Source organism: Paraburkholderia sp. SIMBA_054 (genome assembly GCF_046534875.1).
GTDB classification, from domain to species: domain Bacteria; phylum Pseudomonadota; class Gammaproteobacteria; order Burkholderiales; family Burkholderiaceae; genus Paraburkholderia; species Paraburkholderia hospita.
On sequence record NZ_JAWRXV010000068.1, the window covers coordinates 1 to 55,433 of the forward strand.

General features: G+C 61.5%; 51 protein-coding genes and 1 pseudogene. 35 read left to right on the forward strand and 17 right to left on the reverse strand.

All coding sequences use genetic code 11. From position 1 onward, the window contains the following. The 3 genes from SB822_RS45745 to SB822_RS45755 all read left to right on the forward strand — a co-directional run. The coding region (locus SB822_RS45745) for a M23 family metallopeptidase (RefSeq protein ID WP_410857810.1) at positions 1–308 on the forward strand (308 nt) is incomplete at its 5' end. Further along, positions 301–696: a hypothetical protein gene (locus tag SB822_RS45750; RefSeq protein ID WP_007745940.1), complete on the forward strand. Its 396-nt coding sequence runs from the start codon at positions 301–303 to the stop codon at positions 694–696. The genes SB822_RS45745 and SB822_RS45750, both read left to right, overlap by 8 nt. A 37-nt stretch (positions 697–733) precedes the next feature. Continuing rightward, positions 734–1,180 (forward strand): polymer-forming cytoskeletal protein, encoded by a 447-nt coding sequence (locus SB822_RS45755; RefSeq protein ID WP_086917945.1) that lies wholly within the window; start codon positions 734–736, stop codon positions 1,178–1,180. 22 nt (positions 1,181–1,202) lie between these two features. Here the strand turns inward: SB822_RS45755 and SB822_RS45760 are convergent, their stop codons facing one another. Both SB822_RS45760 and SB822_RS45765 read right to left on the reverse strand, forming a co-directional pair. Then, on the reverse strand, positions 1,203–3,272 hold the full coding sequence (locus SB822_RS45760) for a putative bifunctional diguanylate cyclase/phosphodiesterase (protein WP_114222470.1): 2,070 nt from the start codon (positions 3,270–3,272) through the stop codon (positions 1,203–1,205). Positions 3,273–3,462: 190 nt separating this feature from the next. Beyond that, the gene (locus SB822_RS45765; RefSeq protein WP_007745946.1) at positions 3,463–3,897 is read right to left on the reverse strand and encodes a rhodanese-like domain-containing protein; all 435 of its coding nucleotides are present in this window, start codon (positions 3,895–3,897) and stop codon (positions 3,463–3,465) included. A gap of 98 nt (positions 3,898–3,995) precedes the next feature. Between SB822_RS45765 and ftrA the strand changes: the two genes are divergently transcribed. The 5 genes from ftrA to SB822_RS45790 all read left to right on the forward strand — a co-directional run bounded on the left by ftrA (position 3,996) and on the right by SB822_RS45790 (position 9,547). Next, entirely contained in the window at positions 3,996–4,961 is a 966-nt protein-coding gene (gene ftrA / locus SB822_RS45770; RefSeq protein ID WP_009769654.1) for a transcriptional regulator FtrA, read from the forward strand. Between the two features lie 39 nt (positions 4,962–5,000). Next, on the forward strand, positions 5,001–5,573 hold the full coding sequence (locus SB822_RS45775; RefSeq protein ID WP_009769653.1) for a nitrogen fixation protein NifQ: 573 nt from the start codon (positions 5,001–5,003) through the stop codon (positions 5,571–5,573). Positions 5,574–5,963: 390 nt separating this feature from the next. Then, positions 5,964–7,034, forward strand: a complete 1,071-nt coding sequence (locus tag SB822_RS45780; RefSeq protein ID WP_410857811.1) for an ABC transporter substrate-binding protein — start codon at positions 5,964–5,966, stop codon at positions 7,032–7,034. 247 nt (positions 7,035–7,281) lie between these two features. Then, on the forward strand, positions 7,282–8,484 hold the full coding sequence (locus SB822_RS45785) for a sensor histidine kinase (protein ID WP_236674166.1): 1,203 nt from the start codon (positions 7,282–7,284) through the stop codon (positions 8,482–8,484). A gap of 139 nt (positions 8,485–8,623) precedes the next feature. Next, complete coding sequence (locus tag SB822_RS45790; RefSeq protein WP_007745952.1) at positions 8,624–9,547, forward strand: recombination-associated protein RdgC; 924 nt, start codon at positions 8,624–8,626, stop codon at positions 9,545–9,547. Positions 9,548–9,641: 94 nt separating this feature from the next. Here SB822_RS45790 and SB822_RS45795 read toward each other — a convergent pair whose 3' ends face one another. Next, a complete protein-coding gene (locus SB822_RS45795; protein ID WP_094297801.1) occupies positions 9,642–9,863 on the reverse strand; it encodes a hypothetical protein in 222 nt (73 codons plus the stop codon). Between the two features lie 138 nt (positions 9,864–10,001). Then, complete coding sequence (locus tag SB822_RS45800; protein WP_094297800.1) at positions 10,002–10,910, reverse strand: glutamate/aspartate ABC transporter substrate-binding protein; 909 nt, start codon at positions 10,908–10,910, stop codon at positions 10,002–10,004. Between the two features lie 208 nt (positions 10,911–11,118). Between SB822_RS45800 and SB822_RS45805 the strand changes: the two genes are divergently transcribed. Beyond that, on the forward strand, positions 11,119–11,547 hold the full coding sequence (locus SB822_RS45805) for a hypothetical protein (RefSeq protein ID WP_086918258.1): 429 nt from the start codon (positions 11,119–11,121) through the stop codon (positions 11,545–11,547). A 9-nt stretch (positions 11,548–11,556) separates the two neighbouring features. Here the strand turns inward: SB822_RS45805 and SB822_RS45810 are convergent, their stop codons facing one another. Next, positions 11,557–12,489, reverse strand: a complete 933-nt coding sequence (locus tag SB822_RS45810; RefSeq protein WP_410857812.1) for a LysR family transcriptional regulator — start codon at positions 12,487–12,489, stop codon at positions 11,557–11,559. 131 nt (positions 12,490–12,620) lie between these two features. Here SB822_RS45810 and SB822_RS45815 point away from each other — a divergent pair, with 131 nt between their 5' ends. Then, the gene (locus tag SB822_RS45815; protein WP_410857824.1) at positions 12,621–13,478 is read left to right on the forward strand and encodes an NmrA family NAD(P)-binding protein; all 858 of its coding nucleotides are present in this window, start codon (positions 12,621–12,623) and stop codon (positions 13,476–13,478) included. A gap of 582 nt (positions 13,479–14,060) precedes the next feature. On the opposite strand, the gene SB822_RS45820 is transcribed toward SB822_RS45815, so the two are convergent. Further along, positions 14,061–15,098 (reverse strand): IS481 family transposase, encoded by a 1,038-nt coding sequence (locus tag SB822_RS45820; protein WP_410857813.1) that lies wholly within the window; start codon positions 15,096–15,098, stop codon positions 14,061–14,063. A gap of 405 nt (positions 15,099–15,503) precedes the next feature. Continuing rightward, positions 15,504–17,828 (reverse strand): FdhF/YdeP family oxidoreductase, encoded by a 2,325-nt coding sequence (locus SB822_RS45825; RefSeq protein ID WP_009769646.1) that lies wholly within the window; start codon positions 17,826–17,828, stop codon positions 15,504–15,506. 193 nt (positions 17,829–18,021) lie between these two features. Here SB822_RS45825 and SB822_RS45830 point away from each other — a divergent pair, with 193 nt between their 5' ends. Together SB822_RS45830 and SB822_RS45835 are read left to right on the forward strand one after the other, a co-directional pair. Further along, complete coding sequence (locus tag SB822_RS45830; protein WP_410857814.1) at positions 18,022–19,449, forward strand: PLP-dependent aminotransferase family protein; 1,428 nt, start codon at positions 18,022–18,024, stop codon at positions 19,447–19,449. 29 nt (positions 19,450–19,478) lie between these two features. Next, positions 19,479–19,787 (forward strand): hypothetical protein, encoded by a 309-nt coding sequence (locus tag SB822_RS45835; RefSeq protein WP_007744708.1) that lies wholly within the window; start codon positions 19,479–19,481, stop codon positions 19,785–19,787. 54 nt (positions 19,788–19,841) lie between these two features. On the opposite strand, the gene SB822_RS45840 is transcribed toward SB822_RS45835, so the two are convergent. Continuing rightward, complete coding sequence (locus SB822_RS45840; protein ID WP_079501746.1) at positions 19,842–20,996, reverse strand: FUSC family protein; 1,155 nt, start codon at positions 20,994–20,996, stop codon at positions 19,842–19,844. A gap of 30 nt (positions 20,997–21,026) precedes the next feature. Next, positions 21,027–21,636: pseudogene (locus SB822_RS45845) on the reverse strand (LysE family translocator). A gap of 81 nt (positions 21,637–21,717) precedes the next feature. Here SB822_RS45845 and SB822_RS45850 point away from each other — a divergent pair. Beyond that, entirely contained in the window at positions 21,718–22,284 is a 567-nt protein-coding gene (locus SB822_RS45850; RefSeq protein ID WP_410857815.1) for a GNAT family N-acetyltransferase, read from the forward strand. 72 nt (positions 22,285–22,356) lie between these two features. Here SB822_RS45850 and SB822_RS45855 read toward each other — a convergent pair whose 3' ends face one another. The 3 genes from SB822_RS45855 to SB822_RS45865 all read right to left on the reverse strand — a co-directional run bounded on the left by SB822_RS45855 (position 22,357) and on the right by SB822_RS45865 (position 24,551). Next, the gene (locus SB822_RS45855; RefSeq protein WP_007731631.1) at positions 22,357–23,418 is read right to left on the reverse strand and encodes an alkene reductase; all 1,062 of its coding nucleotides are present in this window, start codon (positions 23,416–23,418) and stop codon (positions 22,357–22,359) included. A gap of 76 nt (positions 23,419–23,494) precedes the next feature. Further along, positions 23,495–23,824 carry an ArsR/SmtB family transcription factor gene (locus tag SB822_RS45860; RefSeq protein WP_009769642.1) on the reverse strand — a complete coding sequence of 110 codons (330 nt, stop codon included), beginning with the start codon at positions 23,822–23,824 and terminating at the stop codon, positions 23,495–23,497. A 448-nt stretch (positions 23,825–24,272) separates the two neighbouring features. Next, positions 24,273–24,551: a hypothetical protein gene (locus SB822_RS45865; RefSeq protein ID WP_009769641.1), complete on the reverse strand. Its 279-nt coding sequence runs from the start codon at positions 24,549–24,551 to the stop codon at positions 24,273–24,275. A 1,808-nt stretch (positions 24,552–26,359) separates the two neighbouring features. On the opposite strand from SB822_RS45865, the gene SB822_RS45870 reads away from it, so the two are divergent. Continuing rightward, positions 26,360–27,088, forward strand: a complete 729-nt coding sequence (locus SB822_RS45870; RefSeq protein WP_079486996.1) for a c-type cytochrome — start codon at positions 26,360–26,362, stop codon at positions 27,086–27,088. A gap of 271 nt (positions 27,089–27,359) precedes the next feature. Here SB822_RS45870 and SB822_RS45875 read toward each other — a convergent pair whose 3' ends face one another. Next, positions 27,360–28,292 (reverse strand): hypothetical protein, encoded by a 933-nt coding sequence (locus SB822_RS45875; RefSeq protein WP_079486995.1) that lies wholly within the window; start codon positions 28,290–28,292, stop codon positions 27,360–27,362. 518 nt (positions 28,293–28,810) lie between these two features. Between SB822_RS45875 and SB822_RS45880 the strand changes: the two genes are divergently transcribed. The 5 genes from SB822_RS45880 to SB822_RS45900 all read left to right on the forward strand — a co-directional run bounded on the left by SB822_RS45880 (position 28,811) and on the right by SB822_RS45900 (position 35,459). Then, on the forward strand, positions 28,811–29,944 hold the full coding sequence (locus SB822_RS45880; RefSeq protein WP_410857825.1) for a porin: 1,134 nt from the start codon (positions 28,811–28,813) through the stop codon (positions 29,942–29,944). A gap of 260 nt (positions 29,945–30,204) precedes the next feature. After that, positions 30,205–30,774: a TetR/AcrR family transcriptional regulator gene (locus SB822_RS45885; protein WP_079501713.1), complete on the forward strand. Its 570-nt coding sequence runs from the start codon at positions 30,205–30,207 to the stop codon at positions 30,772–30,774. Further along, positions 30,737–31,696, forward strand: coding sequence for an SDR family NAD(P)-dependent oxidoreductase (locus SB822_RS45890; protein WP_410857816.1), 960 nt, complete (start codon positions 30,737–30,739; stop codon positions 31,694–31,696). The genes SB822_RS45885 and SB822_RS45890 overlap by 38 nt, the downstream gene beginning before the upstream one ends. Before the next feature lie 196 nt (positions 31,697–31,892). Beyond that, positions 31,893–32,573 (forward strand): semialdehyde dehydrogenase, encoded by a 681-nt coding sequence (locus SB822_RS45895; protein WP_410857817.1) that lies wholly within the window; start codon positions 31,893–31,895, stop codon positions 32,571–32,573. A gap of 390 nt (positions 32,574–32,963) precedes the next feature. Further along, positions 32,964–35,459 carry a glycogen/starch/alpha-glucan phosphorylase gene (locus SB822_RS45900; RefSeq protein ID WP_410857818.1) on the forward strand — a complete coding sequence of 832 codons (2,496 nt, stop codon included), beginning with the start codon at positions 32,964–32,966 and terminating at the stop codon, positions 35,457–35,459. An 82-nt stretch (positions 35,460–35,541) separates the two neighbouring features. Here SB822_RS45900 and bfr read toward each other — a convergent pair whose 3' ends face one another. Further along, positions 35,542–36,018, reverse strand: a complete 477-nt coding sequence (bfr, locus tag SB822_RS45905) for a bacterioferritin (RefSeq protein ID WP_007731670.1) — start codon at positions 36,016–36,018, stop codon at positions 35,542–35,544. A 275-nt stretch (positions 36,019–36,293) separates the two neighbouring features. On the opposite strand from bfr, the gene SB822_RS45910 reads away from it, so the two are divergent. The 16 genes from SB822_RS45910 (at position 36,294) to SB822_RS45985 (ending at position 51,743) form a co-directional block, all read left to right on the forward strand. After that, entirely contained in the window at positions 36,294–37,313 is a 1,020-nt protein-coding gene (locus SB822_RS45910; protein WP_176133821.1) for a LacI family DNA-binding transcriptional regulator, read from the forward strand. Between the two features lie 114 nt (positions 37,314–37,427). Continuing rightward, positions 37,428–38,756 (forward strand): ABC transporter substrate-binding protein, encoded by a 1,329-nt coding sequence (locus tag SB822_RS45915; RefSeq protein WP_079501711.1) that lies wholly within the window; start codon positions 37,428–37,430, stop codon positions 38,754–38,756. Positions 38,757–38,836: 80 nt separating this feature from the next. After that, on the forward strand, positions 38,837–39,793 hold the full coding sequence (locus tag SB822_RS45920) for a carbohydrate ABC transporter permease (RefSeq protein WP_007731678.1): 957 nt from the start codon (positions 38,837–38,839) through the stop codon (positions 39,791–39,793). Further along, positions 39,790–40,743: a carbohydrate ABC transporter permease gene (locus SB822_RS45925; RefSeq protein WP_007731688.1), complete on the forward strand. Its 954-nt coding sequence runs from the start codon at positions 39,790–39,792 to the stop codon at positions 40,741–40,743. Before SB822_RS45920 ends, SB822_RS45925 begins: the two co-directional genes overlap by 4 nt. Beyond that, entirely contained in the window at positions 40,740–40,934 is a 195-nt protein-coding gene (locus SB822_RS45930; RefSeq protein WP_042310889.1) for a hypothetical protein, read from the forward strand. Before SB822_RS45925 ends, SB822_RS45930 begins: the two co-directional genes overlap by 4 nt. Positions 40,935–40,937: 3 nt before the next feature. Further along, positions 40,938–42,059: an ABC transporter ATP-binding protein gene (locus SB822_RS45935; RefSeq protein WP_024163106.1), complete on the forward strand. Its 1,122-nt coding sequence runs from the start codon at positions 40,938–40,940 to the stop codon at positions 42,057–42,059. Then, entirely contained in the window at positions 42,052–43,071 is a 1,020-nt protein-coding gene (locus SB822_RS45940) for an ABC transporter ATP-binding protein (RefSeq protein WP_007742400.1), read from the forward strand. Before SB822_RS45935 ends, SB822_RS45940 begins: the two co-directional genes overlap by 8 nt. Then, a complete protein-coding gene (gene dhaL / locus SB822_RS45945) occupies positions 43,068–43,706 on the forward strand; it encodes a dihydroxyacetone kinase subunit DhaL (protein ID WP_086919579.1) in 639 nt (212 codons plus the stop codon). The genes SB822_RS45940 and dhaL overlap by 4 nt, the downstream gene beginning before the upstream one ends. A 14-nt stretch (positions 43,707–43,720) precedes the next feature. Next, positions 43,721–44,710: a dihydroxyacetone kinase subunit DhaK gene (dhaK, locus tag SB822_RS45950; RefSeq protein WP_009769625.1), complete on the forward strand. Its 990-nt coding sequence runs from the start codon at positions 43,721–43,723 to the stop codon at positions 44,708–44,710. Positions 44,711–44,917: 207 nt separating this feature from the next. After that, positions 44,918–46,015 (forward strand): PotD/PotF family extracellular solute-binding protein, encoded by a 1,098-nt coding sequence (locus SB822_RS45955; protein WP_009769624.1) that lies wholly within the window; start codon positions 44,918–44,920, stop codon positions 46,013–46,015. Continuing rightward, positions 46,012–46,962: an ABC transporter permease gene (locus tag SB822_RS45960; RefSeq protein WP_007742422.1), complete on the forward strand. Its 951-nt coding sequence runs from the start codon at positions 46,012–46,014 to the stop codon at positions 46,960–46,962. The genes SB822_RS45955 and SB822_RS45960 overlap by 4 nt, the downstream gene beginning before the upstream one ends. Continuing rightward, a complete protein-coding gene (locus SB822_RS45965) occupies positions 46,962–47,837 on the forward strand; it encodes an ABC transporter permease (RefSeq protein WP_009769623.1) in 876 nt (291 codons plus the stop codon). Before SB822_RS45960 ends, SB822_RS45965 begins: the two co-directional genes overlap by 1 nt. A 43-nt stretch (positions 47,838–47,880) precedes the next feature. Then, a complete protein-coding gene (locus SB822_RS45970; RefSeq protein ID WP_410857819.1) occupies positions 47,881–48,969 on the forward strand; it encodes an ABC transporter ATP-binding protein in 1,089 nt (362 codons plus the stop codon). A gap of 253 nt (positions 48,970–49,222) precedes the next feature. Further along, a complete protein-coding gene (locus SB822_RS45975; protein ID WP_009769621.1) occupies positions 49,223–50,002 on the forward strand; it encodes a DUF1295 domain-containing protein in 780 nt (259 codons plus the stop codon). Positions 50,003–50,041: 39 nt separating this feature from the next. Next, entirely contained in the window at positions 50,042–51,139 is a 1,098-nt protein-coding gene (locus SB822_RS45980; RefSeq protein WP_410857820.1) for an SAM-dependent methyltransferase, read from the forward strand. Positions 51,140–51,143: 4 nt separating this feature from the next. Further along, on the forward strand, positions 51,144–51,743 hold the full coding sequence (locus tag SB822_RS45985) for a lipocalin family protein (protein ID WP_410857821.1): 600 nt from the start codon (positions 51,144–51,146) through the stop codon (positions 51,741–51,743). 35 nt (positions 51,744–51,778) lie between these two features. On the opposite strand, the gene SB822_RS45990 is transcribed toward SB822_RS45985, so the two are convergent. Genes SB822_RS45990 through SB822_RS46000 form a run of 3 tightly spaced genes read right to left on the reverse strand, consistent with a single transcriptional unit; the run spans position 51,779 to position 55,088 of the window. Further along, entirely contained in the window at positions 51,779–52,990 is a 1,212-nt protein-coding gene (locus SB822_RS45990; RefSeq protein ID WP_086919576.1) for an SAM-dependent methyltransferase, read from the reverse strand. 2 nt (positions 52,991–52,992) lie between these two features. Further along, positions 52,993–53,790, reverse strand: a complete 798-nt coding sequence (locus SB822_RS45995) for a DUF1365 domain-containing protein (RefSeq protein ID WP_410857822.1) — start codon at positions 53,788–53,790, stop codon at positions 52,993–52,995. Next, positions 53,787–55,088: an NAD(P)/FAD-dependent oxidoreductase gene (locus SB822_RS46000; protein ID WP_410857823.1), complete on the reverse strand. Its 1,302-nt coding sequence runs from the start codon at positions 55,086–55,088 to the stop codon at positions 53,787–53,789. Before SB822_RS46000 ends, SB822_RS45995 begins: the two co-directional genes overlap by 4 nt. Positions 55,089–55,433: the final 345 nt, after the last annotated feature.

Genomic DNA, 55,433 nt, shown 5'->3' on the forward strand with positions numbered 1-55,433 from the left:
TAACAGGGGTGCCGTCACTACCGTTGCGCGTAAACGTCAGATCGGCGCGCGGTACACCGATTTATGCAACAACGCCCGGCAATGCCGTCGAGATCGACCACGGCAACGGCCTGATCACGCGCTATGGGCACGCGTCGAAGATCGTCGTGCAGGAGGGCGATCTCGTGCTGCCGCGCCAGCATATCGCCGATGTCGGCTCGACGGGTCGCTCGACGGGCCCGCATCTGCACTTCGAAGTGCTCGTCAACGGCGCGCCCGTCGATCCAACCGACTATCTCGCACTTTTTATGGGGCCGTCTCATGGCTGATTTACTTCGCCCGGGCAGGCGGCGCGGGCGCGTCCGCGGGCATGTCCGTGGCCATGTCGTCACGCAGCGCACGTATGAATTGCAGCCCGTGCGTTCGCACGCGGTGCGCATCGGTGTGTGGGCGCTCGTTTGTATCGCGTGCATGGCGGCAGGCGCAGCGGCGATGCGTGGCTACGCGCGGCCCGATGCTTCAGCGGGTCCGTCGTGCGTCGCGCCCGCAGCGCACGACGAGTTGCAAGACGCGCTCGCACGCGCGCAGCTCACGCTGAAGCAGGAATCGGCGTCGCGCGCGAGCGTGCAGAAATCCGCCGACGCGCTCACCGTCGAAGTGCGCCGGCTCCAGGCGCAAGTGCTGTTTCTGCAGGGCCAAAGCCGTTCGCGCCGCTGAGGCGCGGCGCGTGTTCGACTTCATCCCGGTATCGATTATGTTCAGCAAGAAGAAGTCACCCGGCGTCTCCCAGAACAAACTGGCGACCCTCATTGCACACGACGTGACCATCACAGGCGACATCGAATTCAGCGACGGCCTGCGCATGGACGGCCATGTAAAAGGCAACGTCGCGGGCAAGGCCGGATGCGAGACCCTGCTGGTGCTGAGCAATCGCGGCTCGATCACGGGTAACGTGTACGGCTACGACGTGATCGTCAACGGCAGGATCACGGGCGACGTGATCGCCGATCACTTCGTCGAGTTGCAGGAGAACGCGCACATCACGGGCAACATCTACTACCAGCAGTTGCGGATGGATGTGGGCGCGTCGGTGGATGGCAAGTTGACGCGGCGCGATGTTGCGCCCACGCCGGCGAGCCCGCATATCGAGCCCGCGACGTTCGCGCTGCAAAAGGCCGACGTATCGACCATAGATCAGTGACGGGCCTGGACGGCGCCTCACGTCACGTCGTCGGCATGCGCTCCTGAAGCAGTTCGCTGAATGCGTCGGCCGTGAGCGGCTTGCCGAGCAGGAAGCCCTGCATTTCGTCGCATTGCAGGTCCTTGAGCTTGTCGAGCTGCGATGCCGTTTCGACGCCTTCCGCCACCACGTCCATTTCCAGCGAATGCGCGAGCGCGATGATCGCCTGCACGATTGCGCTGCCTTCGTGGCCGTCGGCATCGAGTCCGCTCGTGAAGAAGCGGTCGATCTTCAACTGCTTCACGCGAAAGCGCTGCAGATAGGCGAGGCTCGAATAGCCGGTGCCGAAGTCGTCGATTGAAATTTCGAAGCCGCTGTTCTGGAACTCGCGGATCATTTCGGTCGTCTTGGCGGCGTCCTGCATCGCGACCGTTTCCGTGATCTCGAACATGATCTGGTTGCAATCGACGCCTTCCGCGTGCACGATCTCCAGAATCTTCGCGACGAGATCCGGCTGCGCCATCTGGCGCGGCGACAGGTTGATCGCGATTTTCATCGACGGCAGGCCGGCACTTTCCCAGCGGCGAATCTGGCGGCACGTCTCGCGCACGACCCAATAGCCGATCTCCACGACCTGCCCGGAACGCTCGGCGATCGGGATGAAATCCATCGGCGGGAGCACGCCGATCTCCGGGTGATTCAGGCGGATCAAGGCTTCCGCGCCCGCGACCGCGCCGCTGTCGCCGCGGAACTTCGGCTGGAAGTGCAGCGAGAAATAGCCCTTGCCGAGCGCCTCGTGCAGCGCGCTCTGGATCTTGAGCGTGCGCATCGCCGCTTCGTTCATGTGCGCTTCGAAGAAGCGATACGTGCTGCGCCCGCCGCGCTTTGCTTCGTACATCGCGGCGTCGGCGTGCTTCAGCAACTCGTCGACGGAACTGCCATCCTGCGGATACAGCGCAATGCCGATGCTCGGCATGATCTGCAGCATCTGGCTTTGCGTGCTAATCCCTTCGCGCATCCGTTCGAGTACGGCCTCGGCCATCCTTTCTGCGTCGCGAGGCGCGCCGATGTTTTCGGCCAGCACGACGAACTCGTCACCGCCGAGCCGCGCGACGGTATCGACGTTGCGCACGCATTGCCGCAGGTGCTGGGCGAACGATTTCAGCACTTCGTCGCCGAACGCGTGGCCGAGCGAATCGTTGATCGTCTTGAAGCCGTCGAGGTCCATGAAGAGGATCGCGAAGCCCCGGCGGGTCTGCTTCGACGCGTGGATCGCGCGCTCGATGTGCTCATTCAGCGTGCGGCGGTTCGGCAGATCGGTGAGCGTGTCGTAGGTGGCAAGGCGCACGATCTGGTTGTTCAGCGACGAAACCGAGCCGGCGAGGAAAGTTGTGTGTGCATCGAAGCGCGACAGGATCAGCGTGACGATCAGAATCACGAACGTGAACAGGATGATCGTCGTCGCGAGCCACTGCGCATTGACGCCGCGCGCGGCGCCGCACACCGAGCCGGGCAGGAAGTCGGCGGCAGCCATGCCTGTGTAGTGCATGCCCGTGATCGCGATGCCCATCACGCAAGCTGCGCCGATGCGCTTGATCAGCACGCGATGCTGGCGCGAATCGCGCAGCGTGTGCGCGATCCACAGCGCAGCCATCGACGCCGCGATCGCAATCGCGACGGACGCGGCGAACAGGCCCGGACGATAGTGGATGCCCGGCTGCATCTGCATTGCAGCCATGCCGGTGTAGTGCATGCCCGCGATGCCGAAGCCCATCAACAGGCCGCCCGTGACGAGGCGTCTGGCGGAGAGCGTCGGGCGCGCCACCTGGACGAGCGCGAAGTACGACACGATCATCGCGATGATGAGCGAGTAGCTGGTGATCGCGAAGTCGTAGCCGAGCGGGATGGGCAGCGAGAAGGCCAGCATCCCGATGAAGTGCATCGACCAGATGCCTGTGCCCATTGCGGCCGCGCCGCCTGCTAGCCAAAGGTGGCGCAGGCGGGCCGATGCCATGGTCGAAATTCGCCCGGCCAGGTCGAGCGCCGTGAATGAAGCCAGTGTTGCGACGGCGAGCGACACGACAACCAGACCGAGATAGTAAGTGCTCTGCATGTCAGTTCCGTCGCAAGAGGAAGTTCCCTCGACTGGTTAACGGCAGCCGTTTTAAAACATTGAGCACTTTTTTAAAAGTTTTATTCGAAGATTTAGCGAGGCGTTTTGAAAGCTGTTTAGCGGCTTTTGAAGTCTTTAAAAGGCATGAAATAGCCCGCAAAAAATGGTGGGTAAAATATTCCGATGAAGATCAGGGTTCCTGTTCCATTTCTGTACAGGCGCTTGCAGCCTGCGTTTCCAGCGCGAAGCCTTCGTCGAGCCAGCCCGTCACGCCGCCGATCATGATTTTCACTGGCCGGCCGAGTTTTGCGAGGCGGATTGCACCGCGCGTCGCGCCATTGCAATGCGGGCCGGCGCAATAGGTCACGAATAGTGTATCGGCCGGATATTCGCGCAATTTAGACTCGATGATTTTCCGGTGTGGCAGATTGAGTGCGCCGGGAATATGGCCGCGCGCGAAAAGCTCGGGGCTGCGAACATCGAGCAGCACGAAGTCGGCGTTGCCCGACGCGAGGGTGTCCGAGACGTCCCAGCAGTCGGTCTCGAAGCTCAGCGACGACTCGAAATGCGCGAGCGCGCTCGCGCTGTCGGCGGCGGGGACGGCACTGACGGTGGAAGGGGCCATGTGTGTTCTCCTTGTCGATGGGGATGATGTGTCAATTATGGGCAGCGGGCCGCGCGCCCGTAAGTGGCGCAATCGTCAATCTCCGGTAATATCACGCCATGCAAGATCATCTCGTCGCGGCGCTCGTCTACGACCGCCTGTGCACTTTCGAATTCGGTTGCGTGACCGAACTGTTCGCGCTCGAGCGCCCGGAACTCGGCGTGACGTGGTATCGCTTCGCCGTCTGTGCGGTCGAACCAGGGCCGATTCGCGCGGCGGGCGGGATCGGCATTGCTGCGCCGTATTCGCTCAAGATGCTCGATCGCGCGTCGACGATCGTCGTGCCCGGCTGGCGCGATCCCGACGAGCGTCCGCCCGAGCCGCTGCTGAAAAAAATCCGCGCGGCCGTCGAGCGCGGCGCGCGTGTCTGTTCGATCTGCTCGGGCGTGTTCGTGCTGGCTGCGGCGGGTGTGCTCGACGGCAAGACGGTCACGACCCACTGGCGATACGCGGAGAAGTTGCAGCAGCGCTATCCGCAACTGCGCGTGAAGCCCGATGCGCTTTATGTCGACGAAGGGCAGGTGATTACGTCGGCGGGATCGGCGGCGGGGCTCGACATGCTGTTGCATCTCGTGCGGCGCGACTACGGCAGCGCGATTGCGAACCGCGTCGCGCAGCGGCTGGTCGTGCCGCCGCATCGCGAGGGCGGCCAGGCGCAGTTCGTGCCGCGTCCTATGCCGCAGGACGACAGCAGTCGTCTCGCGCGACTGATGGATTACGTGCGCGCCAACCCCGCGCATGCGCATACGCTGGCATCGCTGGCGGACCAGGCGGCGATGAGTCCGCGCACGTTGCAGCGGCAGTTTCGCGACGCGACGGGAATGGCGCCTTACGAGTGGCTGATCCGTGAGCGCGTGGCGATTGCGCGCGAGTTGCTGGAGTCGCCCGCCGATCTGCCGATGTCGCGCGTCGCGGAGCTGGCAGGCTTCGGGTCCGAGGAATCGCTGCGTCGGCATTTCCGGCGCATTGCGTTGACGAGTCCGGGCGCGTATCGCAAGAAGTTCGGTGCGTCGGCTGTGGCGTGATGTTGCTGCGCTATGCTTGATGCGACAGGAGGCGACCACATGACAACGGAGTCGAATCATGCACGCGACGCGGAAGTTGCGCGGTTGCTCGATCACGCGCCGCAGCGCGATGCAGCCGATACGATCATGTTCGCGCGGCTGATCGGCGCGAAGTTCGCGAGCGGCGAACTGCTGCATCTCGGCTTGACGCGCGCCGCGCTCGACGCGGTGTGCTCACGTCATTTCCGCGACGCGGCGCCGCTGCATGCAGTGCCCGAGCACATTGCCGCGAGCGCGCATCAGCCTTTCGTCGATGCGTTGCGCGCTTTCCTGCTGCATCACGAGTCCTCACTCGCTGCAACGGATGCCGATGCGCAATGCCTCGCGACGATCATCGCCACGGCGTGCCTGCGTCCCGATCACTTGTGGCGGGATCTCGGACTCGACGGGCGCGACGACGTCACGGCGATCCTCACGCGCCACTATCCGGAACTCGTCGCGCGCAACACGGATAACACGCGCTGGAAGAAATTCCTCGCGCGCGAACTGGCGCTCGCCGAAGGCCGCGTGCCTGCGCCCGCGCCGGGCTGTCCCGGTTGCGAAGACTACGCATTCTGCTATCCGTCGCGCTGAACCTACCTGCAAGCTGCGCCGAAGCATCCGCGCAAACCCGGCCGTAGAAACCCGAAGTTGAGCGGGACTCATACCCGGCATCAAAAAACATCGCTTCATCGTCGAAAAAAGCGGACCGCACAATCGCGATGCCATGTCATGCCCCTGCGCTGGCGCGGCGGGTCGCGTTATCCGCGCGGCCGATCACAACAAGATCCGAGACCTTCCCCGCAGATAAATTTGCGTGGGACGGGAGTAAGCGCTAAAGCGCTAACTCCCATCGACCGCAAATGAATTTGCATGGGATGGGAGTAAGCGCTAAAGCGCTAACTCCCATCGACCGCAAATGAATCTGCATGGGATGGGAGTAAGCGCTAAAGCGCTAACTCCCATCGACACAGGAGACATTCGATGATGCAATCCATCAAGCTGCGCACGGCCCTGTTCGCCGCCGTCGCCACTGCGGCAACCATACTCACGGCAGGCAGCGCGCATGCCGCCGACAGCAACGCCGCGAAATCCGGAAGCTGGTGCAGCGCGGGCAAGACCGTGCACTTTGCGGGTATCACGTGGGAAAGCGGCGCGTTCGCGACGGAAGTGCTGCGGCAGATTCTGGAGAAAGGCTATGGCTGCAAGACGGACGTCGTGCCGGGCAGCACGGCCGCGACGGAAACCGCGCTCGCGCACAACGACGTGCAGATCTGGGCCGAGCAATGGACAGGCCGCAGCGAGATCACCGCGAAGGCTGTCGAGACGGGCAGCGTGAAGCTGGTCGGCGATACGCTGCCGGGCGGCACGAAAGAGGGCTGGTTCGTGCCCGACTACGTCGTGAAGGGCGATCCCTCGCGCGGCATCAAGGCATCGGCGCCGGGACTGGCTTCGGTGGCGGATCTGCCGAAGTACAAGAACGTCTTCACCGACGATGAAGAGCCGAACAAGGGCCGCTTTCTGAACTGCCCGAGCGGCTGGGATTGCGAGCGCGTGAACTCGCGGCTCCTGAAAGTGCTCAAGCTGGATGACGCGTACACGAACTTCCGTCCCGGTACGGGCGCGGCGCTCGATGCCGCGATCGCATCGGCTTACACGCGCGGCGCGCCGATCCTGTTCTACTACTGGGGTCCCGCTGCGCTGATGGCAAAGTACAAGCTGACCGAGCTGAAAATGCCCGCGTTCAACGACGCGTGCTGGCAGACGCTGCGCAACGAGAGCAGCACGCAGCAATGTGCGTCGTCGTATATGGTCTCGCACGTGACGGTCGGCGCGTCGACGCCGTTCTACAACGCCGAACCGCAATTGATGACGATGTTCACGAAGGTCAAGTTTCCGATGGACTTCCTGAACGCGACGATTCTCGACATGAGCGTCAAGAAACTGGATGCGCAGACCATGGCCGCGCAGTCCCTGCGCACGCATCCGGAAATGTGGAAGACGTGGGTGCCTGCCGATGTCGCGGCGAAGGTGCAGGCGGGGATCGCGGGTTGATCGTGTTGCGCGTGTGAACGGGCGCGGACAGCGGCGCGAACGCGTCGCTGTCGGTTCGTTCGCGGTACGTGCAAAGGAGGCAGTCGCCACTGTGGGTTATCGCGCCATGTAACGGACTTCCAGGCCCGGGATTGCATGCATAATGGGTGTGGCCAACGCCAAACATTCCTTTCCCGAAAGCGCCCGCGCCAGCTGGAGTTGCGCCGATGTGTTCCGGAACATGCTTGCGATCGACCTGGAGGATGGCATGTCCGGATCCGAAACGTTACCGCCCCCCGATCTCTACATCACGCCGGAGCTGCATCGACGGGTGCCGAAGTTTGTCGATCACCTCGGCGAAAAACTCGCTTTGCAGGACATTGGCGCGCAGATGCTCGATCATCCCGAGCAACTCCTGCCCAGGCTCGTCGAACGGGCGATGCAGATGACGGGTGCCGAGTCGGCGGGCATCAGCGCGTTCGAGCCGGTGGAAGGCAGCGCAGGCATATTCCGATGGCGCGACCTGCGCGGCAAGCTGGCGCCTTTCGAGGGTGCGACGACGCCCCGCAATTACAGCCCGTGCGGCGTCTGCCTCGATCGGTTCGAGCCCACTTTGACGCGCCATCCCGAGCGCCATTACGGGTGGATTGCGGACGCCGGTGTGGTCTGTCCCGAAGTGCTGCTGGTGCCGCTTTACATGGCGCATGGCCAACCGCTCGGCACGTTGTGGATCGTCGCGGAGAAGGAAGGGCAGTTCGATAGCGGGCACGCGCGCATCATGCGCGAACTGGCGTCGTTTGCAGGAATTGCGCTTGCCATGCTGCAAAACCAGAGCCGGCTTCAGGAAGCACTGGCTCAGCAGGAGTTGCTGACGCGCGAGATGAATCATCGGGTGAATAACGTGTTCTTCGTCGTCGATGCGATGATCCAGATCGGCAAGCGGTCCGCAACATCGACGGCCGCCTTCGCCGACACGCTTTCAGGCAGGCTGCATGCGCTTGCTGCCGCGCACGCGCTCGTGCGCCATAGTTTCGGGCCAGGGCCGCAGGTTCAGCGACCTTCCATTGCGACGCTACACGCGCTGACGGGCGCGATCTTCAAGCCCTACGAAGGGACGAGCCAGGCGCGTTTCAGCGTGGAGGGAAACGATTTATGCCTCGGCGATCGCGCAGTCACCAGCCTGGCTTTGGTGTTTCACGAGCTTGCGACCAACGCGGCCAAATACGGGGCATTAGCGGAAGACGCAGGGTGTGTGTCGATCGATTGGGAACAACAGGGCGATTCCCTTGCAGTGCGCTGGGAAGAAAACGGCGGGCCGCCGATCACGGCGCCTCCGCAAGCAACCGGCTACGGCACGAGGCTGCTGAACAACACCGTTACGCGTCTGTTCGGCGGTACGTTGGTGTCCGATTGGCGTGAGCAGGGTCTGGTCGTGGAATTGACGATTCCTCTGGCCAGGCTGATGGACTAAGGCGCACTCGAGCGTCGCTCGCGCGGCTTCCGTCGCGGCGCGAAGCCCCGTGAAGCATGCGAAAAAGCGGAACCAGCAAAACGAAAATCCGCCGCGCCGCCATCGTCATATAGAATGACGCGCTTTGCCCGTTCTCGCCATGTGGTTCAAGAATCTACAGCTTCACCGTCTTCCCGCTCCGTGGAAAGTGAGCGCCGAGCAAATCGAAAAGTGGCTCGAGCCGCACGCGTTCCAGCCGGCCAACAGCGTCGAGACGACGCGCCAGGGCTGGGCGTCGCCGCGCAATGACGGCACACTCGTCTACTCGACCAACAAGCAGCTGCTGCTCACGTTCCGCGCGGAAAAGAAACTGCTGCCCGCTTCCGTCGTCACGCAGGTGACGAAGGCGCGCGCGCTGGAACTCGAAGAGCAGCAGGGTTTCAAGCCCGGCCGCAAGCAGATGCGCGACCTGAAAGAGCAGGTCACCGACGAACTGCTGCCGCGCGCGTTCAGCATCCAGCGCGATACGCGCGTGTGGATCGACACCGTCAACGGCTGGCTCGCAATCGATTCCGCGTCGCAAGCGCTTGGCGACGATGTGCTCGGGCTGCTGGTCAAGTCGGTGGATCGGCTGCCGATCATGAGCGTGCGCGTCGCGCAGGCGCCCGTTTCGGCGATGACCAACTGGTTGCTCGCGGGCGACGGCCCCGTCAATTTCACGCTGGACCAGGACACCGAGTTGCGCTCGCCCGCGGAAGGCAATGCGACGGTGCGCTATGTCGGCCACGCGCTCGAAGCGGACGACATGCGCCGTCATATCGAAGCGGGCAAGCAGTGCATGCGTCTGGCGATGACGTGGAACGACCGCGTGTCGTTCGTGCTGACGCCGTCGCTGACCATCAAGCGCGTCACGCCGCTCGATGTCATCAAGGATGCCGCTGACCCGACCGCGCAGAATGACGACGAACAGTTCGAGTCCGATTTCACGCTGATGACGGGCGAACTGGCGAAGATGCTGGACGGCATCGTCGACGCGCTCGGCGGCGAACTCGCCGACGGCATCGCGCCCGCAAAGGCCGCGTGACGCACGTCAGCGTGTCATAAGGCAAGCCGACACAGAAAGGCCCGCGCGAAGCGGGCCTTTCTATTTGCGCGGAACGCCTCGCGTGCCGCGTAAATCAGTCGAACATATTCCTGAACGCAACGGCGACGATCACGGGCACGCACATGACGAGCGGTATCGCGAAGTAAGGCACTTCGAGATCCACGTACCAGCTATAGACGAGCCAGCCGATCCCCGCGCACAGCGTGCCGATGCCGATGAGCGCGGTCATAACGTTCAGCAGCGTAGGCGAGGGTTTCCAGTGCGTCTTTTGTTCTTTTGGCGAAGGCGAGTTCATTGCGGCTCCGGAGCGGATCGTCACGAGTTTCGATTCGTTCGATTTTACTCCGGTGGCATGCGCGCGGCTGAATAGCCGTCGCCTGTCACGCCGCCCTGAAAGCGCAATGAAGGGCGGCACGGGCTTCGACAGCACGACTTATTCGAACGCCTTGTCGTTCGGATTCTTGTAGAGCGCGCGCAGGTTCTCGCTCATCGGAAAGTCGAAGTTCATGTTCTTGGGCGGCACGGGCTTCATGAACCACCGGTCGTACATTGCGTCGATCTCGCCGCTCTTCATGACCTGCGCGAGCGTGTCGTCGACGATCTTGAGGAAGGCCGGGTCGCCCTTGCGCAGCATGAAGCCATACGCTTCCGACGATTGCGGCGTGCCGACGATCACCCAGTCGGCAGGCTTTGCCGTCAGCGTGCGCGTGCCCGCGAGCAGCACGTCGTCCATCATGTACGCGACGGCGCGGCCCGTCTCCAGCGTCATGCGGCCTTCGCCGTAGTCCTTCGCGCTGATGATCTGCATGTTCATCTTCTTCTCTTCGTTCATCTTGCGCAGGATGCGTTCTGACGTCGTGCCCTGATTCGTCACGACCGTCTTGCCCGCCAGATCGGGAAAGTCCTTGACGCCCGAATCCTTGCGCGTGAGCAGGCGCGTGGTCGCGACGAAGAACGTATCGCCGAACGCGACCTGGTTCTGACGCGACGTGAGGTTCGTGGTGACGCCGCATTCGAGATCGACGGTGCCGTTCTGCACCAGCGAAATGCGGTTCTGCGATGTGACGGGAATGAAGCGCACCTGCAGATTCGGCTTGTGTGTTTTGGCCTTCACCGCGTCGATGATCCGGTTGCACAGGTCCTGCGAAAAGCCGATCACCTGATTGTTCGTATCGACATATGAGAACGGAACCGACGTCTCGCGATGGCCGATCGCGATCAGATTGGCGGCCTCGACTCTGGCGAGCGTCGGTTGTGCGTCCTGCGCGGCGGCGTTCGTCATCGTCGTAAGGCAGGGCGCCGAGACGCACAAGGCGAGTGCGAGCGAAGTCAGTCGGTTCATTGCAGGTCCTCTGGTTGAATCGGTAGCGTGTTTACGAATGTTGCCATGAAAACAATTATTGCAACATATGTTTTACCCCTAAGTTCGATCTCTTGCCGGTTGAGGCGCGGTCATGTGGATGGCACGCGGTGATGGCATGATGAATGCAGCGGTGCCTTCCTCTGTAGCCCTGTGTACTTGTCCATCAACAAAATCAAGGAGAAAACCGATGCACGCCGTTCGCCAATGGATCGCTGGAGTTGCCCTCGCCGCGACGCTTGCCGCGCTGGTCCCGCTGCCTGCCGCCGCGCAGACCGACCCCGGCGCGATGCCGCCACCGACGCCCGCAGGCGACGGCACGTTTCTGCTGACGATCTTCCTGAAGCACGACCAGTCGAAGCCGCTGCCGAAGATCAACCAGCAACTAGCCGATCAGGGCTTCTACAAGGCGTTTCCGCCGCCCGGCATCGAAGTGGTGTCGTGGTACGTGATGATGGGGATCGGCCAGGTCGTAACGCTGCGCGTGCCGGCCAACCGCCTGCGCGAAGTGAACCGCGCGATCGAGGAGACCGCGTGGGGCGGCTACAGCACCGATTTCTACCCAACCTACGATTACAAGGCGATCGCCGAGCAGGCGCGGGCAAGGAACAGCAAGTGAACCGCCGCGTCAGTACCACGGCTTGTCGTTGAGCGGCGAGCCGGTGATCTTGACGATGAAGTCGAGAAACGCGCGGACCTTCGCGGACGGATGACGCCGCGAAGGGTAGAGCGCGCAGAGCGGAAAGCGCTCGTCGGGCCAGTCGGGAAAGAGATCGACGAGACGGCCGCTGTCGAACAGCGGCTGCGTGCCGAGCGCCATGATCTGCGCGATCCCGTGACCGGCGAGACATGCGCCGTGCATTGTCGAGACATCGTTGACCATGAGGCGGCCGCGTGCGTCGATGATGAGTTTTTTGCGCGGCCGGTGAAACTCCCACACGAATGGGCGTCCTGTTTCCGGGTCGCGGTACTGGATGCAGTTGTGCGGCTCGCGTTCGAGATCGGTCGGCTTGAGGGGGCGGCCGTACTTCTTCAGATAGCCTGGCGACGCGGCCGTCACGATGCGTGTATCGAGCAGCCTGCGCGCGACGAGCGTCGACGGACGCGGCTCGCCAAAACGCACGGCGAGATCGAAGCCGTCGGCGACCATGTCGCCGAGCTGGTCGCGCGTGATCAGGTCGAGATTGAGTTCCGGATAACGCGCGACGAATTCGCCGATGCGCGGGCTCAGCACGATCTTCGAGAAGAACGGATCGACGTTCACGCGCAACCGTCCGCGTACGGCTGTCGCGCCCCCTGCCGCCGATGCCGCCGCTTCTTCGAGGCCGTCCATGAGCGGCACGATCTGTTCGTAGAGACGCAGGCCTTCATCGGTGAGCTTGACGGTGCGCGTGGTGCGGTCGAACAGGCGGATGCCGAGCCGCGCCTCCAGCCGCGCGACCGAGCGGCTCACGCCGGATTGCGACATGTCGAGCCGTTCGCTTGCGCCCGCAAAGCTGCCGCTTTCGACGATCGCCGTCAGCACGCCCATGCCGTTGAGAATCCGTTCGTCGAAGGACATGGTGCGCTCCTTGTTGAAATGAATGACATTGTGTCATGAATCAATTGACACTCATGTCATGGTGTAAAGCGCTGCCGGCGACCAGAATCCATCCCGACGCAAGCAATTTCTCATTGAACGGGAGTTTGGGGATGTACGCAATTACGGGTATCACAGGTCAGGTCGGCGGTGTGGTCGCGAGGACGCTGCTCGCGCAGGGCAAGCAGGTGCGCGCGGTGGTGCGCAGCGAGGAAAAGGGCGCGGCCTGGGCTGCGAGAGGCTGCGAAGTGGCACTCGCGGAGATGCATGATCGGGACGCGTTGCGGCGTGCGTTCGAGGGTGCGGAGGGTGTGTTCGTGCTGTTGCCGCCCGTGTTCGATCCGTCGCCGGATTTTTCGGAGTCGCGGAGGAATATTGCCGCGCTGCGGGCTGCTTTGAGCGAGGCGAAGCCGGGGCGCGTGGTCGTGCTGTCGACGATTGGCGCGCAGGCCACGCAGCCCAATTTGCTGAACCAGCTTGGGATTATGGAGCAGGAATTGGGCACTCTGCCTTTGCCTGTTGTGTTTCTGCGTGCTGCGTGGTTCTTTGAGAACTTTGTATGGGATGTTGAGCCAGCTCGGGCGAATGGTGTGATTCCTAGCTTTCTTCAACCGCTCGATAAGCCGGTGCCGATGGTGGCAACTGATGATATTGGGCGCGTTGCCGCGGAGTTGCTTCAGGATGCCTGGACGGGGGCGCGGGTTGTTGAGCTTGAAGGGCCGCGCCGCGTGACGCCTGATGAGATTGCTGCTGCGTTTGCTAGTGCGCTTGATCGGTCGGTGCGGATGCAGATCGTGCCGCGGGATGAATGGGAGTCTTTGTTCCTCTCGCAAGGGATGAATAATCCGCTGCCGCGGATGCAGATGATCGATGGGTTTAATGAAGGGTGGATTGAGTTTGAAGCGCCTCCGGCGTCGGTTAAGGGGGATGTTACGGTTGAGATGGTGGTTCGCCAGTTGGTCAAGAGTTAGCGCCTTTGCGGCGCGGGCGGTTTGGTTTGCTTTTGTTTGCGCTGGCATCCGCATTATGGCTTTGGTGTGCATGCGTAGCCGTTGTGGGCTTGCCGTTGCGCTGGCATCCGCGCTTTGCCTTCGTGCTTCAAGCGTCGCCCCTGTGCGGGGCGGCACCTACTTTTCTTTGCCGCCGCAAAGAAAAGTAGGCAAAAGAAAGCGGCTAACACCGCCAGTTCTTGTGTTTGCCTGAGGGCCCCCAACCGGTCTTACGCTTCACACGGTAGTGCCTTGGTTGGTGCTCGTTGCCAACGCTTCGAATGAACGCCTCACCCGCTTCGAACTCCCATACACGGGCTAGCGGCAGCGAACGATATGTGCTGCCCAGGTGGCAAACTGTGTGTAGGTTGTCGCGTCGTATAGCCTGGCGCTCTTACAGGGTGGAACGCGTGCGCAATCGGTCCGAAGTGAGGCGTGTGTGGGCTCTACGGCCTACACACAGTTTGCCACCTGGGCGGCCGTGGAATATCTGGCACGGCATGATGTGTATTAGCCTGGACCGGACCTGACAGGTAGTCGGGGAAGCGAATGAAGGAAGGCGATTCAGTGAGGAATCAGTTTCTCCCTGGCAAGTTCGAGTGAGTCGAGGAAGGTACGCATAGGCGTCTTGCCGTAGCACCATCGCCCTTGATGTTCGCGCTCATTGTTGTACTGGTCAAGCCATGCGTCGAGATCGGTCTGCAGGGCGGCGATCGAGTCGTAGATCTTCCTGCGGAACACGATGCGATAGAACTCGTTGAGCATGGTCTTGTGAAGTCGCTCGACGATTCCGTTGGTCTGTGGAGAACGAGCTTTGGTACGGGTGTGATCAATGTTCTCCACGGCCAGATAGAGCTCATATTCGTGATGCTCGGGGTTTCCGCAGTACTCGGTACCCCGGTCAGTCAGAACGCGAGCGAGCGGAATACCGTAGCCGTCGAAGAACGGCACGACGCGATCATTGAGCAGGTCGGCCGCCGGCAGCGGGGTCTTGCGGTCGTAGAGTTTGGCAAACGCCACCTTCGAGTAAGTGTCGACGAAGGTTTGCTGATAGACGCGGCCGACGCCCTTGAGGGTGCCCACATAAAAGGTATCCTGGGCGCCGCAGTAGCCGGGACATTCAGATTCGAATTCGCCATGCGTTTCCTTTTCCAGCTTGGCCCGCTCCAGCGCGGTGAGCTGCGATTCGGTCAGCACCAGCCCTTCCTGGGCGGACTTCGCCTCCAGCGCCTTCAGGCGCTTGTTCATGGTCTCAAGATCATGGCGCAGCCAGATGCTACGCACTCCCTGTGGCGAGACGCTGAGGGCGTGGCGTTTGAGCACCTCGTTGGCGATACGGATCTGGCCGTAAGCGGGCAGTTCCAGGGCCAGTTCGATCACCGCGGCCTCGACCTGGGGATCCACGCGGTTCTTTAGCAGCGGGCGGTGGTGGGAGATTTCCTGCAGGGCCGCTTCACCGCCCTTGTCGTACAGTTCCTTGAAGCGGTAGAAGCTGTCGCGGGAATAGCCCATTACCCGGCAGGCCTGACTGACATTGCCCAGTTGCCGCGCCAGTTCGAGCATGCCGACCTTGGCGCGGATGACTTTCTGTTCCTGAGTCATGGTGGACTCCTTGCGGTTCACCGCGCGCGTTGCCGCTTCGGACTACGTCCTCCGCGCCCACGCGCAACGGCACGAGAAACCGACCACTGTCAGATTTAGTCTAGGCTATTGCACATGATGCAGCGCGGGTGGGTGAAGTGGGTGAGGCGCACCGCAAGAGCGTTGGCAACGAACAAGGGTCACGTGCTTGCCGTGTGAAGCGTAAGAACCTTTGGGGGCCCTCAGGCAAGAAGAAATGTTGGCGGTGTGAGCCGCTTTCTTTTGCCTACTTTTCTTTGCGGCGGCAAAGAAAAGTAGGTGCCGCCCCGCACAGGGGCGACGCATGAACGGCAAACACCGTAACGCGGATGCCAGCGCAAACACAGGCAAACCACACCAGCGTCGCAGACACCAACAAACCCCGCGTTAAGCAGCCCGCGCCACAGGCGCAGAAGACGCCCTCAACAACACCGGAATCGACTTCGAAGTCGGCGTATTACACACATCAGCAACGCTATTCAACGGCACAAGCGGATTCGTCTCCGGATAATAAGCCCCGAGACACCCACGCGGAATGTCATACTCGACAAGCAAAAACCGCTCAGCACGCCGCTCGATCCCATCATCCCAGATGGTTTCCATATCGACCCAATCGCCAGCCTTGAACCCAAGCATCGCGATATCAGCAGCATTCACAAACACCACGCGCCGCTGGTTATAAACCCCGCGATAGCGATCATCCATCGCATAGATGGTCGTGTTGTACTGATCGTGCGACCGAGTCGTCATCAAGGTCATCGCACGTTCACCGTGCAGCCTCCGGGCCCGCTGGATCGGCGTATCGCGCTGAATCTGATGCACAACGAAGTTCGCCTTCCCCGTCTCCGTCTTCCAGTCGCGCTCGCGCGACGCAACCCGCAGATGGAACCCGCCCGGCTGCTCGATCCGCTTGTTGTACTCGTAAAAACCATCGATCGACCACTCAATCGCATCGCGAATCTTCGCGTAATCATTCGCGTAAGCAAGCCAGTCCACCTTCGCGCTGCCAAGCGTCGCCTCCGCAATCTGCGCAACGATACGCGTCTCCGACACGAGGTTGCCCGACGCAGGCGTGTTCATCCCGTACGACACGTGAACCATGCTCATCGAGTCTTCGACAGTCACACCTTGCGCAACGCCATTCTGCAAGTCGATTTCAGTGCGCCCGAGCGTCGGCAGAATCAGCGCTGCCTTGCCATGCACGAGATGGCTGCGGTTGAGCTTGGTCGTGATATGCACCGTCAGGTCGCAGGCGCGCAGCGCTTCCCACGTGCGCGGCGTGTCCGGCGTCGCGATCGAGAAATTGCCGCCCAGGCCAATGAACACTTTCACGTGGCCTTCAAGCATCGCCTCGATCGTTTCGACCACGTCGTAGCCGTGACCGCGCGGCGGCTCGAAATCGAACACCTTGCCGAGCCGGTCGAGAAACGCGTCAGTGGGCTTTTCCTCGATGCCGATTGTGCGGTTGCCCTGCACGTTCGAGTGGCCGCGCACCGGGCACAGGCCGGCGCCCAGACGGCCGATATTGCCGCGCATCATCATCAGGTTCGACAGCATGTGAACCGTCGGCACGGAATGCTTGTGCTGCGTGATGCCCATGCCCCACGTCGAGATCACGCGCTTGCCGTTCACGTAGATGCGTGCGAGGTTCTCGATATCTTCGCGCGGCACGCCCGATTCTTCGACCAGCGCTTCCCAGCTTTGTCCGCGCAGATCGCCAGCGAAGGCTTCGAAGTTGGCCGTGTGTTCTTCGATGAACGCGACGTCGAGCACACGCTCGGCGTTCTGTTCGACAGCGAGGTCGTCGAGTTCCAGCACACGCTTGGCCACGCCCTTGATCAGCGCGAAGTCGCCGCCGATCTTCGGCTGGATGAACGTCGACGCAATCTGCACACCCGACGACAGCATGTCCGTCACGTGCTGCGGGCTCGCGAATCGTTCGAGGCCGCGCTCGCGCAACGGGTTGATCGACACAATGGTCGCCCCGCGTTTCGCGGCGTCACGCAGTTCGTTGAGCATGCGCGGGTGGTTCGTCGCCGGGTTCTGGCCGAAGATCAGCAGCGTGTCGGCGTGCTCGAAGTCTTCGAGCAACACCGTGCCCTTGCCGATGCCGACCGTGGTCGGCAGGCCGCGGCTCGTCGCCTCGTGGCACATGTTCGAGCAGTCGGGGAAGTTGTTCGTGCCGTACATGCGCACGAACAGTTGGTACAGGAACGCGGCTTCGTTGCTCGCCCGGCCCGACGTGTAGAACGCGGCGCGATGCGGACTGTCGAGCCCTTTCAGATGCTTCGCGATCAGTTGATACGCGGCGTCCCACGAAATGGGTTGGTACTTGTCCGTCAGCGGATCGAACACCATCGGATCAGTCAGGCGGCCATGCTGTTCGAGCGTGTAGTCGTCCTGCTTCATCAACTCGTCGATGGTGTGCTGCGCGAAGAACGCGGGCGTCACACGCTTGCTCGTCGCTTCCGCCGCAACGGCCTTCACGCCGTTTTCGCAGAACTCGAAGGTCGACGCGTGCTGGCGGTCCGGCCATGCGCAGCCCGGGCAGTCGAAGCCGTCCGCCTGGTTCTGCTTGAAAAGCGTCTTGTACTTGCCCCCGGCGACCTTCTCCTTGACGAGATTGATCGCGACGTACTTCAATGCGCCCCATCCGGCGGCAGGCCCGATGTACGGTTCGATGCGGCCCGGTTTGGTGCTGGTCTTGTCCATGTGTTCTTGTGTCCGGTGTGGCTTGATGTTGAGGCTAGGGTAGTGGGGAATACGCGTACCCGGCGTGTACACAATGTGTGATAGAAAAAGAGTACAGTTGCGACTGTTATCGACCGAAAGGCTCAATTTCGGTGAACTGTGCTCAAAATTTGGGCGCGGCGCCCGTCCGCTGTGCCTACGGCAGAGGCATCTCTTGAAGCTTTACGAAGAACTGGCGAAGGAAATCGAAGGGCAGATCCGGCGCGGCGTGTTCCGGCCGGGCGAGCGCGTGCCCTCCGTAAGGCAGACCAGCCAGCACCGGCAGATCTCGATCACGACGGTGCTGCGCGCGTACCTGATGCTGGAGAGCAAGGGCGTGATCCAGAGCCGCCCGCAGTCCGGCTACTTCGTGCGGCTCGGCGCGAACGACGCGCCGCCGCCCGTGCAGGAACTGGATGTATCGAAGCCAATCGCCGTGTCCGCGCAGGTCGACGTGAGCCGGCTCGTGCTGTCGACGCTGCGCTCCATCGGCAGCGACGAGGCCGTGCCGCTCGGCTCGCCGTATCCCGATCCCAGTCTGTATCCGTTCCAGAAGATCAACCGATACGCCCACGTGATCGGCCGGCGCAAGACGCAATGGGGCGTCACCGACGAGCTGCCGCCAGGCAATCCCGATCTGATCCGGCAGATCGCCCGGCGCTATCTGGAGAATGGCATCGCGATCGATCCGAACGAGATCGTCGTGACGGTCGGCGCGACGGAGGCGATCAATCTGTGTCTGCAGGCGGTCGCGAAACCCGGCGACACGGTCGCCGTCGAATCGCCGACCTTCTACGCGATGCTGCACGCCATCGAGCGCATGGGCATGCGCGCGATCGAAGTGGCGACGCATCCGCGCGAAGGCATCGACCTCGGCGCGCTCGCGCACATACTGGATAAACGCAAAATCGCCGCGTGCATGGTGATGCCGAACTTCCAGAATCCGCTCGGCTTCCAGATGCCCGACGACAAGAAGCGCGAACTCGTCAAGTTGCTGACGCGGCACGACGTACCCGTCATCGAGAACGACGTCTATCACGAGCTGTACTTCGGCGACGTGCATCCCGGCGCGCTGAAGAACTATGACAAGAAAGGGCTGGTGCTGCATTGCGCGTCGTTTTCGAAGACGCTCACGTCCGCGTACCGGATCGGCTGGGCGATGCCGGGCCGCTACCGCGAGCAGGTCGAGAAGCTCAAGTTTCTCAACACGCTGACCACGCCGTCGATTCCGCAGCTCGCGATTGCCGAATATCTGAAGCAGGATGGCTATGAGCATCATCTGCGCAAGCTGCGCAAGGGCCTCGCGCAGCGCGCGAAGCTGATGACGACGATGGTCACGCGCTTCTTTCCCAAAGGCACGCGCGTGTCGCATCCGATGGGCGGCTACGTGCTGTGGGTCGAGCTGCCGCGCAGTGTCGATTCGATGCAGCTCTACAAGCTCGCGCTGGAGCACGGCATTACGGTTGGCCCCGGCTATATGTTCTCGACCACGAACGGGTATAGCCATTGCATCCGCTTGAATTACAGTTATGCATGGTCGCCGGAAATCGAGAGCGCGCTGATGACGGTCGGCAAACTGGCGGCCGCGAGCATGCGCGAATGAGCTGACGTTTCGTCGAGAGGAGAACCGACTTGAATCCGAATGATGCGGCACACGACAAGCATTGCGAAGACGATGACGACGATAACGAACTCGATCCCACCGTCGAGCAGTTGCTGATGCTGCTATGGGAAGCGTCGCGCGAATCGCCCGGCAAGCCGTGGTCGCTCGCGAAGATCAGCAAGCGTGCCGATCTCCCCATGAGCACGTTGCGGCGCTATTTCACGCAGTTGCAGTCGGCGGGCGTGATCGCCGTGCAGATGGACGAGGAAGGGCGCGGATCGGCGTCGCTGACGGGCGAAGGGCTGGAGCTGTGCGAGGCGCTGTTCGGCGAGCCTTGAGTCGCGTCGAAGCTTACCGATGCGCATCGAAGCGCATCGAAGCCCGCGTGGCGCTTACGGCGTGGCTTCTTCCGAAGCCGGCAAGAACGACAGGCGCGACGCGAGCAGCATCACGCACGTGAGAATCGCAATGCCCGTCAGGATGCCCGCGAGCCGCAGCATCGCGGCGTGCGGATCGGCGGACCATGCGTGGTCCTGCACGAAAACCATGATGAAGGCGATCGTGAACTGCCGGCCGATATAGCTCGCGCCCTGTTTGCCCGTCTGCACGTGGCAGCCTGCCCAGATGCCCGCCGCCAGCGCGAGCAGGGACGGCACGATCTGGCCTTGCATCAGCGGCAATAGCGCGATCCCAACCGCGCCCGCGATCAGGCAGCCCACCATGCGTTGCACCATCTTGTCGGCGACGGGCTTCTGCGAGCGCACGACGACGGAAGTGGGCGGCAGGATCATCACCGCGATCGTCGTCACGAGCGCCTGCGCGAAGCCGGGCAGATCGAGCGTGACGGTGAGCGCCGCGAGGATCGCAACGGCGATGCCCGCCTGCACGCCCAGCACCATGCGCGCGTGGCGCAGGGTCTCGAAGGTGGGCGGCGGGGCGTTCGCGGTAGCGGCCGCCGCCGCGACGACTTTCGACGCGGGCCGGCGCCGCTCATACCAACTGATGCCGACGTGAAACGCGCCCGACACGAGGAGGCACGCAAACGTGCCGACGCACACCTCGGCGACGCGCATCATCGCGAACGACGCCGTCGGGCCGAACGCGATCAGCTTGTGCGCCTCGAACGTGACCAGCACCCACGTGATGCCGCCCAGCACCCATGCATACGACGCCGACGAGCCGTTTCCGCGATAGACGCAGATGGCGCCGATCACGCCCAGCACGGGGACGAACAGCCACGGTCGATCGCCGATGATCGGACCCAGCAGCGTGCCGAGCAGGCCGCCGAGAATGGTGCCGAGCACGCGATGCAGCGCGCGTTGTGCGGAAGCCGAGAAGCGCGTCTGCATCACGGCGAAACCGCTGATGGCGGCCCACCAGGTATAGGGCAGGTGCAGCAGATGCGCGAGCGCCACCGACAGGACGACCGAGATCACCGCTTCGACGCCGAACAGCGCGCGCTCGGGCGTCGGCTTCCAGGCGGCCAGTTCACGGCCGAGCGCGGACAGCGCGTCACGGCCGATCTGCGTGAACATGCGGGCGCGCATGCGAACCTCGTCGAGATGGTGTGTGTGAGTTCAGCGCGTGGCGATGGCGGCCGCGGCGCCCGCCATCATCGTCGCGCTGGTGCGGTTCGCGATCTTCACCGCGCGGCGGCTGGTCAGCAGCGCGCGCCTTGACGGCGGCGAGCGCCCAGATGAAATCGACGGACATCAGCACGGCGAGCATCGTCAGCGTCAGTTCGAGCCAGGCGAGCGTGCCGACACGCGACAGGTCGACGATGGTCGGCAGCAGCGCCAGATAGAAAACCATGATCTTGGGATTGCCGAGCGTAACCATCAGCCCCGCGACGAACATGCGCCACGGCGACTGACCGCTCGGCAACGTGCTTTCGTGGACGTCGGTGGGCGCGAACCACATCTTCCACGCGAGGAACAGCAGATACGCGACGCCCGCGAACTTCAGCGCGATGAACACCAGCGCGAAGCTATGCGCGACGACAGCAAGGCCGGCGACCGCGCAGGTGAGCCACAGCGCTTCGCCGATCCACATCGCGGCGAGAAACGGCAGCACGTCGCGGAAGCCGTTGGTGAGCACGCGGGCGACGAGCGCCGCGATACTCGGGCCGGGCGAGCCCGCGGCAACAATCAGCGCGAGCGCGAAGACGAGAAGACCGGAAAGTGCCATCGAACGACTCCTTTGCGAAAGGGTCTGTGGCTGGATTATATCGGCGTGGCGGGTTGAGTTGCGCGGGCAAGCAGTGTCAATATGTCCGCTGAGCCTCTGCCAACCAACCCGATGCAACTACCCGTCGTTCACTATCGGCCTGCTGTGCCCGAAGATGTCCCGTCGATTCGCGTCGTCGAATGCGAGGCGGCGCAGCGTTTCGTCAGCGTCGGGCTGACGGGCATCGCGGCCGCGCGCCCGATGGATGCGCCGTTCGTGCTGAAGAAGGTGGGGGCGTCGGAAGTGATCGTCGCGCAATGCGACGGCGAATGCGTCGGCTTCGTGATGTTCGCGATGCTGCGTGCGCGCATCTACGTCGAAGCGCTCGACGTCGTGCCTCAGCATGCGGGGCGGCGAATCGGCGCGGCCTTGCTCGATCAGGTCGACGTAAGGGCGCGAGAGACGGGCGCGACGTATGTCGAGCTGTCGACGTTCCGGCATGTGCCGTGGAATGCGCCGTACTATCAGCGGCTCGGCTTTAGCGTGCTGGAGGACGATGAGCTCGATGCCGCGCTGCTGCGCATCCGCAATTTGCGGATCGCGCGCGGTGTCGATGAGACGAAGCGCGTGTTCATGCGGCGCGTGGTGATGCCTGCTGGGCATGAATGAAAAAACGCGGCGGGAATCGCTCCCGCCGCGTTCATTGCACTACTGGCTGTTAGTTTCCAGCCCGGCGCGAGATCAGTTGACGGTTTCCAGCGCCGGATAGTCGGTGTAGCCCGCTTCGCCTTCCGCATAGAACGTTGCGGGAACCGGCTCGTTCAGCGGCGCATCCAGCTCGAAGCGGCGCACGAGGTCCGGATTCGCGATATACAGCTTGCCCCACGCGACAGCGTCCGCTTCGCCCGAGTCCAGCAGCTTTTGCGCGCTTTCCTTCGTGAACTTTTCGTTGGCGATATACACGCCGCCGAATTCCTTCTTCAGCAGCGGGCCGACGCGATCGTCGCCGAGCGCTTCGCGTGCCGCGATGAACGCGATCTTGCGCTTGCCGAGCTCACGCGCGACATAGCCGAACGTCGCGGCGGGATCGGTATCGCCCATCGTGTGCGAATCGCCGCGCGGCGCGAGGTGCATGCCCACGCGATCCGCGCCCCACACGTCGATACACGCGTCCGTCACTTCGAGCAGCAGGCGCGCGCGGTTTTCGATCGAACCGCCGTATGCGTCGGTGCGCTTGTTGGTGCTGTCCTGCAGGAACTGGTCGAGCAGATAGCCGTTCGCGCCGTGCACCTGAACACCGTCGAAGCCCGCCTTCTTCGCGTTTTCCGCGCCCTTGCGATACGCGGCGACGATGCCCGGAATCTCCGAGATGTCGAGCGCGCGCGGCGTCACGTACGGGCGCTGCGGACGCACCAGGCTCACATGGCCTTCCGGCGCGAGCGCGCTCGGCGCGACAGGCAGTTCGCCGTTCAGGAACACAGGGTCCGACACACGGCCGACGTGCCACAGTTGCAGGAAAATCTTGCCACCTTCCTTGTGGACGGCGTCCGTCACGAGCTTCCAGCCTTCCACCTGTTCATCCGACCAGATGCCCGGCGTGTCGGCGTAGCCGAGGCCTTGCGGCGTCACGGACGTGGCTTCGGAGATGATCAGGCCGGCGCTTGCGCGTTCGGCGTAGTACTTCGCCATCAACGCGTTGGGCACGCGCACGTCGCCAGCGCGTTGACGCGTGAGAGGCGCCATCACGATACGGTTTTTCAGCGTGAGATCGCCAATCTGGAGCGGGTCGAAAAGTGTCGGCATGTTGTGTCAATCCTTGCAGGCGCATGGCCCGATGTGTCGAGACTGCATTCGGGGAAAGCGAAGACGCCGGCGTAAATCAGAGATCCGTGTTCATGCGTGCGAGGAACGCCTCGATGACGGCCTCGTTGCGCTTGAAGAACACCCATTGACCCACGCGTTTCGACGTGATCAGCCCCGCGCGCTGTAACGCGGCGAGGTGCGCGGACACCGTGGACTGCGACAGACCGCAGCAGTCGTCGAACTGTCCGGCGCAGACCCCGTGCTCGTACGAAAGCTCCTGCTCCGGGAAATACTTTCCCGGCTCGCGCAGCTTCGCAAGAATCACGCGACGCGCCGGGTTGGCCAGCGCCTTGTGGATCGCGTCGATGTCGATATCGGTGGTCTTCGGGTTGGGCTTCGTGCTCATGAAACAGCGGACAGACTCTCTGGCCGGAATGTCGGCGTCTGAATCGCTATGGACCGAATCTTATATCGGAATTTCACGATATGTGTGGATGGCCTTACTGGTAATGGGGGTGATAGTGTCGTCCCCGGTCCGAGCCGGTGGGGCAGAGGTGCCTGGCGACGGCTGGGGGAGATTGACGCGAATCTGGGTGCTGTTTCGAATGGCGATCTTCGCTTTTCTGCTGATCGCTGCCTAAATGATGCGTTCGCATCCCGTGTCAAGCTTGGGATGTGATCGTTGACGTGATAAAGAGTGAGGTCAATTTGGTTTGGCCAGCGCCGGCGTTTGCATCATTAATTAGTTAGGTTTGCATATGAACTGGTACGTCAATTTAACTTTATAGCGCGGTTTTGGATCGGATCTTTGTGGCAAACCGGGGACGCTGGGTCCCCGGTCTTCAACCTGCGCGCTAGTGGCGAGCTGCCGCCGCCATCGAGTTGAGATGCGCGAGTTGTCCGTCGACCTCCGCATGCACGGTTTGCTGATAAACCTGTGCGGGAGTTCTGGCAGGCGTCGGCCCGCTATATGGCGGGACCCATCGGCCGGCCGGCAGACCGGCGGAATGGCTGCTCGGCAATTGGAGCGAGTTGTTGGCGGGCTGCGCGATGGAAGCGACGCCGCGGGTCGATTGCGCAAACGCCGTCGACGCTGTTACAACCAGAACGATCGCGATAAATGTACGTTTCATTTTGATCCCCAGGCAGTTAGGGAACGATCCCAGTGACTGGGAGGTGGAGATAACATAAGACCGCGGGTACGCCTTTTCGTTCAGGCCAGTCATCTCAGGGCGCTCGCTGTGAGCATCGATCAGCGAACGACGGACTCTCGAGGAGGAAAGACGGAGGCGTCTGCCGAAGTCGCTGCCCTTTCGCCCTTCCAGCAAACTACTGATCCATTGGCGCTTTTGGCCACGGTGGACTTAGTCCGCCGGGCTCGCACCGTTGACGGATCCGCGTGTCGCGGTGGATGACGTATTACGCTCCCTTTCCCGCGAGAGCAACTCCTGCTTCAACATGAGTGCCTCGCTATTGTCGTGCTGCAAGGAAAGCGCCCAAAAAATGCCCGAGCGCGCCATACGCAGGTCGTTTTTGTTGAGACCGCTGTGTGCTCGCGCAAGTGCGAGCGCCATCAGCCTGTGATTCTTGTCGCTATCTCGCCCGCTGTTCGAAACCGAACTCTGCGAGGACACGGATTGTGACGGCTGCGGCGTCGCGGTCGACGGTTGAGCCGGTTCGGGCACGGCAACCGACGCGACCGGCGCAGGCGTTGTTTCTGCTGTCATTGTCGAGTTTTGCGCCAACGCTGGATTTTGCGCCGAGCCTCGCGTGATTGCCGGCGCATCAACCCCCGGGGTCCGCCTCGCCTGGCTCGTGCCATTTGCCGTTACGCTACCTTGCGCAGTGTTCGATGCCGCTATCGGTTCTCCATCGGCGGAGCCACTAAGACGGTGAACCAATACCACTGCGCCGCAGAGCACGACTAATGCCACCAGAGTTAGCGCTGTCCCCGTTTTCATACGCGAACCACGGAAGCCGCCTTGAGATCGCGAAGGTGAACGCGCGCCGCCATGCGGGGCGGCGACGGCCGGTCGGACGAACGATGTCAGCCGGGACCGCCAGATCTGGCCCCCGGGCGCAACATTCGCACGCGCACCTGTAGCGCTTGCCGTTTTGGATGCCGTTGCGGCATTGGGCTTCTTCGTCGAGGTGCGTTCGCTGAACGCGAGCCTCGCGGGCGCCCCGCATTGTGGACAAAAATTAACAGGCTCGGATAACCTACCGCCGCACTGCGCGCACGTGGTCAAAGAATTCGGGCGACGAGCGGTTTGAGCGTCCATCGGCAAATGTTCCCCCTATAAATGCAACTGCTCCATGATGCGAACCGATACCGCGATCGCAATAAGATAAGACGAATCGAAAACGGAGCGGGGCAGATTGCCAATATCGGTCAGCGGCGCACTAGCGTCAACCCGCTATTCCGAATTACGCAAGCACGCATCGGTCATAAGGTAGCCCTTCGACGCAAATCAGAACGATCCGTTAGTGGGGTCGATGCGTTTTTCTACCGGAATTGCAAATGTTCATCGGCGGCATTCGTCTCCCCGATCACTACGTCGTCGACTCAATTCCTTGGACCCATTCGTCTCACGCAAAGAGAAGACTTCGACAAAATAGATAATGGGGTGCGCGTTGCGAGCTGACATACGTTTAGGAATCGATAGTAAATATCATTGATGTAGGCAGCGGCAAAAAATAACAGGGCGTAAGAAAGCCTGATTACTCAAGATTACAAACTGCGCGACGGTTTCGCTTAAGAAAGCGCACACGACTCAAGCACATGTCGCATGACATATAACGAGTACATTGCCTTCAGATTACAAATTGGACATCTCGCACAAATCCAACGTGATAGTCACCCGGTTTGAGGTACGCTCCTCGACTCATGTTGGCTCCCAATCAAGGGGCGACTCCATGGCTTTCAGCGGAGAAAGGACCGATGTTGAAAAGGGCAAGGTTGTTCAATGCGAGCGTCCCGGACAGGAGCGCGTGGCGCACAAAAAAAGTCTCGTTTTGCGCGCGCATCCTGTTAGGCGGTGCACAACTGGGTATTTTCCTGTCGTTAGGCACATTCGCGAGTGTGGGCTTCGCGCAAGACAATGCCATTGCTGCGGTTGGAACCACATCGACGCAGATTCCTTCGATCACGACTTGCGTCGCGTGTCACGGTGCGTTGGGTGCCGGCGAAGCGTCCGGCGCGCCGCGACTCGCGGGAAAGGATCCGCAGTACCTTGCCCACGCTTTGTCGATGTTCAAGGCAGGCACGCGCATCAGTGTGCCGATGCAGGCGGTGGCGCAGAACCTCTCGGACAGCGATATGCATGCGCTTGCCGTGTTCTTTTCCGGGCAGCACCCGCCGATCGTGAAAGCTTCTCCGCCACCTTCGCAAACGCTCGTGATGGCGGGCCGGCAACTGGCAGAGACGGGCGCGGGCGCTAGTGTTCCTGCGTGTTTCAGTTGTCACGCCGCAGGCGGCAAAGGCAATGGCGCGCGATTCCCGTCGATTGCGGGCGAGCCGTCCGCGTTCACGATCGCACGATTGCACGAATTCCAGGCGCGCGCGAAGTCCGCGCCGCCGAAGTCGGGCACGATGACGGCCGTTGCTGCTGCGCTCAACGAACAGCAGATCGAACAGGTCGCCGCCTATCTGTCCGTGACAGGGCCGTGACAGCCAGGTAGCGCGCGCGTTCCGTTACGACGTATTGATCTCGCTCATCCATCGATCTTTACCGCGACAAGCCCATCGATCCAATTACATAGAACAAGAGTGGCCCCTCTCTTCGCGTAACGCTTTGTTCTATTTCTCGAGGCTTGCGGGTGAGCCCGGCCGAAAGGACGACCGGAAGGCGTGGCGCCGCCGATCGCCGCTTATCGAGGCTCAATGGGTGCTAGCGTGACAAGACTGCCCGATACGTCCCGGGCAGTCTTTGGGATCCGACTCAAATCTCGGCGTAGTCGATACCGGTCAGAACACCTAGATGTGCGACGGTGGTGAAATGCGCGGTGTGCTTCGTATCGATGTTCAGCTCGCGCACGTTGCCGCCCAGATCGGTCACAAAGGCACGGCGCCCACGTGAGTCCAGAGACACACCAATACCCTCTTTCAGATCGTGGGCGAGCACCTGGCGATCAATCAGCCCGGACGCCGTGATTCTTGCGCGATTCAAAGTATTTCCGTCATGTGTATCGTCGCCACGATCCGTCCAGTAAAGCATGCTATCGCGGTGATCGATATCGAGGTCGATCGGTTCGGGCAGATCGGCCAGCAAACATTCGACGTCCGGGCGTCGATCGGGCGTCGCGGAAGGCGGCAACTCGATCCCCGCCCTGAAGATGCGGCCCTCTCCGCCATCCGGCGGTCCCTTTTGCGTCCAGTAGACGTGCCCGTTTGCTTTATCCAATACGATGCCTACGCAATGGCGAGTCGCGTCGCCCGTATCCTCGGGGAAATTCCCGGTGCGGACGAGTTCCGTCACTTCGCTGCCATCCAGCCGCGCGCGCATGACGCGCATGCCTTCGCGGTCGCACCAGTAGAGGTGGCCGCCTTCCTTGTCCAGCACGAGTTCCTTGGGCGTCCCGGCCTTACCGGAAGGCACCAGCACGCGATGCTCGCTTCCATCGAGCTTCGCGCATTCGATCGTGCCGTCGTTCGGAGGAACTGCGCCTGAAGCCGGATCGTCATCGACCAGATGGATGCCCGTTCCCATGTTGGTCCAGTAGACCACCTGGTTTTCAGCATCGACCTTGATGCCGTCGGGCGTGCGCGTAAGGTTCGCGACAATCACCTCGTGTGAACCGTCCGGTGATAAAGCGATGATCGCCGGTGGACGTGCCTGCAGGATATACAGCGTACCGCCATTCTTCGTAGCCACAGTCAATACCCTCCATGAGGTCGCTATAACCATCGTCGTATTGGCGGAGTCGATCCCTGAACCCGCCGCTGCTGAACCGTTCCAGACAGACTACCTTAAATTGCGCGAGGGCTCCCGGGTAGGGCGCGACTGTTGACTCAAGCGGGTGTCCTTTGAGTTGAATGCGTTCGTGTCGACGCCACTAAGGCTGGGTTGGCCGACGTGACGCGGCCATTCGCTGCAATGTTGCGCAGAGTGAGCAGGGGTTCGATGACTTCCGATAGTCGTTTATGAAATCTTTGCGGGAAGACTGCAATTCTTTCGATAAACCGCAATGTCGATACCCATAGAATCGTGACGCTGCGGATGCGCGGATGCAAAGCGGATCACATTCGACGGATGACTAGCCATTACGGTGCCGGCGGATCCTTCGTTAATTCTTTGTCAAGTAAGCGCGCGTTATCCGGAGCTTCTGGATGGACGGGGATCATGCACACGTCATGATCTCTTTTTGTGACACGGCCTGGAGTGCAAAGCAAGTGAAGAAGAAGATTATCGGCGCAGCTGTTCTTTCCGTCTTTGCGGTGGGGGTTCATGCGCAAAGCAGCGTCACCCTTTATGGATTGATCGATACAGGTATCGTCTATACGAATAACCAGGGTGGCAGCAGCGTGGTGCAGGAACAAAGCAGCATGCTGTCGAATGAAGTGTGGGGCCTGCGGGGAAGTGAGGATCTCGGCGGCGGTCTGCGTACGATCTTCCGTCTTGAGAACGGCTTCAATATACAAAACGGCAAGACCACATACGCGGGTACGATGTTCGGCCGTCAGGCTTTCGTCGGTCTGCAAAACGATCTGTATGGAACGCTAACGTTTGGCCGCCAGTATGATTCCGTGGTCGATGACCTTGGTCCCATTGCGTTGGCAAACAACGGCGATGGAAACAACCTGGCCGCACATCCGTTCGACAACGACAACGTGGATGACTCGTTCTATATCAACAACTCGGTCAAATACGTGAGTCCGACGTATCGGGGGCTGCAGGCCGAGGCGCTATACGGCTTCAGTAACGCGGCCGGTGGCTTTTCGAACAATCGCGCCTATAGCTTCGGTGTGACGTACAGCGTTGGCCCTATCAATCTGGCGGCTGCTTACCTTCAACTTAATAATGGTTCGCTTTCGGGAACGGGAGCGGTGTCGAACAACGACTTCGTCAATTTCCCCGCTTCACGCCAGCGTGTGATGGGGGTTGGCGGCAACTATACGATCGGGCCGGCGTCTGTCGGCTTGCTGTGGACGCATACCCTGTTCGACAACACGCAGCCGGGCGCGAACTCTGTGATCGCTCAATCATTTGATTCGCTTCATTTCGACAACTATGAAGTCAATGTGCACTATGCCGTGACGCCGTCTGTTTTGCTCGCAGGTGCCTATACGTTCACCCAAGGTGCCTTTGACGGAAGCACCGGTTCGGGTGATCCGAAGTGGCATCAAGTGACGCTGATGGCCGACTATGCCTTCAGCAAACGCACCGATGTCTATGTCGAAGGCGTCTATCAACACGCGTACGGTGCGACAGGTTCCGCGTTCGAAGGTGCGTTCATCAACGGCCTGGCTCAGGCTACGACGGGCAATCAGGTGGCGGCGACGGTAGGCTTGCGTACGCGCTTCTAACGCGTTTGCTCAATCTGGTCATGTGCCTGGGCGCCCGCACATCGTGCGGGCGCTGCCTGCTTGGGCAGTTCGACGAAATGCCGGGATGGCTTGCTCGCATTCCGATACGAGACAGCTGGCATATCTGGTGTGAAGGATTATTCAGGATTGCGCCGCGCAGTCGTATCGATCTTCGACTTCGAAAGAAAGGTCACTTTCGATTGCTTGTCTTGAAAAAGACGGTTATAGTTGAGCAAGTAATCAGTCATTTAAGGCAGTTCATGGCCCGTCCCTTGAGTCCCGAAAAACGTAGCGCCCTGTTGGAATCCGCGACGCAAGCCGTCGCTGAACTGGGCGTGCAGGCCTCCACGGCGAGCATCGCGCGTGGCGCCGGCGTGGCGGAGGGCACGCTGTTCACGTACTTCGAGAGCAAGGAGGCATTGTTCCAGGAACTGTATCTGCACCTCAAGCGCGGCCTGGCCGACGCTGTGATGCCTGACTATCCCACGGGAGCCGACTACATGCAGCGCATGCAGCACGTTTTCGAGCGTTATGTGAACTGGGGACTGGCCAATCCGTCTGCACGGTTCGCGGTTGCCCGGCTTGCGGGTTCAGGGCAGGTATCGGACGACACACGATCACAGGGCATGCAGCCGTTTCTGGCCGTCGCCCAGATGATGCAGGATGGCGTGCGCGACGGCGTGTTGGTCGATGCGCCGATCAGCTTTCTCTCGTCGTTGATCGAGCACATTGCCGACACGACGATCGAGCATATCGAAAGGCATCCCAAGGACGCCGCGCTTCAAAGGAAGCTTGGCTTTCGCGTTCTGTGGCGCGCAATCACGATGTAATTTTTTTACTCAATTAATGAGTGATTGGGCGCTCACTAATATGCACTCACTTAGTTTGCGAAAGGAGAAAGTCATCATGTCCAGTCAGAAGTGGTTCATAACGGGAGCCTCCGGCGGTCTCGGGCTCGCCCTCACGGAAAAAGTGCTGGCGCAAGGGCATCGCGTGGTCGCAGCGGTGCGTCGCATCGAGGGAATGCGAGCACTGACGCAGGCCTATCCGGATCTGCTTGAAGTGGAGTCGGTGGACGTGATTGATCGCGAGCAGGTTCAGGCGGCAGCAGCACGTCATCCCGATGTCGACGTTGTGGTCAACAACGCGGGCGGCGCGGTTATCGGCGCGATGGAGGAAATGAGTGACGCCGATATCCAGCAGCAGATCGCGCTGAACCTGCTGGCGCCTATCCACGTCACGCGCGCGTTTCTAGGCGCATTGCGCGAGAAACAGCGCGGCACGTTCATCCATGTCAGCAGCGTCGGCGGACGTGCCGCGTTCCCCGGAGGCTCGATGTATCACGCCGCGAAGTTCGGTCTGGAGGGCTTCGCCGAAGCAGTTAGCCAGGAAGTCGCCGGGTTCGGCATCAAGACCATCATTATCGAACCGGGCTCCATCAAGACAGGGTTCGTGGCGAATATCCGCTGGACGCCGCAACTCGACCACTACAAGGACAGCACGGTTGCCAGGCTGCGTCGATGGATCGAGGAAAACGGTGAAGCAGATGCTTCGGGCGACCCGGTGAGAATGGCCGAAGCGATCTATACGATCAGCCAGATGCCGGAGCCGCCGCTGCGCACCGTTCTAGGCGGCGATGCCTATGCTGTGCTGGAAGCGGGCTATACCCGGAGTCTGGCCGCGCTGCAGGCGCAAAAGGATCTCGCAGCGTCTGTGATGTTCGAAGGTAAGTCTGGCTTCATGCCAGAGTGACGAGCTTCCACGTCTTCAATGCCAACGCGTAGTCCCGGCGTATCTCAAAGGATTAAACGACCATGTCCAAAGTCTGGTTGATTAGCGGTGCGTCCCGAGGTTTGGGCCGCATCATTCTCGAAGCTGCGCTGGAAGCCAGCCACCCTTGCTGCCGATTTCGGCGCGGTATCGCCTGAGTTGCCCCCGGAGTAAGACGATGCGTATTGTTCTGATCGGCGCAACCGGCATGGTGGGCGAAGGCGTATTGCGAGCGTGCCTGAAAGCACGCGACGTCACCGAAATCATCGTGATCAGCCGGCGTGCGCTACAGGGTTACGAGGATCCGCGGCTCAAGGTCGTCATCACGCCACATCTGGAGCGCTTTCAAGCCGAGGGCGACGTTTTCGTCAAGGTCGATGCGTGCTTTTTCTGCGTGGGTGTTTCGTCATTCCGTATGTCCGAGGCGGCATATCGCGCGGTGACCTACGACCTCACGCTTCATGTCGCGCAAGAACTGCTTCGCGTGAGCCCTGCGATGACGATGGTTTACGTATCCGGCGCTGGCGCCGACAGCAGCGGGCAGGGCAAGACCATGTGGGCCCGCATCCGCGGAAAAACCGAGAATGCGTTGCAGCGGCTCCCATTTCGGCAAGTCGTGATTTTTCGGCCCGCCGCCATCATTCCCGAGGACGGTATCCAGTCGCGCACCGCCGTGTATCGGTGGATGTATGTCGTGCTCAAGCCGTTTCTGATTCTGGCCCGCCGCATTTCGCCGGAGCATGTGTTGACGACGTCGGTTGTCGGCGACGCCATGCTCAATGCCGTGCGTCGCGGCGCACCACGGTCCATCCTGAATCCGCCAGACATTTATCGATTGGCCATCATCTCGCAGGCTTGATCCGATTGTGGACACGGACGAGCCGCGCGCATCACATCGTGGACGCGGTGGTGCTCCGCAGCGCGGCGCCCACGCTGCGAATCGTTTCTTTCATGCTGGTAGAGACGATGACGAGTTGAGTCCGCAGCGGGTCATTCTTCAGCGAAAGCCTGTCACAGGGGCGGTACATGGATGTGTTCACCATGATCCGGATTCAACGTCGCAGCGTTGACGTGCTGCCTGAATCGCGCCTAATCATCTGAACGAACCGCGATAAATCGGGCATTGCCTTGAAATACGCATGGTGTAACGTATGCTGCCTTCGTGCACGCCTATCTCCTCGGGTAGCGCTGCGAATGTGAGACTGCCCTCGGGTTTGAAGCGGTCGCGCAAAAACAGGAGGGCAAGACCATGGCTGCCGACATGTCCGCCAGCGCCAGTTGCGGCGACTCCGCGCGTAGCGCGCTGGATCCCGACGCATTGCGGCGCGGCGTGCTCGACAATCTCATCTGCCTGCAGGCTCGCCCGCTGGCCATTGCTACGCCGCACGACTGGTATATGGCGCTTGCCTACAGCGTGCGTGACCGCATGCTGGCGCGCTGGGCCGCCACGATCCAGACCTATGCTGCTCGCGAGCTGAGGGTTGCGTGTTACCTCTCTGCGGAGTTCCTGATCGGACCGCAACTCGGCAACAATCTCGTGAACCTGGGCATCGAGGCGGAAGCGCGTGCTGCCATGCAGTCGCTCGGCCAGGATCTCGACGCGCTCATCGCCCTCGAGGAAGAGCCGGGACTCGGCAATGGCGGACTCGGAAGGCTCGCCGCCTGCTATCTGGACTCGCTGGCCACGCTTCAGATACCGTCGGTCGGATACGGCATACGCTATGAGTTCGGTATCTTCGACCAGGTGATCCGCGATGGCCGGCAGGTGGAGGCCACCGACAAGTGGCTGCAGAAGGGCAACCCATGGGAGATCGTGCGTCCCAACGTGAACTACTACGTGCGCTTCGGCGGACACACGCAGGTCGAGAACGATGCGCAGGGCCGCTATTGCGTGCGCTGGATACCGGCGCACATGGTCAAGGGTGTGGCTTGCGATACACCGATGCTCGGATTCCGGGTCAACACCTGCAACACGCTACGCCTATGGAAGAGCGAAGCTGTCGAGTCCTTCGATCTGGAGGACTTCAACGCCGGCGACTACTACCAGGCTGTGCAGGAAAAGGTGATTTCCGAAACGCTGTCCAAGGTGCTCTATCCCAACGATGAGCCCGAAGCCGGCAAGCGGCTGCGCCTCGCGCAGCAGTACTTCTTCGTTTCCTGCTCGTTGCAGGACATGCTGCGCCTGCTCGATATCAAGGGCGAACCCATCGCGCGCTTTTCCGACATGTTCACGGTACAGCTGAACGATACGCATCCTTCAATCGCCGTGGCAGAACTGATGCGCCTGCTCGTCGACGAGCGGCAGGTCCCTTGGGACGAAGCCTGGAATATAACCCGCGGCACGCTGGCCTATACCAATCACACACTGCTGCCCGAAGCGCTCGAAACCTGGGGGCTGCCGCTTTTTCGCAGCCTGCTGCCGCGCCTGCTCGAAATCATCTATGAGATCAACCGACGCTTTCTCGACGAGGTCCGGCAACGTTATCCCGGCGACGATGCACGCGTGGCGCGGATGTCGATGATCGACGAGGCCGGCGAGAAGAAGGTGCGCATGGCGCATCTGGCGACTGTCGGCTGCCATGCTGTGAACGGCGTGGCAGAGCTTCATTCCGCGCTGCTCAAACAAACGGTAATGCGCGATTTCGCACAACTGTGGCCCGAGCGCTTCAAAAACGTCACCAATGGCGTCACGCCACGTCGCTTCATGCTGCTCAGCAATCCTGGGCTTGCGCGGTTACTGGACAAGACGGTGGGCGAGGGATGGGCGACCGACCTCACACGGCTTCGCGCCCTCGAATCGCATGCCGACGATTCGGGCTTTCTCGACGAATGGCGCCGCGTCAAGCATTCGAACAAGGCGATTCTCGCTCAGCACATTCGAAGCACGACAGGCGTCGAGGTGGACCCTGCCGCGTTGTTCGACATCCAGGTCAAGCGCATTCACGAGTACAAGCGACAGCACCTGAACGCGCTGTACATCGTCACGCTGTATCAGCGTCTGCGCCGCGACCCGCAACTCGCTGTCGCGCCGCGCTGCTTCGTATTCGGCGGGAAAGCGGCGCCGGGGTACGCGATGGCCAAACTCATCATTCGCCTGATCAACGGCGTGGCGGAAGTCGTGAACAACGACCCGTCGATAGCCGGACGGCTCAAAGTGGTGTTCTACCCGAACTTCAATGTGAAGAACGCACAGTTCATCTATCCCGCAGCGGACTTGTCCGAGCAGATATCAACTGCGGGCAAGGAGGCATCGGGTACGGGCAACATGAAATTCATGATGAACGGCGCACTGACCATCGGAACGCTCGACGGCGCGAACATCGAGATCCGGGAGGAGGTCGGCGAGGAGAACTTTTTCCTGTTCGGCATGACCGACTCTCAGGTGGAGCAACTCCGGCGCGATGGTTACCGTCCGGCAGACTTCGCGGCTGGCAATGGCGAATTGCGCGACGCACTGGATCTGATTGTCAGCGGGCATTTCTCGCGCGGCGACCGGGATATGTTCCGGCCGCTTGTCGACAATCTGCTGCACGCCGACCCATTTTTTGTGCTGGCCGACTACGCGGATTATGTGGCTTGCCAGGAGCGTGTGAACAGCGCATGGCACGACATGCGGCGCTGGACTCGTATGTCCATCCTCAACACCGCACGTTCGGGTAAGTTCTCCTCCGATCGCGCGATCGGCGAGTACTGTCACGAGATCTGGAGGATCCGCCCGGTGAGTGTCGCCCTTGAGCGGCTCTGAGAAACGCGACGTTCCTGTGCTTCTCGCGCAACCAACTCGCGACCGCCTCGCCGCGTTATGCAAGATAGCGCGGACTCGCGCCTCAACCAGGTGAACTCAAGGATGACTGCTGGTAGTTCTGGATTCCGACCTTGTCGATCAAGCCGATCTGTATCTCCAGCCAGTCGATATGATCTTCAGTGTCATCGAGGATGTCCGAAAAGATCATTCTCGACGCGTAGTCTTTGACTGATTCACAGTATGTGATCGCCTCTTTGCAATGGGCCTGGGCGGACTGTTCGAGTTTGAGATCGCATTGAAGGACCTCGAGCGTATCCTCGCCGACGAGCAGCTTAGCCAGATCCTGCAGATTGGGTAGGCCGTCGAGCATGAAGATCCGCTCGATCAGCTTGTCGGCATGCTTCATTTCCTCGATTGACTCGTCATATTCGTGTTTGCCGAGTCCTTCCAGCCCCCAATGCTTGTAGAGGCGTGCATGTAGAAAGTACTGATTGATGGCCGTCAGTTCGTACTTCAGTTCGGCGTTCAGATATTCAATGACTTTTGGATCGGCTTGCATGACAGCTCCCGTCATTCCGCAGCGTTTCATACAGGATAGACGGCTGGCGTGAGCACGGCGGTAACGAGACAGGGAGCGCAAATGATTCTCTTTTGCGGACCATTTCTTATCGTCTGCGCAATAGCTAATTCCCTCGCCACGCACCAGCGAAGTACCTTGCGCGGTAACGTCATCAAGAATGACGCATTTATCCCAACGAAAAACCTTGCATTCTTCGCTGGAAAAACTATTTTCAAATAACAAAACGATTCTTGGCTCGGCAACGGAGGAGACCCATGCCGGCTACTCGTATGATGATTGCGCGTCGCGCCGGCGTGAGCGTCGCCACGGTCGATCGTGTGCTGCGCGACGACCAGGGCGTGCGCCCGGAGACAGCCGAACGCGTTCATCTCGCGCTTGCGACATTGCGCGACGAGCGTGCAAGTCGTGGTCGTCCGGCAAAAGCCACGTCATTTCGGGTCGCATTCGTTCTGCCGCAAATCAATTCCCGGTTTCTCGATCAGGCCGAGCGCGATATCGCGCTGTCGGCGAGCTTCTTTCGCGAGCATCGCATCGTCCCGTCGTTTTATCGATGTGACCTGTCGAACCAGCGAGACGCCGCATCCTTCGCCCAGCAGCTGACCGACTACGACGCGCTCGTGCTCGTGCCGCTCGATTACCCGTGGGTCGTGCGGATGATCCAGGACATGACCGACGCGAACATGCCCGTCGTCACGGTGTTCTCCGATCTGCCGTCGAGTGGACGCGCGGCTTATGTCGGCGTCGATAACCGCATCGCCGGACGCACGGCCGGGTTGCTGATGGGCCGCTTCGTCGGATCTCGCATTGGCACGGTCGCGGTGCTGTCCGCCTCGTCACGGTTGCACGATCAACTGGAGCGCCGCACGGGTTTCTCACAGGTTCTCGAAGAAGATTTTCGCAACCTGCGCTGGGTCACCGAACCCGATTTCGCCGAAGACGACGACAGCGCCGGTCTCGCTGTTCAAGGCCTGATTGCAGGACACCCGGATCTGGTCGGCGTGTATGTGACGGGCGGCGGCATTTCCGGCATTGCGTCCGCGTTGCAGGAATCGGGCGACAAGGCGCGCGTTATTCTGATCGGCCACGAATGTACGGCCGAGACGCGCGCGCAATTGTCCGAGCGCGCCATCGACGTGATCCTCGATCAGGATGTGCGCGGCATCGTCCATTGGGCGGGCCTGGCAGCTATCAATTTTCTGAACGATGTGCGGGGCGTGCTCAACATCCCGACGCCCGAAACCCGGATTTATCTTCGTGAGAATGCGCATGCCTGACGCTCGCGACACGCGGACAGCTTTCTGAATCCGCCGGAGCCCGTATACGGCGTCCGGCGCATGGACGCTGTCTGTCATCAGGTTGGAGACCCGAGAAAGACAAGGAGAAGACACATGTTACGTCTAACGTCAGCAAGGGTAGTCGCGGCGGTCCTCGCATCATTGGGACTTTGCCTGGGATCGGCGGCGCACGCCCAGGGCAAGCAGTTGACATTGTGCTGGGCGGCGTGGGACCCCGCCAATGCACTCGTCGAATTATCGAAAGACTTCACGGCCAAAACCGGCATTGCAATGAAGTTCGAGTTCGTGCCATGGACGAGCTATGCGGACCGCTTCATCAACGAACTCAATTCACACGGCAAACTGTGCGATCTGATCATCGGCGATAGCCAGTGGATTGGCGGAGCGGCTGTCAATGGTCACTACGTGAAGCTGAATGATTTCTTCGCGAAGAATAAGATCTCCATGGATGACTTCGTGCCGGCAACCGTTGTCGGCTACGCGGAATGGCCGAAGAACACGCCGAACTACTGGGCGTTGCCTGCCATGGCGGACGCAGTGGGCTGGACCTATCGGAAAGACTGGTTTGCAAGGCCTGAGCTGCGCGCCGAGTTCAAGCAGAAATACAAACGCGAACTCGAACCGCCGACCACGATGGACGAACTCAAGCAAACAGCCGAGTTTTTCCAGGGGCGGAAGATCGATGGAAAGACCGTGTACGGCGTCTATATCTTCACGGAGCGCGGTTCCGAAGGCATCACAATGGGCGTGACGAACATGCTCTACAACTTTGGCTTCGAATATCAGGATCCCAAGAAGCCATATCACCTCGAAGGCTATGTGAACTCACCCGGTGCAATCAAGGGGCTGGAGTTCTATAAGGCGCTGTACAAATGCTGCACGGCGCCGGGCATGACGAACGCGTACATGCAGGAAGGACTCGATGCGTTCAAGTCCGGTCAGGTTGCGATGCAGATGAACTGGTTCGCGTTCTTCCCGGGGCTGTACAAGGATCCGAACGTCGGCGGCGACAAGATCGGCTTCTTCGTCAATCCAAAGGAAACAAAGCAGTTCACGCAGCTTGGCGGGCAGGGTATCTCCGTCGTGTCGTACTCGGATCACAAAGCGGACGCGCTCGAATACATCAAATGGTTTGCGCAAGCCGATGTGCAGAAGAAATGGTGGCAACTCGGCGGCTATTCGGCGGCGAAGTCGGTCGTGGATGCACCGGACTTTCCGAAGAGCGCACCGTTCGCGCCCGCCTTCCTGAAGTCGATGTCGATCGTCAAGGACTTCTGGGCGGAGCCGGCCTACGCGGAGTTGCTGCTCGACATGCAGAAGCGCGTGCATGACTATGTGGTTGCCGATAAAGGCACGGCAAAAGAAGCACTCGATCTGCTCGTCAAGGACTGGAACAAGGTCTTCAAGGCGGAAGGGAAGTAGAGACGCATTAGCAATCAAAATATCTCGGCTCGCGGATTAGCGGGCGGGTCATCCCCGCTAGTCCGCGAAAAGGAGTCGGCATGTTGGCAAACAAGCCTTTTACTCCGGAAGGATTGCAGGCGAAACGGCCGCCGCGCGCGGCTGCGCGCCAGCGTGGGCTGTCCGACAGGACGATCGCGTGGCTGTTCATTCTTCCGACCATCGTATTGCTGCTCGCGATCAACATCTTTCCGTTGATCTGGGCATTGCGCCTGTCGTTCACGAATTTCAAATCGAACATGCCCAGCGTGCCCGCGCGCAATGTCGGCATCGACAACTACACGGACATTCTGACCGACGAAGACATCTGGTACGCGATGCAGGTCACCGCGCGCTTCGTATTCTGGTCGGTCGGACTGGAAGTCCTGCTCGGGTTCGGGCTCGCGCTGCTGATCAACCGGCAGTTCAGAGGCCATAGTTTCTGGACGACGCTGATCCTGCTGCCGATGATGTTGTCGCCCGCCGTGGTCGGCAATTTCTGGACCTTCCTGCTGCAGCCGCAAACAGGTCTCTTCAACGACATCGTCAGCTTCTTCACGGGCATTCCGCCCAGCTCGTTCCAGATGATCGGCGATGTGCCGCTCGCGCCATGGACCATCGTGATGGTTGATACATGGATGTGGACACCGTACGTGATGCTGATCTGTCTCGCCGGCCTGCGCTCGATTCCCGACTACATCTACGAAGCGGCGGAAGTGGACCGTGCCTCGCCGTGGCGTCAGTTCTGGTCGATCACACTGCCGATGACGCTGCCGTTTCTGATGCTCGCGATCCTGTTTCGCGGCATCGAGAACTTCAAGATGTTCGACATGGTGAATCTGCTGACATCAGGCGGCCCTGGCTCTGTGACGGAAACCGTATCGATCACGCTCAAGCGCGCCGCGTTCGAGAAGTGGCAGACGGGCTATTCGTCCGCGCTCGCGATCATCCTGTTCGTCGTCGTATTCGGCGCTGCGAATATCTATGTGAAGGCACTCAACAAGGTGAAACAGCGATGACAGACCTTGCCCTTCAACAATCGGTCGTGGCTGCCACGCCGCGCAGCAAGACGTTTGCCGCCGTCGTCGTGATCGCGTACGCGCTCATTGCGACCTTGCCGATCGTGTGGATCATTCTGACGAGCTTCAAGACGCAAGAAGATGCGATTGCCTATCCGCCCGTCGTGATGTTTCAGCCATCGATGGAAGGCTATGTGAACCTCTTCACGATCCGCTCGCGGCAGACGCCGGAGTTCATCGCGAGCCTGCCGCCCGCAACGGCCTGGTATGACCGCGATGTGCGCAAGCGCAATATGGTGATCGCGGGACCGTCGAAGGTCTTGCCGCGCTTCGTGAATTCGCTGGTAATCGGCTTCGGCTCGACGTTTCTCGCGGTGTTTCTCGGCACGCTTGCCGCCTATGCGTTCTCGCGCTTCAAGGTGCCGCTCGCCGACGATCTGCTGTTCTTCATTCTGTCGACGCGGATGATGCCGCCCATTGCCGTCGCGATCCCGATCTACCTGATGTACCGCGCGCTCGGACTCGCGGACACGTATCTGGGCATGATCGTGCTTTATACGGCCGTGAACGTGTCGCTAGCCGTGTGGCTGCTCAAGGGCTTCATCGACGAGATCCCGCGCGAATACGAAGAGGCCGCGCTCGTAGACGGCTACACCCGCATGCAGGCTTTCATCAAGGTCGTGTTGCCGCAAGCGATCACGGGCATTGCCGCCACGGCGATCTTTTGCCTCATCTTCGCGTGGAACGAGTACGCGTTCGCGCTATTGCTGACAAGCGGCGACGCGCAGACGATGCCGCCGTTCATTCCGTTCATCATCGGCGAGGGCGGTCAGGACTGGCCGGCCGTTGCGGCCGCCACCACCCTGTTCGTGCTGCCGATCCTGGTCTTCACCGTCGTGCTGCGCAAGCATCTGTTGCGCGGCATCACTTTTGGAGCGGTGCGCAAATGAAAGCCCTACCTGCCACGCCGCGGCGGCGCTTCCTTCGCAGGCGCTATTGGGAAGGCGCATCGATGGCACTCATTGGTCTGGGCATTGCCATGCTGGTTCAACCGTTCACCGTCGACCTCTATACATGGTCGTTTCCCGTGATTCTGGTGGGCGCGCTGGCCTTTGTCGTGACAAGCCATTTCCCGGACTGAGCCATGTCGACGATCGTTCTCTCCAATCTCCACAAGCGCTTCGGCGAATTCACCGCCGTGCACGATACGAATCTCACGGTGGGCAACGGCCGTTTCGTGGTGCTGCTCGGACCGTCCGGCTGTGGAAAGACGACCACGTTGCGGATGATCGCCGGACTCGAGCTGCCGACGTCGGGCCAGATCCTGATCGACGGCGAAGACGTGACGGCACTGCGAGCGCGTCAGCGCGACATCGCATTCGTGTTCCAGATGTTCGCGCTCTATCCGCATATGACGGTGCGCAACAACATCGCCTTTCCGCTGAAGAACGAGGGTATCTCGCGCCGCGAAATAGCGACGCGCGTCGATACGGCTGCGCGTATGCTGCGCATCGAACATCTGATGGACCGAAAGACGGGCGGATTGTCGGGCGGCGACCGTCAGCGCGTTGCGTTGGGTCGCGCCATCGTGCGCCATCCGAAGGCCTTTCTGATGGACGAACCACTTGGCACGCTCGACGCGGACTTCCGCGAACTGATGTGTCTCGAGTTGCGCAAGCTGCATAACGCGCTCACGGCAACGACCGTCTATGTCACGCACGACCAGAGCGAAGCGATGGCCATGGCTGACGACATCGTCGTGATGAATCGCGGAGAAGTGCTGCAGTCCGCGTCGCCGCATGAGATCTATCACTTTCCTGCGACCGTGTTCGTCGGCAGCTTCATCGGCAGCCCGCCGATGAATTTTCTGGCGGTGGACGGCGGCGTTCCGGCGGGCGCGGAACAGGTCTCGCTCGGCGGCGCGGCGGTGCCCGTACCGCGTACCGACGCATCGTCCGCGAAGGCGCTGGTGGGAGTGCGGCCCGAGCACGTCATGATCGATGAACGCGGCGCGTTGCGCGGACGTGTGATCGCCGACGAATATCTCGGCTCGCATCAGATTCTCGTCGTCGAGACGGCGCTTGGCATCATGCGCGTGCGGGTCGGGAAGGACGAGGGGCGCGCGGCGGGTTCGCAGGTCGGGCTGTCGTTTCGCAAGGAACGCACACTGCTGTACGACGCGGACAGCGGCAAGCTGCTGCCCGGCGCCGCACGCCAGATGGCCTTTAACGGTAACGGTAACGGCAGCGGAGGCGCTTATGTCTGAGATTCGCCTGCACAACGTGACGAAGCGATTCGGCGATATCGTCGCGGTGGACGACGTGTCGATCGACGTGAACGAGGGCGAGTTCGTCGTGTTGCTCGGACCGAGCGGCGCAGGCAAGACGACGACATTGCGGCTCATTGCGGGACTCGAACGGCCCGACGAAGGCGAAATATTCATCGACGGCGAAGCGGCCACGGACATGCATCCTGCAGACCGCGACGTCGCCTTCATTTTTCAACAGTATTCGCTCTATCCGCATCTGACGGTGTTCGGCAATCTGGCGTTTCCATTGCGCTCGCCGCGGCGGCGCTCGAGCGAGGCGGAAGTCAGCGCGCGCGTGCAGTCAGTCGCGCAGATGCTGCACATCGAGTCGAAACTCGCCAACATGGCGACGCATCTGTCGGGCGGCGAGATGCAGCGGGTTGCGATTGGCCGCGCGCTCGTGCGCGAACCCAAAGTATTTCTGATGGACGAGCCCTTGTCGTCGCTCGATGCAAAACTACGCGAGGAATTGCGCATCGAGCTGAAGCGGCTGCATCGCTCCATCGGCGCAACGATCATCTACGTCACGCACGACCAGGTCGAGGCAACGACGCTTGCCGATCGCATCGGCATACTCGAGCACGGTCGCATCGTGCAGATGGGCACGCCGCGCGAAGTCTATGGCAACCCGGCGTCGCTCAGCGCGGCGCAACGTCTCGGCTCGCCGCCCATCAACCTGCTGCCGCCCGCGCTGTTCGATCCGGCGGCGATGCCTGCGGGTACGTCGACTGTCGCGATCCGTCCGGAAGACATCGTGCTGCACGGCGCCGATGCACGCGACGCGCTCAACCTTCGCGTGCTCGAATATTCGCCGCTGCGGCATCTGCTGATTCTCGACCGCGAAGGCACCGCGATCGTCGCGACCACGATGACAGAACGCAACTTCACGCCAGGGCAAACGGTCGGCGTGTCACTGCCGCCGCGCAGCCTTCTTTATTTTCGTTCCGACGGCAGGAGGATTCCGGCATGAACGGCAAAACGGTCATGGCGTGCATCGAGGCTGCGCATGCAACGCTAAAGGAACACACTGAGGAGATCGCCGCGCTCGATCAGCAGATCGGCGACGGCGATCACATATTCAACCTGTTGCGCGGGGTCGATGCACTGCTCGGCCTGCGCGCCGATATCGAAGCCGAAGCATTCGCACCGGCGCTGGATCTCGCTGCGTCGAAATTGCTGTCGACGGTGGGCGGGTCGTCGGGGCCGCTGTTCTATTCGCTGTTGCACGGCATGGCGAAAGCGTCGGCTGGGAGCGGGGACATTGCAAGCGTGCGGGACGCGGCGCGGATCTTCGCCGCGGGTGTCGATGCCGTTGCGCAGCGCGGCAAGGCCGGTATCGGCAGCAAGACGATGATGGACGTGCTGATTCCCGTGGCGTCGCGGCTGGCGGAACTGGCTGACGACGATGCGCCGCCGGAAGCCGTGCTCGACACCCTGCCGGAAGTCGCGGAGCAGAGCATGCTCGCTACGCGCGACATGCTCGCGACCAAGGGGCGCGCATCGTTTCTCGGCGAACGCTCGCGAGGCCACATCGATCCGGGCGCGCGGTCGAGCCAGTTGATGATCGACGCCGTATGTGCGCGGCTCGCGCAAGACAGAGCGTAGAAGGAGCGGAGACCATGAAGAAATTCATCAATCACGTCGACGACTTTCTGGTCGAGAGCCTGGCCGGATTCGGCGCCGCGCACAGCGATCTCGTCGTGCTCAATCAGGAACCGGTATTCGTGCGGCGCAAGACCCTGAAGCCGGGCAAAGTCGCGCTGATCTCGGGCGGCGGGTCGGGACACGAGCCGCTGCACATCGGCTTCGTCGGCTACGGGATGCTGGACGCCGCGTGTCCGGGCCAGGTCTTCACGTCGCCAACACCCGACCAGATGATGGCCGCCGCGCAGGCCGTCGATACGGGCGCGGGCACGCTGTTTATCGTCAAGAACTATTCGGGCGATCTGATGAACTTCGAAATGGCGTCGGAGATGTCGGAGTTGCCCAATGCGATGGTGCTGATCAACGACGACGTCGCCGTCGAAAATTCCAGTTACACGACGGGGCGGCGCGGCGTGGCGGGTGCCGTGATCGTCGAGAAGCTGGTGGGGAGTCTCGCCGAAACCGGCGCGGATCTCGAACAATGCAAGGCGTTCGGCGACCGGATCAACAAGCATACGGCGTCGATGGGCGTTGCTTTTTCCAGTTGCACGGTGCCGGCGGCGGGCACGCTCACGTTCAAGATCGGCGACGACGAAATCGAAGTCGGCGTCGGGATACATGGCGAGCCGGGGCGGCGGCGTGCCCGTTTCGCCGCGGCCGACGCGATTGCGGGCGAACTGCTGACGGCCATTGTCGCGGATCTCAAGCCGCCAGCCGGTGCGGAACTGCTAGTGTTGATCAACGGGCTGGGCGGCACGCCGCTCGGCGAACTCTATCTGTTATTCAATTCCACGCGCCTGTGGCTGCAACAGCGTGATCTGAAGATTGCACGCGTGAAAGTGGATTCGCTGACGACTTCGCTCGAAATGGCGGGCGCGTCGATTACGTTGTGCGTGATGAACGACGAGATGCTAAGACATTGGGATAGCGCGGTGCACACGCCGTCGCTGAGGTGGGGTATGTAGCGGATATTGAATGTCGCTCTACCGCCTGAAGGACGACCGCCTGAACGCATCGCACGCATGAGTTTTTGACATGGTGCGCATGCGCAGATTTCGCTTGTTGCGTGATATTGGCAAACCTACAGTCGGTTGTCGCGCAAAGCCTTCGCACCGTGCCGCTGTGTCACGTGAGACAGGCAGTGGACATCGATCGTTCATCAGGAGACCGTCATGCAAGACATCAAACGGGGCAGAAGGCAGGCAATCAAGACGATCGGCGCGGCACTCGCGGCTTCGACGTTGCCGATGCCGTTCATCAACGTGCGCGCCCAGCAGCAACAGAATTTCTCGGGAAAAACCCTGCGTCTCCTCACCTGGTCCGACGATACGGGCACGGCCGCGTTGCGCAACATCGCCGCGACCTTCAGTGCGAAGACGGGTGCGAAAGTGATCGCCGACCGCGCTGACGGAACGTCCGGCATGGTCGCCAAGGTCAAGGCAGCAGGCGACCGTCCCACCTACGACGTGATCACGCTGGCAGGCGTCGGCGCATCCGGGCTCGGCGATGCAGGCCTGCTCGTCAAGCCGGATCTGGACAAGCTGCCGAACCTGAAAGACGTGGCGGCGCAGTACCGCACGGGCGCGAACGGCTTCGGCGTCGGCTATCTGCTCTGGTCGGACGGCCTGATTTACAACACATCGACGGTCAAGACGCCGCCTGACTCGTACGAAGCGCTGTGGGACCCGAAGTACGCGGGCCGCATTTTCCTGCCGCCGCCGGAGTGGGCCGAGGCAGTCGATCTCGCGATCATCGCTGCGAAGCTCGCAGGCGGTTCGCAGCAGAACATCGAGCCGGGTTTCAAGAAGCTTGCGCAACTGAAAGATCGTGTGATGACGCTCGGTGAAAACCCGAATCAGGTTGCCGATCTGTTTCGCACGGGTTCGCTCGATATCGGCGGCATTTATTCACCCGCGTTTTTCCCCGCTCAGATCCGCAAGCCGGAGTACAAGATGGGCGTGACCTACGGGATGAAGGAAGGCTTCGCGACGCAACTGATGTTTACCGTCATTCCGAAGTCGCACCCGGGCGATGCCGACCTGATCCACGCGTTCATCAACCATTCGCTCGATGCGGGCGTGCAGGGCCGGATGGCCGCCGATGTCCTGAATGGCCCGGTCAACTCGAAGGCCATGATTCCCGCCGAGAGCAGCGCCTATGTGCCGAGCCCGAAGCAGATCGCCGAAAAGGCGGTGCTGCATGACGACAAGGCGCTCGCGGCCGTGCAGCCCGCGTGGATCAAGCGCTACACGGAAATCTTCTCGGCATGAACGGAATGCCCGCGCTCTTTTCGCGGCGCGGGCGCGCTGACGTCGCGCCGGCTGGGTCGACAGGCGTGCCCGACGGGCACGCCGCGAGCGGTGCCGACAGCGCGTCCGCGCGCGCGAGGCCGTGGCTGCTCCTTGCGCCGATTCTCGTGTTTCTCGCCGTGCTCGCCGCCGCCGCGCTGGTCGTGGTGCGAATGAGCTTCGGCGTCTCAGGGAACGAATGGCGCGCGTACACGCTGCATAACTATGTCGAACTCGCCGACAGCTACTTCGTCAAGTCGCTGTGGCTGACGTTGCGGCTCGCTTTTCAAAGCATGGTGTGCGCGGTGCTGCTGGCTATTCCCGTTGCGCTTGCGATGGCGCGCACGGAATCGCGCCTTGTGCGGCGCCTGCTGCTAGCGGGCGTGCTGCTGCCGCTGCTCGTCAATCTGCTGTTGCAGGGCTACGGGTGGCTCGTGATCCTCGGTCCCGCCGGATTGCTCAACCATGCGTTGCTCGGCAGCGGGCTCGTGTCGCGTCCCGTCATGTGGCTCTATCGCGAACATGGCGTATTGCTCGGTCTGATCCAGACGGCGTTTCCGCTGGCCGTGCTGCCGATATCGAGCGCGATGCGTGCGATTTCCGTTTCGTATGAAGAGGCCGCGGCGACGCTCGGCGCGAGCCGCTGGCAAACCATGCGCGACATCGTGCTGCCGCTCGCGATGCCTGGCATCGTATCCGGCGCGCTGCTCGTCTTTGCGTATAACGCGAGTGCGTTCGCGGTGCCGCTGTTGCTGGGCGGACGACGCGTTCCCATGCTCGCGGTGCTGGTTCACGACCAGGTCTCGCCGTTGTTGAACTGGCCTGCGGCGTCGGCATCGGGCGTCGTGCTGATGGTCGCCACGCTTTCGCTGATGGCGCTGTCTCAATGGCTGCTGCGCCGCATGCAGCGTCTGGAGGGTTCTGCCTGATGAGTACGCAAGGTGTGTTGCCTCGCCGGCCGTTGGGCGCGCTGAGGCCATCCTCGACGATGCCGGGCCGGCTTGGGAAGGTGGCGGCCCTGTCGGCTGCGATCGTGCTGTTTCTGGCGGCGCTCCCCATTCTGACGATGATCACGATGTCGTTCAGCGCGGCGGATACGCTTGAATTTCCGCCGCATGCGTACAACCTTCGGTGGTATCGCGCGGCGTGGCACACGTTCGTTTCGCCTGACGCAAGCGATGCGCTGTCGATGGGCGCGGCGCTCGGAACGAGCCTGCTGGTCGCCGTGTCGACGATGATCATTGCGACGCTCGTGTCCGTGCCCGCCGCGTACGCGTTGAGCCGCTACCGTTTTCGCGGCAAGCGGCTCGTCGAACAACTGGTCGCGCTGCCGCTCGTGTATCCGCTGGTCATGCTGGGACTGTCGCTGCTGCTGGTGTTCAACGTTCTGCCCGTCGAACTCGGCGTGTTCCGGCTGATCATCGCCCACGTGATTCTCGCGCTGCCGTTCACGGTGAAGAATTGCGCGGCGTCGGTGGCGTCGATCGGGCCGGAGTTCGAAGAGGCCGCTTACGTGATGGGCGCGAGCCCGCGACGCGCGCTCGTCGATGTCGTGTTGCCGCTGATGCGGCCGGGCATTCTCGCGGGCATGCTGTTCGCGTTCATCATCTCGTTCAACGAATTCACGGTGACGTTCTTTCTGTATGGCATCGACACGATGACGCTTCCCGTATGGCTGTACAGCCGCACGGTGTCTTCGCTCGATCCAACCGTGTTTTCGTTCGCGGTGTTCGTCGTCGCAATCGATTTTGCGCTGATCTGGCTGCTCGAAAAGCTGGTGGGCGACAAAGGGATCGCGCTGTGATCCCATTCATCGCGCCTTGCCGCGAAACGGACTGGAAACTGTCATGACTCATCTTACGCTGCAGGCCGTCACGAAACGCTTCGGTGCCGCGCATGCGGTCGACAACGTCGATCTCGCGATCCCCGAAGGCAAGCTGGTGTGCTTTCTCGGACCGTCGGGCTGCGGCAAGACCACGCTGTTGCGGATGATCGCCGGGCTCGAACAGCCAACGTCGGGAGCGGTGATGTTCGCCGGTCGCGATATCACGCACCTGAGCGCGAACCGGCGTGATTTCGGCATGGTGTTTCAGTCACTCGCATTGTTCCCGCATATGACGGTGGCGGAGAACATCGCGTATCCGCTCAAGTTGCGCAAGACGGGCAAGAGCGAGCAGGCGAGGCGGGTCGCTGAACTGCTCGAACTGATCCAGTTGCCGCATATGGCCGGGCGGGCCGTCACCCAGCTTTCCGGCGGCCAGCGGCAGCGCGTGGCGATTGCTCGCGCGATTGCGACGTCACCGAAGCTCCTGTTGCTCGACGAGCCGCTGTCGGCGCTCGATGCAAAGTTGCGCGAGGCGATGCAGATCGAAATTCGCCTGCTGCAACAGCGTCTGGGCATCACGACGATCATGGTCACGCACGATCAGCGCGAAGCGATGACCATGGCCGACCTCATCGTCGTGATGGAGAAAGGTCGTATCGCGCAGGTTGGCAAGCCACTCGATATTTACCGCGACCCTGTCAGCGAATTCGTGGCCGACTTCATTGGCCTTGGCAATATCTTGCCCGTAACAAACGACGAGAGCGGGAAAGTGCGTCTGCCGGGCGGGCAGCAGATCGTTGTCGCCAACGCGGCGCCGATGTCCGTTGCGTCCGGCGATATTCGTCTTCTGATCCGGCCGGAAGATGTGCATCTTCAACTGGGCACCGATCAGGCCGCCCACGATACGAACTGCGTCCGAGGCACGGTGCGGTTCATTCGCGACGTCGGCGCCTCGCTCGAAGCAACGATCGAATGCGCGGGCTTTACGCTGACTGCCGCGACCACACCGCGCGAAGTGCCGGGTCTTGCACCCGGCGTGCCGGTGCTTGCAGGGCTGCCGGCGCATGCGTGCAAGCTCATCTCTGCGCACGGAGTGCGTGCTTCGGCCTGACGCGTTCTCGCGTCAGGCTGGTTTCGGTGCACACGCGTCCTTTAACCGCTTCTCTGTTACCCCACATCTAACGGTTCCCCATTGCGATGCAGTCGCGCCTTCGTGCTGCGTGGGGAACCGATTCAAATCCGCGACACGGCCCCTTGGGGGCAGGCTGTTTGCGCGCACTCTCCCCACGATGCATCCGCGCGCTGTCATTGCGCGTATAACCTGTCGACAACGCACTTGCTGATTTACGTGAGAGGAGCTTTTGATGTCTCCTGCTGCCGCAGCGTCGATTGCGTTCGTAGTGCTCGTCGCGCTGTTCGCTGCCTTCTGGGCGTGGCAGCTGAAAAGCGCGAACGCGGGGATGATCGATCCGATATGGGCTTTCTCGCTGGGCGCAATCGCTGTGTTCTACGGCATGGCGAGCGACGGCGATTCGCTTGCCCGCGCGCTCGTTGCGACGGGCGGGGGTTTCTGGGGCGCGCGGCTCGGCTGGCATTTGTGGCGGCGTAACGCGGGCAAACGGGAAGATCCGCGTTATCACCGTTTCCGCGAGCAATGGGGCGCGGCTGCGGGACGAAAGATGTTCTGGTTTCTCGAGTTTCAGACGGTCATTTCGATGGTGTTGTCGCTCGCGTTCGCCGTGCCTGCATGGCGCGCAGACAAGCCTTCCGTTGCATGGGTCTCGATTGCGGTAGCGATCTGGCTCGCCTCGGTAACGGGCGAAACAGTGGCGGACAGTCAACTCAGATGCTTCGTCGCCGATCCCGCAAATCAAGGCAAAGTGTGTCGCGTCGGACTGTGGCGCTATTCGCGGCATCCGAATTACTTCTTCGAGTGTCTGCATTGGGTGGCTTATATCGCGCTGTCGATCGGGTCACCCTGGGCGTGGTTGACGCTACTCCCACCCGTGCTCATGGCGTGGCTGCTGATGAAACTCTCAGGCGTGCCGATGCTTGAAGCGCATCTGGTCCATTCGCGTCCGGGTTACGCCGAGTACATGCGCGAGACCAGCGCATTGATACCGTGGCCGCCGCGACGCGGCTGAATCCCACTACGCTTCCAATACACCCGAACGGTGCCCGCCATGACATTTACGGCAACACGGCCTTCGATGGATAAGCCGCTTTTTGCCAGGGAAGACTGGCTCATCCATGCGTGCGAGCGCGGATGGGTGCCGGATCGTGCGATCCGCTTCGGCATGCGCCACCTGATGCGGCAGCGTCTGATCGAAGAAGGCGCATTGGACGGCGAGCTTCGTTCGCAACGTTTCAACTCGCTGCTCGACGAGTTGCGCGCGAGTCCCGTCGCGATCGAAACCGATGCCGCAAACACGCAACACTACGAATTGCCGCCTTCATTCTTCGAGGCGCATCTCGGACCGCACCTGAAGTATTCGTGCTGCCTGTATCCGCGCGGCGACGAGACGCTCGGGCAGGCGGAACAGGCGATGCTCGAAGTCTACGCAGAGCGGGCAAGGATCGAAGACGGCCAGACCATTCTCGATCTCGGTTGCGGCTGGGGCGCGCTTGCATTGTGGTTGGCCGCGCAGTATCCGAATGCCCGAATCGTTGCTTTGTCGAATTCGCGCAGTCAGCGCGAATTCATCGAAGCGCGTGCAGCGTCTGCGGGCATCACGAATCTGCGCGTCGTGACGGGCAACGTTGCTCAGTTCGATTTCGCAGATGAGTTCCACGCCGGTTATTTCGACCGTGTGCTGTCGGTCGAGATGTTCGAGCATATGAAGAACCATGGCCTTCTGCTGGAGCGCGTTGCGCGCTGGATGCGCCCCGATGGAAAACTCTTCGTCCATATTTTCGCGCATCGAACGCTCGCTTATCACTTTCAGAACCGGGACGCTACGGACTGGATGTCGAAGTACTTCTTTACCGGTGGCACGATGCCGTCGGAAGCTTTATTGCTGCACTTTCAGAAGGATCTCCGGATCGACAGGCAGTGGTGGATCGGCGGCGCTCACTACGCACGCACGGCGGAGCAATGGCTTGCGAATCTCGACAAGGCAAGCGAGCGCGTGATGCCAGAACTGGTCCTGACATACGGCGCGGATAACGCGCGACTCTGGCTCCAGCGCTGGCGCATGTTCTACATGGCTGTGGCCGAACTTTTTGGCTACGCGCAAGGTAATGAGTGGGGCGTTGCGCACTATCTGTTCGACAAGCGGTGATGCGATGAAAGCTACGCGTGTTGCTCTCGCACTGGCCGCCGTCGCTGCGATGGCCGTCCTGATGTCGGCGTGCTCGCAGTCGCCGGCTAATCCCAATCCGCGCGCAGACATTCCGCTAAAGCCGGCAAGCGTCGATCTGCGACGCTACATGGGCCGCTGGTACGTCATTGCGATCATTCCGTATTTTCTTGAGAACAAGTACGTCGGCAGCTATACGGACTGGTCTCTGCGCGAAGACGGAAAGATCGACGACCGGTACACCGCGCACAAGAGAACATTCGACGCGTCGCCGTCGAAGTTCCATTTCGTCGACAGCGTCGTGCCGGGCAGCGGAAACGGCAAGTGGAAAGTGCGCATTTTCTGGCCGGTTTATGTGACGCAGCTGACGCTCTATGTCGACGACGAGTACCGTTACACACTGCTCGGTCTCGGCGACAAGAGCCTCGGCTGGATTTTCGCGCGAGAGCCGGATATCAGCGACGACGTTTATCGCTCGCTGCTCGCGCGATTCGATGCTATGGGCTTCGACGCATCGCGCTTTCGCCGCGTGCCGCAGCATCCGCAGCAGATCGGCCAGCCAGGGTTCCTGCCGCAAGACGAGTGACGGCCGATTCGCGCTGCGTGCCGGACGCGCGCACGTCACGGGTTGACGGTGAGGACGAATTGCCTGACGTCCGTGCGCCGCTCGACGAAGCCCGCTTCGCAATACGCGAAATAGAGCCGCCACGTGCGTATGAACAGATCGTCGAAACCGAGTGCCCGCACAGCGTCGAGGTTCTCCTCGAAGCGTGCGTGCCAGCACTGCAATGTGCGTGCATAGTCGAGCCCGAACGACTGCGACTCGACGCATGCCATTCCCGCGCGTCTCGCCGCGGCGCGAAAGCGTTCGGCACCCGGCAGCATGCCGCCCGGGAAAATGTACTCGCGGATGAAATCACTCGAGGACCGGTACTCGGCAAAGCGCGAATCGTCCATCGTGATCGACTGGACGAGCGCGTGTGCACCCGGCTTCAGCATGCGCCCGAGGACGGTGAAAAACGTAGGCCAGTAGCGCTCTCCGACGGCTTCGAACATCTCGACCGACACCGCTGCGTCATAGATGCCCCGTAGGTCGCGATAGTCGCGCAATTCGATGGTCACGAGATCGCGGAGACCGGCTTGTGCCACGCGCTCGCGTGCCCATTCGTACTGCGCAGGGGAGATCGTCACGCCGTGCACGCGTATACCTTGACGCGCCGCGTGTAGCGCAAAGCCGCCCCAGCCGCAGCCGATCTCCAGCACACGCATGCCGGCGCGCAACTGCAACACATCGACGATGCGCTGATACTTGGCTGCCTGAGCGTCTTCGAGCGAACGGCTCGTATCGCCCTCGAACAACGCGCTCGAATAGGTCATGGTGCGGTCGAGCCAGAGCGCGTAGAACGGATTACCAAGATCGTAGTGCACGTGCACGTTGCGCTGGCTGCGGCGACGCGTGTTGGGACGCAGCCAGTGGCGCAATCCATAGAGCAGGCGCGCAGGGGCGCTGCCCGACACGGTGCGCGGCAACGCGGCTTCATTGCGGATGGCGAGCCGCGCCAGCGCTACGATGTCAGACGTGTCGACCCATCTCGCGCGATACGCTTCGGCAAATCCGATGTCGCCCGCCTGCAGGATCGCGCGGCACGCCCGCCAGTCGTGCAGGATGAGTTGCGCGCCGGGTTGGGCATGGGGATCGCCGTACACGCGTTGCTGGCCGCCGGGCGTCGTCAGGACCAGATGGCCGACGCGCAAACGGTCCAGCAGCGCGAGGAACAGGCGGGCGAACAGGGGCGCACCGCCGGCGGCATAGAAGGCGCGTGAAAACGTCATTGTTACGATTCCTCGTTGATCGTTGTTGGCCGTGAGTGAGGCGAGGGCGGCTGGCTCCCGTAGAACGGCACTTTCTTGAGCCACAGGCGTAGCGCCTGCCAGTGAATGCGTGCGATGACGCCGACCGTGAGAAGCGGTTGCCGCATGAGTGCGCGCAGCGCGTGCCCGCGCGTGAGGGGGCGCTTCCCGAGCGAAATCGCGGTGCGGATCAGGAGCCCTTGCGCGTCGTAATAGTCGATGGAGATCGAAGATTGGTGCTCGCTCTCGTGTATACGGAATGCGTAGTGTCCTTCGACGCCGCAAAACGGCGATACGTGTAGCTTCTTTACGCAGTGGAGATGGGTGTGCGCGTCGATGGGGCCGTTGTCGCCCGCTTTGAGCAGATACGAGTGACGTTGTCCGAACGTGTTGCGCACTTCAGTGAGCAATGCGCGCAGATTGCCGTCGCGGTCGTGGCAGAACCAGAAGCTGACGGGGTTGAATGCATAGCCGAATACGCGCGGGCAGGTCTGCAGCCAGATGGCGCCGCCGTCCAGGTCGATGCCCGCGTCGGCGAGTTTGCCGCGTATCCACGCGAGCGGATCGGTTCCGTCGCATGCGCCGTAGTCGCGCGTTCTCAGGCTCAATGGCCGCAGCCGGTCGATGCCCAGCCACCAGCCATCCAGTTCATGAAGCCTCGCCAGATCGCAACGGATGCAGAACACGGGATAGACGAAGCGATGATGCACGGGGCGCAGCCGCTCGTGCATCACGTGCCCGGACATCAGCCATCCCGCGCGGTCGGAAGAATGGCCGTTCATCGTACGGACCACGACGGTTCGACGCCGAAGTCGCGAGCAATGCGCAGCGCCGATTTCAGCCCATCTTCATGGAAGCCATAACCTGTCCACGCGCCCGCGAACCATGTGCGTCTCGAGCGCTGTATCGACGGAAGGCGGCTTTGCGCCGCCACAGCCGCACTGTCGAGCAGTGGATGATCGTAGTCGAAGCGCTTCAGTACCGTCTCGGGCGAGGGCGGTCGCGACGGATTGAGTGTCACGATCACAGGCCTTTTGAAGGGCAGCGGTTGCAGGCGGTTGATCAGATAGCTCACACAGACCGGGCGCATTTCGTCTACCCCATGCGTCGACAGGTAGTTCCACGCGGACCATATCCGCTCGCGGCGCGGAAGCAAGGCAAGATCGGTATGCAGCCACGCCACATTGGGCTGATAGCGGATCGCGCCGAGCATATGGCGTTCGTCGGGATCGGGGTCTGCGAGCATGCGCAGGCTGTCGGGCGCGTGCGTGGCGAGAATCGCCGCGTCGAAGCACTCGCAGCCGGATTCGCTCGCTACGTGGACGCCGCCTCGCTCGCGGCGCACCGCGACCACCCGTTCGTTTGTGCGCACGTCGTCCAGTGTGGCGACGATCCGGCGGACATACTCGCGTGCACCGCCTGCGACGGTTTTCCAACGCGGGCGGCGATTCACCTGCAACAGCGCATGGTTGAGACAGAAGCGCAGAAAGGTCGCGGCCGGGAAGCGCAGCACGTCGGACGTCGCGCACGACCAGATAGCGGCGGCCATCGGCAAGAGGTAGTTTTGCCTGAAGGGATCGCCGTAGCGGCCCGCCGTCAACAGGTCGCCAACGGAGTATCCGTTGGCGGATGCCGCCTCGAGATGCATTTCAGCAGCAGAATTGAAACGCACGATATCGCGCAACATGCCGAGAAAGCTGGGCGAAAGCAGATTGTGCCGCTGGGCGAATACGGTGTTCAGATTGGTGCCTGCCCATTCGAGTCGTCTGTGATCGAGCGAGACGGAGAACGTCATGTCGCTTTCGTATGACGCGACATCGAGCTCGTTGAAGAGCGCGATCAGGTTGGGATAAGTGCGATCGTTGAAGACGAGAAAACCTGTATCGACGGGATGGGTGAGGCCATCCAGTTCGACGTCGACGGTATTGGTGTGGCCGCCGGCGTAGGCAGCGGCTTCGTAAAGCGTCACGCGATGGCGGCGGGCCAGCAGATACGCACTCGCAAGTCCAGCGATGCCGGAGCCGATGACAGCAACGCGGCTGCCCGGCGGAACGGGATGAGTTTCCGTCTGCACATCCATTGGGTGTTCTCCATCGCCGGCGCGTCATTCCTCTTTTACGCACGGCAACAGCAGACGGATGCAGCCATGCGGCGGGTCCTCCCTGATTTGCCGGCGCACCGCTGCACGTGAATACCTGCACCGATGCGAGCCGCGTCGGGAGCAGCGCGTCACGCGAACGTCCGAATTGTTTGACCCGTGAAAAATATAGCTGGATATGGCGGGCCGAAATGGAACAGGAATGGGACGCCGACAGAGAGTCGGGTTCGAGTGACCGCGTTCGCCTAATAAAGTGGCATCGCAAACTTTTCGTAGATCGTGCGAAATAAGTGCTTGACAGTCCCCTGGGGGTTACGCATAATTCGG

What these genes read in the sequence shown, in the direction of transcription:
- SB822_RS45795 (WP_094297801.1), bottom strand. Translation starts at nt 9,863, where the DNA reads ATGAACTCGCCTTCGCCAAAAGAACAAAAGACGCACTGGAAACCCTCG.
- SB822_RS45995 (WP_410857822.1), bottom strand. Translation starts at nt 53,790, where the DNA reads ATGAACGGCCATTCTTCCGACCGCGCGGGATGGCTGATGTCCGGGCAC.
- SB822_RS45960 (WP_007742422.1), top strand. Translation starts at nt 46,012, where the DNA reads ATGAACGGAATGCCCGCGCTCTTTTCGCGGCGCGGGCGCGCTGACGTC.
- dhaK (WP_009769625.1), top strand. Translation starts at nt 43,721, where the DNA reads ATGAAGAAATTCATCAATCACGTCGACGACTTTCTGGTCGAGAGCCTG.
- SB822_RS45870 (WP_079486996.1), top strand. Translation starts at nt 26,360, where the DNA reads ATGTTGAAAAGGGCAAGGTTGTTCAATGCGAGCGTCCCGGACAGGAGC.
- SB822_RS45775 (WP_009769653.1), top strand. Translation starts at nt 5,001, where the DNA reads ATGACAACGGAGTCGAATCATGCACGCGACGCGGAAGTTGCGCGGTTG.
- SB822_RS45985 (WP_410857821.1), top strand. Translation starts at nt 51,144, where the DNA reads ATGAAAGCTACGCGTGTTGCTCTCGCACTGGCCGCCGTCGCTGCGATG.
- SB822_RS45800 (WP_094297800.1), bottom strand. Translation starts at nt 10,910, where the DNA reads ATGAACCGACTGACTTCGCTCGCACTCGCCTTGTGCGTCTCGGCGCCC.
- SB822_RS45760 (WP_114222470.1), bottom strand. Translation starts at nt 3,272, where the DNA reads ATGCAGAGCACTTACTATCTCGGTCTGGTTGTCGTGTCGCTCGCCGTC.
- SB822_RS45750 (WP_007745940.1), top strand. Translation starts at nt 301, where the DNA reads ATGGCTGATTTACTTCGCCCGGGCAGGCGGCGCGGGCGCGTCCGCGGG.
- SB822_RS46000 (WP_410857823.1), bottom strand. Translation starts at nt 55,088, where the DNA reads ATGGATGTGCAGACGGAAACTCATCCCGTTCCGCCGGGCAGCCGCGTT.
- SB822_RS45885 (WP_079501713.1), top strand. Translation starts at nt 30,205, where the DNA reads ATGGCCCGTCCCTTGAGTCCCGAAAAACGTAGCGCCCTGTTGGAATCC.
- SB822_RS45920 (WP_007731678.1), top strand. Translation starts at nt 38,837, where the DNA reads ATGTTGGCAAACAAGCCTTTTACTCCGGAAGGATTGCAGGCGAAACGG.
- SB822_RS45900 (WP_410857818.1), top strand. Translation starts at nt 32,964, where the DNA reads ATGGCTGCCGACATGTCCGCCAGCGCCAGTTGCGGCGACTCCGCGCGT.
- SB822_RS45865 (WP_009769641.1), bottom strand. Translation starts at nt 24,551, where the DNA reads ATGAAACGTACATTTATCGCGATCGTTCTGGTTGTAACAGCGTCGACG.
- SB822_RS45925 (WP_007731688.1), top strand. Translation starts at nt 39,790, where the DNA reads ATGACAGACCTTGCCCTTCAACAATCGGTCGTGGCTGCCACGCCGCGC.
- ftrA (WP_009769654.1), top strand. Translation starts at nt 3,996, where the DNA reads ATGCAAGATCATCTCGTCGCGGCGCTCGTCTACGACCGCCTGTGCACT.
- SB822_RS45990 (WP_086919576.1), bottom strand. Translation starts at nt 52,990, where the DNA reads ATGACGTTTTCACGCGCCTTCTATGCCGCCGGCGGTGCGCCCCTGTTC.
- SB822_RS45965 (WP_009769623.1), top strand. Translation starts at nt 46,962, where the DNA reads ATGAGTACGCAAGGTGTGTTGCCTCGCCGGCCGTTGGGCGCGCTGAGG.
- bfr (WP_007731670.1), bottom strand. Translation starts at nt 36,018, where the DNA reads ATGCAAGCCGATCCAAAAGTCATTGAATATCTGAACGCCGAACTGAAG.
- SB822_RS45935 (WP_024163106.1), top strand. Translation starts at nt 40,938, where the DNA reads ATGTCGACGATCGTTCTCTCCAATCTCCACAAGCGCTTCGGCGAATTC.
- SB822_RS45785 (WP_236674166.1), top strand. Translation starts at nt 7,282, where the DNA reads ATGTCCGGATCCGAAACGTTACCGCCCCCCGATCTCTACATCACGCCG.
- SB822_RS45980 (WP_410857820.1), top strand. Translation starts at nt 50,042, where the DNA reads ATGACATTTACGGCAACACGGCCTTCGATGGATAAGCCGCTTTTTGCC.
- SB822_RS45850 (WP_410857815.1), top strand. Translation starts at nt 21,718, where the DNA reads ATGTCCGCTGAGCCTCTGCCAACCAACCCGATGCAACTACCCGTCGTT.
- SB822_RS45860 (WP_009769642.1), bottom strand. Translation starts at nt 23,824, where the DNA reads ATGAGCACGAAGCCCAACCCGAAGACCACCGATATCGACATCGACGCG.
- SB822_RS45805 (WP_086918258.1), top strand. Translation starts at nt 11,119, where the DNA reads ATGCACGCCGTTCGCCAATGGATCGCTGGAGTTGCCCTCGCCGCGACG.
- SB822_RS45755 (WP_086917945.1), top strand. Translation starts at nt 734, where the DNA reads ATGTTCAGCAAGAAGAAGTCACCCGGCGTCTCCCAGAACAAACTGGCG.
- SB822_RS45915 (WP_079501711.1), top strand. Translation starts at nt 37,428, where the DNA reads ATGTTACGTCTAACGTCAGCAAGGGTAGTCGCGGCGGTCCTCGCATCA.
- SB822_RS45820 (WP_410857813.1), bottom strand. Translation starts at nt 15,098, where the DNA reads ATGACTCAGGAACAGAAAGTCATCCGCGCCAAGGTCGGCATGCTCGAA.
- SB822_RS45810 (WP_410857812.1), bottom strand. Translation starts at nt 12,489, where the DNA reads ATGTCCTTCGACGAACGGATTCTCAACGGCATGGGCGTGCTGACGGCG.
- SB822_RS45855 (WP_007731631.1), bottom strand. Translation starts at nt 23,418, where the DNA reads ATGCCGACACTTTTCGACCCGCTCCAGATTGGCGATCTCACGCTGAAA.
- SB822_RS45970 (WP_410857819.1), top strand. Translation starts at nt 47,881, where the DNA reads ATGACTCATCTTACGCTGCAGGCCGTCACGAAACGCTTCGGTGCCGCG.
- SB822_RS45975 (WP_009769621.1), top strand. Translation starts at nt 49,223, where the DNA reads ATGTCTCCTGCTGCCGCAGCGTCGATTGCGTTCGTAGTGCTCGTCGCG.
- SB822_RS45815 (WP_410857824.1), top strand. Translation starts at nt 12,621, where the DNA reads ATGTACGCAATTACGGGTATCACAGGTCAGGTCGGCGGTGTGGTCGCG.
- SB822_RS45780 (WP_410857811.1), top strand. Translation starts at nt 5,964, where the DNA reads ATGATGCAATCCATCAAGCTGCGCACGGCCCTGTTCGCCGCCGTCGCC.
- SB822_RS45765 (WP_007745946.1), bottom strand. Translation starts at nt 3,897, where the DNA reads ATGGCCCCTTCCACCGTCAGTGCCGTCCCCGCCGCCGACAGCGCGAGC.
- SB822_RS45930 (WP_042310889.1), top strand. Translation starts at nt 40,740, where the DNA reads ATGAAAGCCCTACCTGCCACGCCGCGGCGGCGCTTCCTTCGCAGGCGC.
- SB822_RS45895 (WP_410857817.1), top strand. Translation starts at nt 31,893, where the DNA reads ATGCGTATTGTTCTGATCGGCGCAACCGGCATGGTGGGCGAAGGCGTA.
- dhaL (WP_086919579.1), top strand. Translation starts at nt 43,068, where the DNA reads ATGAACGGCAAAACGGTCATGGCGTGCATCGAGGCTGCGCATGCAACG.
- SB822_RS45910 (WP_176133821.1), top strand. Translation starts at nt 36,294, where the DNA reads ATGCCGGCTACTCGTATGATGATTGCGCGTCGCGCCGGCGTGAGCGTC.
- SB822_RS45790 (WP_007745952.1), top strand. Translation starts at nt 8,624, where the DNA reads ATGTGGTTCAAGAATCTACAGCTTCACCGTCTTCCCGCTCCGTGGAAA.
- SB822_RS45940 (WP_007742400.1), top strand. Translation starts at nt 42,052, where the DNA reads ATGTCTGAGATTCGCCTGCACAACGTGACGAAGCGATTCGGCGATATC.
- SB822_RS45840 (WP_079501746.1), bottom strand. Translation starts at nt 20,996, where the DNA reads ATGCGCGCCCGCATGTTCACGCAGATCGGCCGTGACGCGCTGTCCGCG.
- SB822_RS45825 (WP_009769646.1), bottom strand. Translation starts at nt 17,828, where the DNA reads ATGGACAAGACCAGCACCAAACCGGGCCGCATCGAACCGTACATCGGG.
- SB822_RS45955 (WP_009769624.1), top strand. Translation starts at nt 44,918, where the DNA reads ATGCAAGACATCAAACGGGGCAGAAGGCAGGCAATCAAGACGATCGGC.